The sequence below is a fragment of the Streptomyces sp. SKN60 genome, assembly GCF_026236535.1.
Classification (GTDB): domain Bacteria; phylum Actinomycetota; class Actinomycetes; order Streptomycetales; family Streptomycetaceae; genus Streptomyces.
In genome coordinates this window covers 452123-508913 of sequence record NZ_JAHTMW010000002.1, presented here as the reverse complement: position 1 = coordinate 508913, position 56791 = coordinate 452123, and the positions used below count along the sequence as shown (strand labels likewise).

Here is a 56791-nt window from a genome sequence, read left to right as displayed (position 1 = left end):
CCGGGCCGTCCAGGCCCGCCACGACTCGGTCTTCCCCTGGGGCACCTTCGTCGTCAACGTCGTCGGCTCCTTCGTCCTGGGCCTGCTGACCGGCGTCGCCTCGACCCGCCTCGGCCTGCTCCTCGGCACCGGCCTGTGCGGTGCGCTCACCACGTACTCGACCTTCTCCTACGAGACGCTGAAGCTGTACGAGTCGGGCGCGCGCGCCTACGCCGCGGCCAACCTCGCCGGCAGCACCGCCGCCGGTCTCGGCGCGGTCTGGCTGGGCGTCGAGGTCGCGCAGAGCTTCTGACCGTCAGGATCGCGTCAAGACCGGCGCCACCCGCGTCAAGAGCGCGGGAGGAGCACCCGGAACCGGCCGAAACCCGCCTCACGCTGGGGCAGTCCTCTGGAGCCCGCAGCGAAAGGCGTCGGAACGATGGCCGTACAGACCGGAGACACCGCCACGAGCGAGGCCGCACGCGGCCCCGAGGAGCCCCCGGATACCGGCTCCCGGCACCGGCTCACCGCCCTCCAGGGGCTCGCCGCCCTGTCGCTCGACGCGATGGCGTCCGTGGCGTACGGGCCCGAGGCCGTCGTCCTGGTCCTCGCCGCGGCCGGCGCCCACGGGCTCGGCTTCACGCTCCCGGTGACGCTCGCCATCGCCGGCCTCCTGGCGGTGCTCGTCGCCTCGTACCGCCAGGTCATCGCCGCGTTCCCGGACGGCGGCGGCTCGTACGCGGTCGCCCGGACCCATCTCGGCCGGCGCACCGGACTGGTGGCCGCCGCGTCCCTGGTCCTGGACTACGTGCTCAACGTCGCCGTCGCGGTCACCGCCGGCGTCGCCGCCCTCACCTCCGCCTTCCCCGCCCTCCACGCCGACCGGCTGTGGATCTGCCTGGGCGTGCTCGTCCTCGTCACGGCCGTGAACCTGCGGGGGATCGTCGACTCGGCCCGCGCCTTCCTCCTCCCGACCGCCGTCTTCGTCGGCGCGATCCTCGCCATGGTGGCCGTGGGCCTCTTCCGGGACGCCCCGGTGTCCACCGCCGCGTCCGCCGGCCACGCCTCCGCGCTCGCCGCCGACGCCACCACCGTCGGCGCGCTGCTCCTCCTGAAGGCCTTCGCCTCCGGCTGCTCGGCCCTCACCGGCGTCGAGGCCATCGCCAACGCGGTGCCGTCCTTCCGCGCCCCGGCCGTCCGCCGCGCGCAGCGCGCGGAGGTCGCGCTCGGCGCGCTGCTCGGCGTCATGCTGATCGGCCTGTCGGTCCTGATCTCCCGCTTCGGCCTCCAGCCGGTCGAGGGCGTCACCGTCCTCGCCCAGCTCGCCGACGCGTCCTTCGGCCACAACGCGGCCTTCTACGTCGTCCAGTTCGCCACCATGGTGCTGCTCGCCCTGTCCGCGAACACCTCGTTCGGCGGGCTGCCGGTGCTGCTCAAGCTGCTCGCCCGCGACCACTACGTGCCCCACGTCTTCGGCCTCAAGGCCGACCGCCAGGTGCACCGGCACGGCGTGGTCTGGCTCGCGCTCGTCTCCGCCGCGCTGCTCGTCCTCTCCGGCGGCGACACCAACACCCTCGTACCGCTCTTCGCGATCGGCGTCTTCGTCGGCTTCACCCTGGCCCAGACCGGCATGGTGCTGCACTGGCGGGCCGAAGGGCAGTGGGGCAAGGCCGTACTCAACGGCTTCGGCGCGCTGCTCACCGGCGTCAGCGCCGTGGTCGTCACCGCCACCAAGTTCCAGGACGGCGCCTGGCTGATCGTGATCGCGCTGCCGCTGCTCGTCGCCCTCTTCGAGGGGGTGCACCGGGCGTACGGGCGGATCGACGAGCGCCTCGGCGTCGGCCGGATCCCCGAACCCCCGCACCGCGTCCGCTCGTTGGTCCTGGTGCCGGTCTCGTCCCTGACCCGGGTCACCAGCGAGGCCCTGACCGCGGCCGTCTCCCTCGGCGACGAGGTCCGCGCGGTCACCGTCTGCCACCCCGACCCGGAGGACCAGGCGCTCACCGAGGCCCTGGAACGCGACTGGGCCCTGTGGAACCCGGGCGTCGATCTGGTCCGGCTGCCCTCCGAGCGGCGCTCGCTCGGCCGCCCGATCACCGCCTACGTACGGGAGCTGGGCGCGGCCCGCCCCGACACCAGGGTCACCGTGCTCATCCCCGAGGCCGAACCCGAACGCCTCTGGCAGCGACTGCTGCAGAACCAGCGCGGCGCGGTCGTCGCCCACGCGGTCCGCCGGGACACGGACGCGGCGGTGTGCCGCCTGCGCCTCCGGATCCGAGCCTCGGCCCGTCCGTGACGGATCACGACGAGGACCTGGGGATCGAGCCCTGGCCGGAAGGGGCGTAGGGGATGCGTCAAGACGGGCGTCGAGGGCGTCAGGGGTGCGTCAACGGCGGCGGTGGCCTGGCCGGAAAGAGGTTTCCTCGTCTGGTCAGACAATCCGCTCTCTTCTGTCAGGAGCTCACGATGGCCGACGTGGCCTTCGTCGTCACCACGGTCGCGATCTTCGCGCTGGTGGCTTTCGTCGCGAGGGGGGTGGCGAAGCTGTGACTGTCGAGAACATCGTCGGTCTCATCGTGGCCGCCGGCCTGCTCGGGTATCTGGTCCTCGCCCTCGTCAAGCCGGAGAGGTTCTGAGTACGGATATGAGTCCCGTCCTGGCTGGAGTCCTCCAGCTGCTTGCCCTGGTCGTCGCTCTCGGTCTGTCCTACCGGCCGTTGGGTGACTACATGGCCAAGGTCTACTCCTCGAAGCGGCACTACCGGCCCGAGAAGTGGATCTACAAGGCCGTCGGGGCCGATCCCGACACCGAGATGCGGTGGCCGGCGTATCTGCGCGGGGTGCTCGCCTTCTCCGCGGTGAGTGTTCTGTTCCTGTATCTGTTGCAGCGGTTGCAGGGTTTTCTGCCCGGCTCGCTCGGGTTCGTCTCGATCGATCCGGATCAGGCCTTCAACACGGCCGCGTCGTTCGTCGCGAACACCAACTGGCAGTCGTACTACGGCGAGCAGGCGATGGGTCATGTCGTGCAGACCGGTGGTCTGGCGGTGCAGAACTTCGTGTCGGCGGCCGTGGGCATCGCTGTGGCGGTCGCCCTGGTGCGCGGTTTCGCCCGGTCGCGTACGGGTGAGCTGGGCAACTTCTGGGCCGATCTGGTCCGGGGTGTCGTCCGGATCCTGCTGCCGCTCTCGGTGGTCGGTGCGCTGGTCCTGGTGGCGTGCGGCGCGATCCAGAACTTCTCCGGCATCCACGAGGTGGGTCAGTTCACGGGTGGCGGGCAGGAGTGGAACGGTGGCGCGGTGGCGTCGCAGGAGGTCATCAAGGAGCTGGGGACCAATGGCGGCGGGTACTTCAACGCCAACTCCGCCCATCCCTTCGAGAACCCCAACGGGCTTTCCAACCTGTTCGAGATCTATCTGATTCTCGTCATTCCGTTCGCGTTGACGCGGACCTTCGGGCGGATGGTCGGCTCGATCAGGCAGGGGTACGCGATTCTTGGCACGATGGCCGTGATCTGGCTCGGGTTCACCGCGCTGATGATGTGGACGGAGTTCGCGGGCAGGGGCCCGGCGTTCGACATCGCGGGCGGTGCGATGGAGGGCAAGGAGACCCGGTTCGGCATCGGCGCGTCGGCGATCTTCTCGGTCGCGACCACGCTGACGTCGACCGGCGCGGTGAACTCCTTCCACTCCTCGAACACCGGTTTCGGCGGCGGCATCAACCTGCTGGGGATGCAGCTGGGCGAGATCGCGCCCGGCGGCGTGGGCTCCGGCCTCTACGGCATGCTGATCATGGCGATCATCGCGGTGTTCATCGCGGGTCTGATGGTCGGCCGCACCCCGGAGTATCTGGGGAAGAAGATCGGCACCCGCGAGATCAAGTACGCGGCCTGCTACATCCTGATCACCCCGGCGCTGGTGCTGTGCTTCACGGCGGCCTCCTTCGTGCTGGACACCCCGGCGCACTCGATGACGAACTCCGGTGCGCACGGCTTCTCCGAGATCCTGTACGCCTACACCTCCGGTGCCAACAACAACGGTTCCGCCTTCGCCGGCCTGAACGCCGACACCCAGTGGTTCAACTCGACGATCGGCATCGCGATGCTGCTCGGCCGGTTCCTGCCCATGGTGTTCGTGCTCGCGCTCGCCGGCTCGCTCGCCAAGCAGACGCCCGTACCCGAGACCGCGGGCACCCTGCGTACCGAGAAGCCGCTGTTCACCGGCCTGCTCGTCGGCACCATCATGATCATCACCGGTCTGACCTACTTCCCGGCCCTCGCGCTGGGACCGCTCGCCGAAGGGCTGGCAGCATGAGCACCCTCACACCTACCCGCGCCCCTCACGAGGACGCGCCCCGGCCTCCGCACCAGGAGGACGCCGACGGGGGCGGCCGGGTCGGCGGGGGTCTGTTCGACCCGAAGCAGCTGGTCAAGTCCCTTCCCGACGCCCTGCGCAAGCTCGACCCGCGCGTGATGGTCAAGTCGCCGGTGATGTTCGTGGTTCTGGTCGGCTCGGTGGTCACCACCGTGCTGGCGGTGAAGAACCCCACCGACTGGTTCGGGTGGGCGATCACCGCCTGGCTGTGGCTGACCACGATCTTCGCCAACCTGGCGGAGGCCGTGGCGGAGGGCCGGGGCAAGGCCCAGGCCGACACGCTGCGCAAGGCCAAGACCGACACCGTCGCCCGGCGGATCACCAAGACGGGCGAGGAGCGGGTGCCCGGCACCGAGCTGACGATCGGTGACCTTGTGGTCTGCGAGGCCGGTGACGTCATCCCCGGCGACGGCGATGTCGTCGAAGGTGTCGCGAGCGTCGACGAGTCCGCCATCACGGGTGAGTCCGCGCCCGTCATCCGTGAGTCGGGTGGTGACCGCTGTGCTGTCACGGGCGGGACCAAGGTGCTGTCCGACCGGGTCGTCATCAAGATCACGACGAAGCCCGGTGAGACGTTCATCGACCGGATGATCAACCTGGTCGAGGGCGCCGCCCGGCAGAAGACCCCCAACGAGATCGCCCTCAACATCCTGCTCGCCTCGCTGACGATCGTCTTCCTGCTCGCCGTGGTCACCCTCAAACCGTTCGCGATCTACGCGGGTGCCGACAAGCAGACCTCGATGATCGTCCTGACGGCTCTCCTCGTCTGCCTGATCCCGACGACGATCGGCGCGCTGCTCTCCGCGATCGGCATCGCCGGCATGGACCGCCTGGTGCAGCGCAACGTGCTCGCCATGTCCGGCCGGGCCGTCGAGGCCGCCGGCGACGTGTCCACCCTTCTCCTCGACAAGACGGGCACGATCACCCTCGGCAACCGCCAGGCCGCCGAGTTCGTGCCCGTGCGCGGGACGACGGAGGCGGAGGTCGCCGATGCCGCCCAGCTCTCCTCGCTCGCGGACGAGACGCCCGAGGGCCGTTCGATCGTGGTCCTGGCCAAGGAGAAGTACGGGCTGCGCGAGCGCCACCAGAGCGAGCTCGCGCACGCCACGTGGGTCGAGTTCACCGCCCAGACCCGCATGTCGGGCGTGGACGTGGACGGCCGCAAGGTCAGGAAGGGCGCGGCCGGTTCGGTCGTGGCCTGGGTGGAGGAGCAGGGCGGTCATGTCGCCGAAGACGCACAGCAGCTCACCGACCGCATTGCGCAGGCTGGTGGCACGCCGCTGCTCGTGGCTGTGGCGGACGGCGAGGGCGCGCGTGTCCTCGGTGTCATCCATCTGAAGGACGTCGTCAAGGACGGCATGCGGGAGCGGTTCGAGGAGCTGCGGCGCATGGGCATCAAGACGGTCATGATCACGGGTGACAACCCGCTGACCGCGAAGGCCATCGCCGAAGAGGCGGGCGTCGACGACTTCCTCGCCGAGGCCACCCCCGAGGACAAGATGGCCCTCATCAAGCGCGAGCAGGCCGGCGGCAAGCTCGTCGCGATGACCGGCGACGGCACCAACGACGCACCCGCCCTCGCCCAGGCCGACGTCGGCGTCGCGATGAACACCGGCACGTCGGCCGCGAAGGAGGCCGGCAACATGGTCGACCTCGACTCCAACCCCACCAAGCTCATCGAGATCGTCGAGATCGGCAAGCAACTCCTCATCACCCGAGGCGCGCTCACCACCTTCTCCGTCGCCAATGACGTGGCGAAGTACTTCGCGATCATCCCCGCGATGTTCGCCGTCGCCTACCCCGGCCTGGAAAAGCTCAACATCATGGGCCTGGCCTCGCCCGAGTCCGCGATCCTGTCCGCCGTCATCTTCAACGCACTGATCATCATCGCCCTCGTGCCGCTCGCCCTGAAGGGCGTCCACTACCGGCCGAGCAGCGCCGACTCGATGCTCCGCCGCAACCTCGGCCTCTACGGACTCGGCGGCCTCATCGCCCCGTTCATCGGCATCAAACTCATCGACCTGCTCATCTCTCTCATCCCCGGAATCGGCTGAGGACTTCAGGACCAACCATGAACAACTCTGTTGGAAACGCAGGACGGTTGCTCTGGGCCGGACTCCGCGCCCTCCTCGTCCTCACCGTCGTGCTCGGCGTGCTCTACCCGCTCGCCGTCACCGGCATCGCCCAACTCGCCTTCCCCGGCAAGGCCAACGGCTCCGAGATCAAGGACACCAGCGGAAAGGTCGTCGGCTCCGAACTCATCGGCCAGAGCTACCAGGACCTCAAGTGGTTCCAGTCGCGCCCGTCGAACGGTCTCGGCGCCAACTCCGTCAACACCCAGTACAAGATCATCCTGTCGGGCGCGACCAACCGCTCCGGCGACAACCAGGACCTGATCAAGTGGGTCACGGACGCCAAGGCCGCCGTCGTCAAGGACAACTCCACCGCCGACTACAAGGTGCAGCCGTCCGACGTCCCCGCCGACGCCGTCACCTCCTCCGGCTCCGGCCTCGACCCGCACATCTCCCCGGAGTACGCCAAGCTCCAGATCCACCGGGTCGCCCAGCGGAACCACTTCACCGTCGCCCAGGTCGACAAGCTCGTCGCCGACCACACCGACGACCGGATCCTCGGCTTCATCGGCGAACCCCGGGTCAACGTCCTCCGGCTCAACATCGCGCTGAAGAACCTCGTGGCGACGTCAGCCAAGGGCTGACGCCGCCACGGCGCCGGAAGCAGGCCTCAGGCCCGGCGGCCCGGCAGGAGCAGCGCGGGCAGGACGGCCAGGGCGATGAGGGCCGCCGCGACCGCGTAGGTGAGCCGGAAGCCGGCCGGGTCGGTGCCGGCCGAGGCGAGGACCACCGAGCAGAGGGCGGTGCCGATGGACGCGCCGAGCTGCGAGTTGATGCTCAGCGCGGTGCTCGCGGCGGCCAGCCGGTCCTTCGGCAGGTCGCGGCTCGCGGTGGTCATCGTCGGCATCAGGACGATGCCCGAGCCGACGCCCATCAGCATCGCCGCCGCGACCGGCCGCCAGACCGCCACGCCCGGGATCCCGGCCTGTACGGCGATCAGCCCCATCCCGAGCGCGCCGAGGGCGACACCGAGCGGGATCAGCCGCCGGGGCGCGGTCCGGTCGATGCGCCGGGCGGCGAGCTGCATCGTCAGGCCGACGGTGAGCCCGACGGGTACGGAGAGCAGCCCGGCGGTGCTCGCGGTGAACCCGCGCACCGACTGCCAGTACACCGGAGCGAGCAGCATCGAGCCGAAGTAGCCGCAGGTGAACAGGGCGAGGGTGCCGATGCCCGCGGCGAAGGTGCGGTCGCGGAGCAGCCGCAGGTCGAGCAGCGGCTCACGGGCCGTCAGGGCCCGCCGTACGAAACCCGCCACGAGGACGAGTCCGGCGAGCGCGGGCAGCAGCGCCCCGGGCGCGGTCGGGTCGCCGTCCTCGCCGCCCCGCGCGAGCCCGTACAGGAGCAGCGCGAGCCCGGGGGAGAGCATCAGCAGGCCCGGTACGTCGAGCCGGGGCACCGGGGCGCCGGCGCGCGGCGCGTCGGGACGCAGCAGCCGGGTGGCGAGGACGAGGGCGAGCGCGCCGAGCGGCAGGTTGACCAGGAAGATCCAGTGCCAGGTCGCGGCGTCGACCAGCCAGCCGCCGAGGGTGGGCCCGATGACCGGGCCGACCAGGATCGGCAGTCCGCCGATCGCCATCGCCCGGCCCATCCGTTCCGGATCGGCGGCGCGCATGACCATCGTCATGCCGACCGGCATGAGCAGCCCGCCGCCGAGCCCCTGCACGGCCCGGAACGCGATCAGACTGCCCGCGTCCCAGGCGAGCGCGGCGAGCAGCGAGCCGAGGGTGAAGAGGACGAGCGCGGTGAGATAGGTGCGGCGGGCGCCGATCCGGCCCATCGCCCAGGCGGCGGTCGGGATGACGGCGGCGAGCGCCAGGGTGTAGGCGGTGGCGGTCCACTGAATGGTGGTCAGCGGAGCCTGGAAGGCGTCCGAGAGGCTGCGCAGCGCCACATTGACGATGGTCATGTCCAGGACCGCCATGACGGAGCCGAGGACGGTGACGGCGAGGACCCGGTTGAGCGCGGTGCCGGTCGGTCCGCCCGGGACCGCCTGCCCCGAAGGGGCGACGGGTCCGGTACGGGGCGGTGCGGAGGTCATGGCCGGTGCCCCCTCAGCCCTGGTACGGGAGGTCGGCCCGGGCGGTGCGCAGTGCGCGGCCCCACCAGGTGAGCTGGCCCAGCATGCCCTTGGCGGCGCCCTCGGCGACGGTGCGGTCGAGCGGCTGCCCGTCCGCGCCCAGGCCGGACCAGGGGCCGTGCAGGCTGACCGAGTCGCGCACGGTGGTGGCGTGCAGCTCGGCGAAGACCAGCCGGAGCTGCTCGACCGCGCGCAGGCCGCCGCCGAGGCCGCCGTACGAGACGAAGCCGACCGGCTTGGCGTACCACTCGGTGCGGTGCCAGTCGATGAGGTTCTTCAGGACGGCCGGGAAGCTGTGGTTGTACTCGGGGGTCACGACCACGAAGGCGTCGGCGGCGGCGAGCCGCGGCGAGACCCCGGCGAGCGCGGCGACGGCGCGCGGGTCGAGCTCCCCGCCCCAGCCGGGCATGACCAGCGGCAGATCGACCTCGGCGAGGTCGATCACATCGAGCTCCAGGCCCCCGTGCGCGGCGGCGACGCCGGTGAACCAGTCGGTGACGGCGGGGCCCTGGCGCCCCTCGCGGACGCTGCCGACGAGGACGGCGACCCGCAGCGGAGCCGTCGCGCCGGTGTTCTCGGTGGTGTGCGCGCCGGTGTTCTCGGTGGTGGTCGTGGACATGGCTGTTCCCCCTCCATGAGCGGCCGGGACGCCCGCTGCGTTCCGGCACACCAGGAAGGTACAACGAGCGTTGTAAAAAGTGCAACGCTCGTTGTACTCGTCCGGGGTTCCGCGGGTAAGGTGCCGTCATGAGCAGCAGCAACGACGCCTGGATGGAGCGCGCCAAGCGCGAGGTCCCGCCCCGCAAGCTGGAGAAACAGCTCGCCATCGTCCGCGCGGCCTGCGGGGTCTTCGGCCGCGAGGGCTACGCGCGGGCCTCGGTCGACGCCATCGCCGCCGCCGCGGACGTGTCGACGCGCACGCTCTACAACCACTTCCCGGGCGGCAAGGCCCTGCTGTTCCGCACCGTCGTCACCTGGACGGCCAACGAGGTGCGGGACGCCCAGCTCGCCCGCCTCCACGCGCTCCTCGATCCCGCGCGCCCGCCCCACCCCGACGACCTCGAACGGGACCTGGTCGCCCTCGCCCGCGCGTTCACCGACCTCATCGGCGAGTACCAGGACCACTTCGCCCTCGTCCGGCACATCCACGCCGATGCCGGACACATGCCCGAGGAGGTCATGACCGCCTGGCGGGAGGCCGGCCCGGTCCCCGTCGCCCACGCCTTCACCGCCGCCCTCGCCGCCCTGGAGGACGCCGGGCTGCTCGACCTGCACGGCGACGCCGCGCTCGCCGCCGTCCACTTCCCGGCGCTCACCTCGGCCGCCGTCCTCCAGCGCTCCATCTACGGCCTGCTGCCGCTCCCGGAGGACGAGACCGACCGCCTTCTGCGCGGCGGCGTCGGCGCCTTCCTGCGTGCCTACCGCCGTACGGAGGGTGCGTAGACCCGCGCCTCCGCCCGAGGGACGGCCGGGGCGAGCGCGAAGCCGTGGTTCGCGGCCACCGACCGCAGGTGCTCGGCGGACAGCGAACCCGGCCGCTCCAGGATCAGCGCGGGCAGCCCCGCCCGGCCGTACCCCGCCGCGCGGTGGAAGGCCACGACGGTCACCGGCACCGGCGCGTGATGCGGGAAGCGCTCCCGCGCCGATGTGTCACCGGCATGCGTCAGGATCCGTACGTGGGGCGGGAGTTCCCGCGAGCGGTCGGCGGAGGCGGTGCACAGCAGGCCCGTACCGGCGCGGTCGAGCGCGGCGGCGAGGAAGGCGTTCGACGGGCAGTGCCGGCCCGGCGCGACGACCCGGGCGGTGCGCACCCCGTCCCGTACGGCGGTCAGCCGCTCCGGCACCGCGTCCGCGGCCGGGCCCCGGAAGCCGAACGGCCCCAGCTCGTACAGCTCGTCCATCAGCGACCGCACCTGCCGGCGCGGCAGTTCGGCGGGCAGCCGGGTCCAGTCGAAGAGCCCGGGCAGCGCGTCGGGCACGGTGGTGACGCTGCCGGCCCGCCCGTCCGGGCGGCCCGTCAGCCGGTTCACCAGGGCGATGCCCTCCCGGTCGGGGCGGGCGGTCAGCGCGTGGACGGTGCCGAAGCCGTGCAACACCACACGGCCCCGGGCCAGTTCGTCGGCCGCCGCCCGTACGTCCCCGGGTCCTGCGATCGTCCCTCGGGGCGCGTGCTCCGTCGCCGGTTCCGTCATCAGTGCCGTCCGTTCGTCTCCCACCGTCGTACCTCCGCTGCTCCTCGGCGCCCCCGCCTCGCCTGCCTGATCGTTTACGGCGTGCAACGATCCCGGCCCGATCCGGTCACCCGCGGTCACGTTGCGTCACGGGCGGAGGGGTGTGCGCGGCGGGAACGCGGTCGCGCGGAAGACGTCCCGGACCCGGGTGATCGGGCCCGTCGCGCGCGTGAAGTACAGCTTGTTGGTGAGCAGGACGGCCCACCGGCCGCGCGCCGGGCTCACCCACATCCCGGTGCCGGTGAAGCCGTAGTGCGCCCAGATGTCGTCGCGGGCCGTCGTGCCCGGCGCGAGATGCCAGAACAGGCCGCGGGGCGGGGCGAGTTCGCCGGTCCGCACGCGCAGCGACGCCGCCGTCCACTCCGCCCCGAACGGCGGCCGTACGGGATCGAGCACCTGCCGCAGGAAGCGCCCCAGGTCCCCGGCGGTGGCGAAGGTCCCCGCGATCCCGCACGCCCCGCCGAGCAGCCGGGTCGAGAAGTCGTGGACGGTGCCCCGCAGATGGGCGCCGGTCTCCTCGTCGTACTCGGTCGGCGCGGCCCGCGCGACGAGCTCCGGCGGCAGCGGCCCGTACCGGGTCTGCGCCATCCCGAGCGGCTGCCACACCCGGGTCGCGGCCAGTTCGCGCAGCGGCCGGCCGCCGGTCAGGAACTCGGCGAGATAGCCGAGCAGGAGCGCCGCCCGGTCGGTGTACTCCACCGCCTCGCCGGGCCGCCGCCGCAACCGCTCCCGGACGACCCCGTCCCGTACGTCCTGCGGGTCCGAGCCGTACAGCGCGCGGAGGTTGGCGCGCAGCGGCAGCCCGGCGGTGTGGGTGAGCAGCTGCAACGGCGTGACGTCGCCCAGCGGATGGCCCGCCGCCTCCGGCCAGAAGTCGCCCAGGGGTACGTCGAGGGGCAGCTTCCCGCTCTCCACCAGGGTGCCGACGACCGGCCACACGGCGATGATCTTGGTGAGGCTCGCGAGGTCGAACAGCGCGTCGGCGCCCGCCGGTTCGCCGCCGGGTGCGAGCGCCCCGACGCCCCCGCCCGCCACCGCACCGCCGGCGTCCCCGACCGCCCACACGGCCCCCGGGAACACCTGGGCGCGGACCCCGTCCTGAAGGAGCCGTTCGATGCGGGGAACGGCGAGGGTCGTGTTCATGTCCACCAGGGAGGTCTAACCGTGGCGCGGGCGGCGCGACCGCGGAAGCCGCCGGTCCGGGACGACGGAAGTCGCCGGTCCGGGACGGGCGGAACGTGCCGGTCCAGGACGGGCGGAACCTGTCGGTCCGGGAGGAGTGGAACCTTTCGGTCCGGGACGGCGGAAGTCGTCGCTCCGGGACCGGCGGATGGGGTCGAGTGTCGGCGAGCGTGCCTACGATGCCCCCATGGCCTCACGTGACGGCGACCCCGAACCGGCAGACCCGAAGGGCGCCCACCCGCGCGCCCATGAGCACACCCCCGGCGTCCGCGAGCTCGACGCCGCCGCCCGTGTCTTCGGGCTGCTCTCCGATCCCACCCGGCTGCATCTGGTGTGGCTGCTCTCGCGCGCCGAGTCCGACGTCAGCGCGCTCGCCGAGAGCGTCGCCGCCGCCCGCCCCGCCGTCAGCCAGCACCTGGCCAAGCTGCGCCTCGGCGGTCTGGTGGAGTCCCGCAAGGAGGGCCGGCGGGTGGTCTACTCGCTGCCCGACGGGCATATGAAGCGCCTGGTCGTCGAGGCCATCAGCCATGCCGACCACCAGGTGACGGGCGAGCCCTGGCACGACTGAGCGCCACTCGATCTCTCCCGTCGGACGATTCAACGCGTGCGCACATGCGCACGCGTCCGCTACGGTGGAGTCACCCGCGCCCCCGAGGTGGCCCATGCCGTCCGTCCTGCGCAACCGCACCTACCGCCATCTGTTCACCGCCCAGGTCGTCGCCCTCGTCGGCACCGGCCTCGCGACCGTCGCCCTCGGCCTCCTCGCCTACGACCTCGCCGGGGCCGACGCCTCCGCCGTCCTCGGCACCGCCCTGGCGATCAAGATGCTCGCGTACGTGCTGATCGCACCGCTCGCCACCGCCCTCGCCGACCGCGTCTCCCGGCGCGCCCTGCTCGTCTCCATGGACCTGATCCGGGCCTGCGTCGCGCTCGCGCTGCCCTTCGTCACCCAGGTGTGGCAGGTGTACGCGCTGATCCTGCTGCTCCAGGCCGCCTCCGCCGCCTTCACGCCCACCTTCCAGGCGACCGTGCCCGAGGTGCTCCCCGACGAACGCGACTACACCCGCGCCCTGTCCCTCTCGCGGCTCGCCTACGACCTGGAGAGCCTGTTCAGTCCGGTGCTCGCCGCCGCGCTGCTCTCCCTCGTCCGGTACGCGTGGCTGTTCACCGGCACCGCCGTCGGCTTCGCCGCCTCCGCCGCCCTGGTCGTGTCTGTCCTGCTGCCCACGCCCCGGCCCACGCCCCGGCCCACGTCCCGGAAGCCGACCGCGGGAGCGCCCCGCCGGCAGGTGCTGCGCGGCACCCGGCTCCTGCTCGGCATTCCGGCCCTGCGCGCCCTGCTCGCGCTCGACCTGGCGGTGGCCGCCGCCGGCGCGCTGGTCCTGGTGGACACCGTGGTCCTCGTCCGCGGCCCCCTCGGCCGCCCCGCCGGCGACGTCCCGCTCGCCCTCGGCGCGTACGGCGCGGGCTCCATGGCGGTCGCCCTCGTGCTGCCCCGGGTCCTGGACCGGGCGGTCACCGAGCGGGCCCTGATGCCGGCCGCCGGCGGCGTCCTGACCGGCGCCCTCGCGGCCTGCGCGGCCGGCCTCGCCCTGGGGCCGGGGGCCTGGGCGTGGCCCGCGCTGCTCGTGGCCTGGTCGGTCATCGGGGCGGCCGGCTCGGCGGTGCTCACCCCGGGCGGTCGGGTGCTGCGCCGCTCGGTCGCCCCCGGCGACCTGCCCGCCGCCTTCGCCGCCCGCTTCTCCCTCACCCATGCCTGCTGGCTCCTCACCTATCCGCTGACCGGCTGGCTCACCGCCCGCACCGGCCCGGCCGCCGCGACCGGCGCGCTCACCGCCCTCGCCCTCGCCGGGAGCCTGCTGGCCCGCCGCCTGTGGCCGCGCACCGATCCGGTGCCGGCCCCGCAGGCGGGTAATCGGGCAGGTCAGACCGGTCGGGCGGGAGCGGTCGTGTGACGCGTCCGCAGGGTGCCGGCCAGGCAGAGCAGCGCGCCGAGGGCGAGCCAGACACCGAGCACAGTGAGCGCGGAGGCGGCGCCGTGGCCGTCGAAGAAGGCGGTGGCGCGCAGCAGCCGGCCACCCGCGCCGGGCGGAAGGAGTCCGCCGAACTCCCCGCTCCACCCCGGCAGCATCTCCGGCGCGGTCGCCGTGCCCGAGAGCGGATTGCCGATCAGCATCATCGTGACGCCGCCGATCGCGAGCCCGGCCGTCCCGAGCAGCGCTTCGAGCCCGATCACGCTCACCGAGGTGGCCGCCACGGCCAGGGCGACGGCACCCGCGTTCGCCGCGTACGAGCCGCCGAGCGAGCCCAGCCAGAACTGCAGCAGCGCCGCCACGGCCGCGCCGCCGGTCACCGCGAAGGCGAGCGCGCCCACCACCCGGCGCGAGGTGCCCCGTACGAACCGGGTGAGCACCACGGCGGCGAGCAGCCCGCCCATCACCAGCGGCAGCGCCCCGGCCGACAGACCGGCGCCGCGCGGGTCCTCGGCGGGCAGCGGTGCGAGATCGGTGACCGGGCCGGCCGCCGGGGCGCCGCCGGAGGGCCGGGGCGTCGGGGCGAGCGCGGCCCCGAGGCCCTGGAGGCTCTGCGCGACCACCGGGCTCGCGGCCGAGGCCACGAACACCCGCGGGCCGCCCGGTCCCGCGTCCACCGCCCCGTACACCGCCCGGTCCCGGACGAGCCGCTCGGCGGCGGCCGCGTCGGCGACCTCGGTGACGGCGAAGGCGCCGGGCCGGGCGCGGTCCAGGGCGGTGCGGACCTGTGCGACGGCGGCCGGCGGGCCCGCGACGGCGATAGGCACGTCGTGCGGATGCGAGCGCACCGAGGGCCAGGCGAAGGCGGTGAGCAGCACGGCGACCACCGCCGTGAGCAGCCCGACGGTCGCGGCCACCCGCGACCAGGGGGAGGGGGAGGGGAAGGGGGAAGACGCGTTCTGGGCAGCATTCATGACGCCTCCTCGGACGGGTCGTCAGAGTCGTTGGGAAAAAGGCGAGTTCAGCGCAGGTTCAGGAGGGGCCAGGAGGTCAGCGGGTCAGCGGGGTCTCGGAGGCGATGCGGGTCAGCTTCTCCGGGTTGCGGACGAAGTAGATGCCGGCGATGCGGTCGTCCTCGACGCGGAAGGCCATCACGCCGTCGAGTTCGCCGTCGACCAGCACGGCGAGCGCCGGGCTGCCGTTGACCACCGTCGGGACACAGCTGACGTGCACCCCGTGCTTGGCGGTGCCGCCCAGGTAGAAGCGGACGAACGTCTCGGCGCCGACCACCGGGTGCAGCGCGGCCCGCTTCACGCCGCCGCCGTCGCTCACCAGCACGACGTTCGGGGCGAGCACGTCCAGGAAGCTCTGCGGGTCGCGGGATTCGAGCGCGCGGCGGAAGGACTCCAGGACGCCGCGCACCTTCTCCGGCGGGAGCGGGGTGCGCGGGCGGCGGGCGTCGACGTGCCGGCGGGCCCGGTGCGCGATCTGGCGGACCGCCTCCGGCGTCTTGCCGAGGGCCTCGGCGATCTCGGCGTAACCGATGTCGAAGACCTCGCGCAGCACGAACACCGCCCGTTCGGTGGGCGCCAGGGTCTCCAGGACCAGCATCATCGCCATCGACGTGCTCTCGGCGAGCTCGACGTCCTCGGCCACGTCCGGCGTGGTCAGCAGCGGCTCGGGCAGCCACTGCCCGACGTAGGCCTCGCGCCGCCGCTTCACCGCGCGCAGCCGGTTGAGCGCCTGCCGGGTGGTGATCCGGACCAGATACGCCCGGCGGTCCTCCACCCGCGCCAGGTCGACCTCGGCCCAGCGCAGCCAGGTCTCCTGCAGCACGTCCTCGGCGTCGGCGGCCGAGCCGAGCATCTCGTACGCCACGGTGAAGAGCAGGTTGCGGTGGGCGACGAAGGTGTCCGTCGCCGCGTCCGTCTCGCCACCGGCGTCGGTGTTCTGCTCCATGCCGCTCGAATCCCCCGTCGTGTCCGTGTCGTTCCGGTCGTCGCTCATGCCCCGACCCGCTCGCTCTCCCGCAGCGCCCGGAGCGCGTCCCGCCGTACGTTCCCGGCCTTCGGCCAGGAGTGCTTGCCCGGCGTGCGGGCCTCCTCCTTCAGGTGCTTGACGCTGAACTCGCAGGAGAGTTCCTTGAGTTTCGCACCCGCGCGCCCGGGGACGTACAGCCGCCGGGCGGTGTCGTCCTTGCGCCCGAGCTGGAAGACGGCGGCGCGCCGCCCCAGGCTGATGCACATCGCCGGGAACGACAGGTCGATCGGCTCCGGCCGTCGCCCCGCGACCCGGGCGAGCACCGTGTCGGCGGCGTGCGCGCCCAGGCAGCCCGCCGCGTAGGCGCTCATCCGGAACGGCAGGTCCGACGGCGCCGCCGCGTCCCCGGCGGCCACCACCCGCTCGTCGCCCACGCAGGTCAGCGTCTCGTCGGTGCGCAGCCGCCCGGCCGCGTCGGTGCTCAGCCCGCTGCGCGCGGCCAGGTCCGGCACGCCGAAGCCGGCCGTCCACACGGTCACCGCGCTCGGCAGCTCCCGCCCGTCGGCGAGCCGTACCGCCTCGCGTGTCACCTCCGTCACCCGCGACCCGGGGCCGTCGAGGACGGTCACGCCGAGGCCGGTCAGCCGCCTGAGCACCGTACGGCGGGCGGCGGGGTGCAGATACGGGCCGAGGACACCGCCGCAGGCCAGGGTCACCCGCCGTCCCCGCTCGGCGAGTTCGGCGGCGGTCTCGATGCCGCTCGGGCCGCCGCCGATCACCGTCAGGGCGGCGTCCGCGGGCGCGCCCTCGACGACCTCCCTGAGCCGGCGGGCCGCCTCCAGGGACGCCACCGGGTACGCGAACGCGGCCGCCCCCGGCACCGCGGGCTCGCCGGCGCCGCTGCCCACCGCGTACACGAGGTAGTCGTAGCCGAGCGAGCCGCCCGAGCCGAGCAGCACCCGGCGCCGCTCCGCGTCGATCCGCGTCACGTCGTCCACGACGAGCGCGACCCGCTCGGCCAGCACCTCCCGGTACGCGACGACCGCCTCGTGCGTCCCGGCGACCAGCTGGTGCAGGCGCAGCCGGGGCACGAACTCGGTGCGCGGGTTGATCACGGTCACGTTGAGGTCGGGGTTCTGGGTGAGCCGGTTGGCCGCCATCACGCCCGCGTAGCCGCCGCCGACCACGACGACGTCCGTCCGTCCGCTGCCGGTGCCGCTTCCGGTGTCCGTGCCGCTCAGGTGCTCGTTCATCGCGTCTCTCCTCCGTCTTCCCTGGGTGCGGGGTTCGCTCTCAGGGGTTCGGCCTCAAGACACCGCGCCCCCGACGGGCGTGACGAAAGGTGATGCAGGTCACATTCGAGGGCTGATCCGGGACGGCCGCGCTCAGTCGGCGGTGCCGGGCTTCGTCCCCCACACGTACACCCGGTCGTCGACCTTCAGCAGCTTCCACAGCGCCTCCGCGTCCTTCATCGACAGATTGACGCAGCCGGCCGAGCCGCCGCCGTCGAAGAGGTCGCCCGGGTGTCCGTGCAGCGCCTGGCCGCCGTCGAAGAACTGGGCGTACGGCATGGGGGCGTCGTCGTACAGGCTCGACACATGGTCCTTGTCCCGCCAGTAGATGGTGTGCCAGCCCGACCGGGTCTCCATCGTGTCGCGGCCGGTGCGGATCGGGACCGGGCCGAAGCCGACCTTCTTGCCGGTCTGCACCCACAGCAGCTGCCGGTCCATGTCGACGCAGGTGACGCGGTACGCGCGGACCGGGCAGCGGCCCTGCGCGTTGGGGTTCGGCCGGGCCTGGGCGGCGACCATCGTGCGGTACGTGGCGAGGTCGGCGTACCCGTCGGTGCGCGGGGTCTTCTCGCGCTGCTGGAAGGCCCGGATGGCTGCGCAGTCCTCCGCCGACTGCACGCCGTCGACGGGCCGCCCCAGGTACTGCTCAAGGGGCCGCTGGTACGGGCCGGTCGGCGCCGTGCACGCGGCGGCGGCCAGGGGCGTGCCGGCGGCAGCGGCGGGAGCGGTGGGGGCGGCGGCCAGGGCGGCGGGGGCCGCACACAGCAGTGCCGCGCACGCCGTGGCGGCGGTCGCGGCACCGGTTGCCCGAAGGGTGAGCACCTCGGAACCTCCTGAAGGGGTGGGGACGTTCCCAGTCGATCAGTGCCGACCGGCCCCGGCCCGGCCTGCGCGGCCGAACCGGTGAACGTGCCCCGCCCCTTCGGGGTTTGCCCGGATCAGATCGTCACCGCTTCGGGCGGCTCTTGCAGTCCTTCCCATGGCACGGCTCGCCGCGCTCGTTGGGAATGCTCACCTCCACCGGCCTGCCCTGGTCGCCCTTGGTGATCTCGAAGGGCCCGAAGGCGTTGCCGGGCCGCAGCACGTACCCCTCGGGCACGGCCGTCTCCCGCAGGTAGTACGCGCCGAGCGGCAGGTCGCCGAAGGCGCAGACGCCCTTGGCGTCCGTCGCGCAGCCCGCGCCGACCCGGGTGTCGGGCTTGGCGCCGCCGGTCTGCAGCCCGGCCGTGCCGTTCGTCTCGCGCCACAGCTCGAACACGGCACCCGCCAGCGGGCGTCCGGTCTTGGCGTCGGTCTTGAGCAGCTTCAGGGAGCCCTTCGGCTCGGGTGTGCGGGTGTTGCGGGCGGTGATCCGCACGCCGGAGGCCGCGTTGTCCTCGGTGAGCACGAGCGGGCCGAAGACGGCGGGGGCGGGCAGGTCGTAGCCCGTGGGGGCCTTGGTCTCCTGCCAGTAGTACGTTCCGGTCTCCACCGTGCGGGAGCAGAGGCCGTCGGCGCCGGTGACGCACGCGCCCCGGGCGCTGTCGGGGTTCGCGCCGGTGGTCTGGAGCCCGGCGGTGCCGTTGGTCTCCTCCCACAGCTGGAACTCCGCGCCGGCGAGCACGGCGCCGGTCGTGGCGTCCTTCTTCAGGATCTCGACGGAGCCGCTGGTCGGGACGACCGGCGTACGGGAGTTGTCGGCGGTGACGGAGACGCCCTGCTCGGCGTTCTCCTTGTCGAGGACGAGCGGACCGAACACGGCCGGGTCGGGCAGGTCGAAGCCCGCCGGAGCCTTGGTCTCCTGCCAGTAGTACGTGCCGGTCTCCACCGTGCGGGAGCACAGGCCGTCGGCGTTCGTGGTGCAGGGCTCGCCGACCATGGTGTCGGGGTTGATGCCGATGGTCTGGAGGCCCTCCGTCCCGTTGGTCTCCTTCCACAGCCGGAACTCGGCGCCCGGCAGCACCGCGCCGCTCTCCGCGTCCAGCTTGAGCACGTCGACGGCGCCGGTCACGGGCAGCCGGGTGTCGCGGGCCTGGACCGTCACGCCCCGCTCGGCGTTCTGCTCGGTGAGGACGAGCGGCCCGAAGACGGCGGGGTCGGGCAGCGCGTAGCCGTCCGGGGCCTTGGTCTCCTGCCAGTAGTACGTGCCGGTCTCCACCGTGCGGGAGCAGACGCCGTCGGCGTCGGTCGTGCACGGGTCGCCGACGGCGGTGTCGGCGTTCGCGCCGTTGGTCTGGAGCCCGTCCTTGCCGTTGGTCTCCTTCCACAGCCGGAACTCCGCGCCCCGCAGTTCCTCGCGGCTCTCGGCGTCCGTCTTGACCACCTTCACCACGCCCGTCGCGTTCGTCGAGTCGCCGCAGTCCGGCAGCTCGCCGTTGAACGGGTACGCGTGGAACTCCTGCCCGCCGCCGCCCGAGGCGCTGCTGGTGTGGGTCAGCGAACCGGTCGTGAAGAAGCGCCCGTTGACGCCGGGCAGGGTCACCGTCGTGGTCGACTTCTGCTCGCCGACGAGGACGCTGCCCTGGAACTGGCCGGTGCCCGCGAGGTTCACGGTGGCGGCGTCCGGGATGTTCCAGAGCAGCCGCTCGCGGTAGGCGTTGAGCGGGTCCGTCCTGTCGTCGATGCCGCCGCTGTAGGTGCTGATGGTGCGGTTCGCGCCGAGGACGTTGACGAGGATCGTGGCGTTCGCCGGGATGTTCCGGAAGACGATCCCCTGCTGCCCGCCGGTGGCGGTGGTCATGTCGAAGTCGACGTTGAAGATCTGGAGCGCCGAGCTGTTGTCGCCGGTGAACAGCGTCTGGCCGCCCTGGTTCACCGCCGTGCCGGTGGGCGTCCGCGGCTTGCCGTCGACCCGTGCGTAACAGCGGCTCGCGGTGGTCAGCTGGTCGCGCAGCGCCGTGTACGGGTCGGTCGCGTCCGGGTCCCGGTCGAGCGTGGCGACCACGGTGCCGGTCAGCGCGCCCGCGTGCCGTACGACCCCCTTCTCGGCGAGCAGCCGCTGGCCGGCGGCCACGCTCACCTTGCCGCCGGCGGTCAGCCAGTCCGAGCCGTCGGGCGGCGGCACGCGCGAGCCGACGCCCACCTCGCCGATGTTGTACGTGGAGCCGGCCGAGGCGCTCTTCGCCATGTCGAAGTCGTCGAGCACGACCACCCGGCCCTCGGCCTCGGCGGCGGAGCCGCGCACGAGGAAGTCCTCGCCGACGAAGATGTTGATCGCCTTGTCGCGCCCGGCGAAGCCGAGGTTGTTGATGCCCGGGAAGGGGTCGGGGCAGCTGCCGGGAACGCACGGGCCGAGGCCGCCGGGCAGCTTCGCGGCCGCCGCCGGCGCGGCCGCCGGGCCGAGCAGGAGGAGGGCCGGGACCGCCGTGGTGGTGACCACGGCGGTGGTGACGGCGGAGGCGAGCGCGGCGGACCTCGCCCGGCGTCTGCGGCGAGTCCCTTGTGTGGTGCTATGGGTCATTTCGCGAGTTTCGCAGCAGGTCAGGGCCGGGCTCGGGATTGGCGGCGGCGAACCGATCCGCTCCCGGACAGACCACCGCGCCGCATGAACGGACTCCGCCAGTCGGCGCAGGCCGGGGTGCGCGGGGCCGGTGGTCGTGCGGTACGTCCTGCGGTGTGCCCTAGGGGGTGGTGCGCGGGGCGGGTACGGGCACGGGGCGGGGCCCGGTTCCGGCCCCGGTCCCGGCTGGGCCGGCGCCCGCGTCTCCGTCTCCGTCACCGTCACCGTCGCGGAGGGTGTCGAGCAGCCGGCGCAGGGCGGCGCGCGGCTGCGGGGCGTCGAGCCGGGCGTCGAGGTGGGCGAGGGCCCGTTCGGCGCGGCGGCGGGCCCGGCCGGGACGCCCGGCCCGTACGTCGGCGAGCGCCCGGGCGTACTGCGCGAGGGCCGTCGCCCAGGTGTCGTGGTGCCCGGTGGGCTGCGCGAGGGCCCGGCGGGCGGTGCGTACGGCACGGGCGGGCGCGGTCGCGGAGTCCACGATCGCGAGCGCGGCGAGGCTGACCGCCGGGGTCGGGCCGCCGGGCGCGAGCGGGGGCACGGTGTCGGCGGCGTGGCGGTAGTGCGCGGCGGCGGCCGCGAGGTCGCCGCGCTGCCAGGCGAGCGTGCCGTGCACATGGGCGATCCGGCCGACCAGGGCGTCGTCGCCGCACAGGACCGCGATCGGCCAGGCCCGGTCGAGCAGCCGCTGCGCGGTGGCCGGATCGGCCCCGGTGGTGAGCCAGCCCGCGAGCCACTGGCCGCGGGCGGTCAGCCACTCGGCGGCGGGCAGTCGCGGCAGCAGCGCGAGGACGTGCCCGGCGCCCTCCCGGGCCCGCTCGTGGGCCACCCACCAGAACCACAGGTGGAGCACCGTCTCCAGGGCCGTCTCGGCGTGCCCGGGGTCGAGGGTGCCGCGCCGCACCAGCGCGGTGAGGTCGGCGAGTTCGTCCTGCACGAGCCGTACCGCCTGCTGCTGGAGCCCGGTGTTCCACAGGGTCTCGGCGACCGCCGCGGTGCTGCGGCAGTGCCGGGCGTGCCGGCTCGCGGCGGCGGCCGACTCGCCCGCCGCCGCGAGCCGTTCGGCGCCGAAGTCGCGGGCGGCCCGGGCCATCCGGTAGCGCGGTTCGAGCACCGAGCCCAGCTCCGAGGCCCGCTCCAGGGCCCCGATCGCGGTCAGATGGGCGAGGGCGCCCGGCACCCGGTCGGGGGAGAGGTCGGCGCCCTCGCACACGAAGACCGCGGCCCGCTCGGTGAAGTCGCCCGCGAACACGCTGAGCCGCCGCCACGCCTTGCGCACGCCCGGCTCGCACAGCGCGTGGACGGCGCCGAGCGAGGCGCGCCACGAACGGTGCCGCTTCAGCAGCGGACCGGTCGCCGACAACCAGCACTGCCCGTCCTGGAGGCGGTCGGCGAGATCGTCGGCGGGGAGATCGGTCAGCTGCGCGGCGGCCAGTTCGATGGCCAGCGGATTGCCCTCCAGGAGCCGGCAGACCCGGGCGACGGCGGCCGGATCCGGCTCGCTGGTCACCCCGTGCGCCTCCGCCGAGGCCCGGAGGAGTTCGGCCGCCGGCTCGGTGGCCAGCGGCGCGAGCCGTACGACGTGCTCGTCGCCGAGCCCCAGCGGCCGCCGCGCGGTGACCAGGACGCGCAGCGCGGGCAGCGCCATGAGCAGCGACTGCACGACCCCGGCGCACTGCCCGTGCACGGGGTCGACGTCGTCCAGGATCAGCAGCAGCTCGTCGTCCGGCAACGCCCGTACGGCGTCGGCCAGTTCGCGCGCCGCGCCCACCCGTACGGTGTCGGCCGGATCGCCCGCCGTGCCCACCCGCCCGTACCCGCCGGCCGCCGCGTCGAGCGCCTGCGCGATCCGCCCGGCGAGCGCCCGCGGCCCCACCGGCACCCCGTCGTGCCACCGCACCCGCACCATCGCCCGCCACGGCGCCTCCTCCGGCGCCACCGCCGCAAGGGCGAGCCGGCTCTTGCCGACCCCGGCGGCCCCGGTCACGCTCACCAGCCGATGCGCCCCGAGCGCCGCCCGCACCGCCGCGAGCTCCGCCTCCCGCCCGACGAGCCCCTGCGGTCCGGCCGCCCGCTCAAGCAGCCGCACCCCGCCGCCGCCCTGCCCTGCCCACACGCCCACTACCCCCGTCACGTCGTCCCACATCTCGTCATCCCGCCCCCGAACCCGCAGGTCCCCCGTGCAGAACCGTCACTGCAGAAGGCGTCACGGGACGTCAACGCGGAAGGGTGGGGTGAGGTAGCGCGGATGACGCCGGTGTCACCCTCCCCGGTGACGGGGGCTCACCGCAGGACGACGCAGCCGCGCCGTTCGAGCCGGGTCAGCAGCGCCGGGGAGGGGGCGCAGGAGTTCCAGCGGAGGTCCAGCTTCTCCAGGGCGGGCAGCTCGGCGATCCACTCCGGCAGTCGGGTGAGCCGGTTGCTGCGGACGTCGATGTGCCGCAGCAGGGGCAGGCCGGCGAGCGGCTCCGGGAGCTCGGTGAGGGCGTTCTCCCGCAGATCCAGATGGCGCAGTGCGCGCAGGGCGGCCATGGACGGCGGCAGATGGGTGATCGCGTTGCCCCGGAGCCAGAGTTCCCGCAGGTCGCCGAGGGAGCCGATCGACTCCGGAAGAGTCGTCAGGCGGTTGTGCTGCGCCCGGAGTTCGACCAGGCCGGTCATCCGGCCGAGGGTCTCGGGCAGGGTGGTGAGCCGGTTCTCGCCGACGTTGAGGTAGCGCAGCCGGCGGAGCTCGCCGAGGGTGTCGGGGAGGTCGGCGAGGTCGTTGTCGTGGAGGTAGAGAAAGGCGTCGAGGCCGGTCAGGCGGCCGAGTTCGGCGGGCAGCGAGGTGAGCCGGTTGTGGCCGAGATCGAGGGTGGACAGCCGCCGTAGCCCGCCGATCTCGGGCGGGAGGTGGGTGAGCCCGTTGTCCGCGAGGATCAGTGTGTCGAGATCGGTGCGTTCCCAGACCGAGGCGGGTACTTCGCCCAGCTGTCGGCGCCACAGGTTCAGCGTGTGCGTCACGGTGCGATTCCTTCGGGGGAGAGGGCCTGAGGGCCTGTAACTACGTGCCGGGTGTGACAGTGGCAGGTCAGCGGCGACTGCTGCCCGAGCCTGACCCGGGAAGCCGCCGGTGAAGGGGACGGATCCCGCTCGACGGAAGACCGCTCGACGGCGGACCGTTCACCTGGAACGGTGACGAGCGGACCGGCCGCCGGATCCTGAAGCCCCCTTGACCCCCTGATCTCGACGTTGTGAGGGACACATGCCCTTGAAGCCCACCGCACCGGATTCGATCGAATACGTGCGGCACGACACCTTCACCGTGGAGGCCCACCTGGCGGCATCCCCGGACACGGTCTTCGGCGCGTTCGCCGACACCCCGGCCCGGCGCCGGTGGTTCAGGCTCCCGGGCCGCCGGATCTCGTACACCCACGACTTCACGGTGAACGGCGGTGAGACCGCGTCGAGCCTCTTCACGACCACGGGCGCCGCACCGGAACGGCTCGCCTACGCCTCCCGTTACCTCGACATCGTGCCGGCCGCGCGCGTCGTCTACACGTACACCTCCCACGTGGACGACATCCCCCGCTGGGCCTCCCTCGTGACCGTCGAACTCCACCCCCACCCCGACGGCACCCACCTGCGCTGGACCGAGCAAGCCGCCTTCCTGACCCCCTCCGCCCGCCCGGAAGACGACCTCCCCCACCTCCGCGGCGCCACCCGCCTCCGCCTGAACGGCCTCCCGGCGGCGCTGGGGTAGCGCCTGCGGTCGCGCTGACGCCGTGTGTGTCCGCCGCCGGGACAGCCTGTCGCCGCGGCGGCGCGGGAGGTCACTCGGCCAAGGCGTCGTACAGCTCGGCGTCGTCGGGAATCCAAGGGAAGGCGATCGCCGGGTACGCGGCCGAGCGGTCCTGCAGGTCGAAGGCGAGGACGGCGTCGACGAACTCCCGGGGCGGCAGGTAGCCGTGATCGGCGACGTAGTGCCCGATCAGCTGGGGCGCGGCGTAGGCGGTTCCCGGAGCCCCGGGTACCCGGATCTCGCCCGTACCGGCGCCTGCGCGTCGGTGCCCCGGCCGGGGTTCGTACCAGGGGCGGGAAGCGTCGAGCGGTACGGGACACAGGTCGCACTCGTGCAGGCCGAGCGCCTGGTTCACGCCCTGCCCGTCCAGCACCGCCAGCAGTTTGGAGACGAAGTCCGCGGATGCCGACCCCGTGGTCCAAGGCTGTCCGGACTCCAGCCAGCCGACGTTGAGCCGCCGGTAGGCGTTCCGCACGGTGACGAACCGCAGGCCGGCACCGGCCTCGGTGAACACATCGCCGTCCTCGGCCGGAAGGTAGGCGTAGGGACTGAGATCGGCGTAGAACACGACGCCATTCCATCAGAGGGCGTGCTCGAGGCTGATGCCAGCGGGGCGAGGCTCCGCGCCGGCGACAGGGAAGACCCGGGCTGACACGGCCAGCTCGCCGGAGTCGTCGTAGAGATGACATGGGGCACCTTCCTCGCACCGATGAGTTCAGCGCTCCTCGCCGGTCATATGTGCGACCAGACCGGAACGAGGAAGGCCCGCCATGACCCACACGCTCAACGCCCCCCGCACCAACCCCGCTTCCGCCCCCGCCGCCGCGCTGCCCGCGGCCCGGTCCGGGGCGCGGGGGCTGATGGGCGGCGCGGTCGTCGCGGGTCCGGTGTTCCTTCTCGCCGGGGTCGTCCAGGGGCTCAGCCGTGACGGATTCGACTTCACACGCAATGCGATCAGCCAACTCGCCCTCGGCGACGGCGGCTGGATCCAGACGGTGAATTTCCTGCTCACCGGCGCCCTGTTGACCGTCGGCGCGGTCGGTCTGCGGCGCGAGCTGCGCGGCGGGCCGGGCGGTACGTGGGGTCCGGCGCTGGTGGGCGTGTTCGGGGTCTCGTTCTGGGCGGCCGCGGCCCTCCCGGCCGACGCCGGGGCGGGCTTTCCCGTCGGCGCGCCCGACACGACCGTGATGAGCGGGCACGGCGCCGGCCACATGCTCGCCGGGATGGTCGGTTACGTCGCCCTGTGCGCCGTGTTCGTCGTCCTGGCGCGCCCGCTCGCCGCGCGGGGCCACCGGGCCTGGGCCGTGGCCTCGCGGATCGCTCCGGCGGTCGTCCTCGCCGGATTCATGGCCTCCGCCGCCTCGGTCCTGGCGTTCACCGCCGGTGCGGGCCTCGGGCTGGTGTGGCTGGCCGCGGTGACGGCCCGCCTCACCGGCGACCGGCCTGACCGGTCCCACCGGTCCGACCGCCCGGGGCTTGCCGCCTGAGCCGGCGGACAGCCGTCCGGCCCGCCCGTCCGGCCCGCCCGGCCGTCCCGGCCGGACGGCCGGACGGCCGGTCAGTGCGGCGGCGGCGCCGGGTGCAGCGCGTTGCTCACGCTGCAGCCGCCCTCCCCGGGCATCCGCTGGATCCGGGGCGGCGTCCACACGTCGGTGGCGCCGGGGCTCACCCGGGCGAGGACACAGTCCTGCGCGTCGAAGCCGTTGCCCTGCACCGACAGGAGAACGCCGACCCGCCCGCCCTCCGCCCGCACCTCGCTGCGGATCGCCGGATCCAGGTCCAGGGCGGCGACCGCGCGGCGCACCTCGGCCTCGTCCACCCGGCCACCCCGCGGCACCCGCGGAAGCTTGGCGCGCAGCGGCTCCCCGTACGGCAGCCTGGGCGGCGCGGGCGGCGGGGCGAAGGTCAGCGGAGGCCCCTCCGGGCAGTCCACGTCCCGCGGCTCCTCGCGCCACTCCGACGTCGGCGACACCCGCACCGCGAAACAGCGCAGCACGGTGACCTCCTCGAGGTCGAACCAGCTGTTGTACGCCGAGCCGGACGTCCGGACGACCACCTCCACGCCGTCCCCGTCGTGCGTCGAGGTGCCGTTCACGCGCAGCACGTCCACCCCGTCGATGCCGGCGGCGGACCGCCCGACCTCCTCGGCCGTGCGCGGCCGCTGCCCGTACAGCCGCTCGCCCGCCCTCCTGGCCGCCTCCCGCGCGGCGTCCGCCGCCTCACCGTCGGAGTTCTGCACCACCCCACACCCGGTGATGAGCACCAACAGCGAGGCGAGCGGCAGCAGTCGACGCATGCCCCCACCCTTCCTCGTACCGCTGCGGGCGATCGTACTCAGCGGCCGGCTCAGCCGCCGATCCGGGCGAGGGCGCTCGGGTCGAGGTGCTGAGCGAGCACGTTCAGGGCGCTCGGGGAGGGGGTGATGAGGGTGCGGCGGCGGTCGGCCGGGTCGGTGCGGCTCTCGACCGCGCCGGCTTCGCGCCACCGTCCGCATCCTGCCGGCCGCCGGTCGGACCACCCCGACAACGGTCTTCGACCACCAGGCCGCCCACCACCTCGCCGCCCTGCTCGGCCGGCCGGGCGGGCCGACTCACGTCCCGGGTTGGTCTGATCGGTCGGATCTGCCGGTGGGTCGTGCCGGAACGTCCCGGGCGGCGGCGGAGCCGAGGTTATGCATGAAATCGCATGAGCTTTTCATCCCCTGACTGTCCATGAGCATCAACCTCAGGAGCCGCACGATGCGCACCATCAGATCGGCCTGCCTCGGCACGGCCACTGCGCTGGTCACCCTCCTCGCCTGCGCCCCTCTCGCGACCGCCGCAGAGACGGGCGCCGATTCCGCCCACGGCAAGGGCAAGCACCAGGTCATCACACTCATCGGCCAGCTCGCGGAGCAGAATCGCTTCCCCGTCAACCCCGACGGTCCGGCCGCCCAGGGCGACCGGACCGTCGTCCGCTCGAGCCTCTCCGACGAGGCCGGCAACCAGGTCGGCGAGACCGGCGGCTTCTGCACCACCACCCGGGCGGCGCTGCCGGGGGACAGCGGCGGAGCGGAGGAGTGCGTCGTGACCTACACCCTCCCGGACGGCCAGCTCACCGCGCAGGGGATGGTCTTCGGCATCCTCAACGCCCAGGGCCTCCCGACGACCCCTCCCCCCTCGTTCGACAACGCGATCACCGGCGGCACCGGGAAATACGACCGGGCTCGTGGCTCGGTCCACGCCGACACCATCGGTGTGGGCAAGCGGCGCTTCACGATCGACCTCTACCTCTGACCCGACCTGCCCCCGACCCCGCCCGGTGAGAAGGCCGGCCCGTCCATCGCGACTCGGCCTGCAAAAGCAGAAGAGACCACCGCGGCGGGCGGTGGTCTCTTCTCGGCTGCGCCGGCAGCCCCCGTCGTCTCCGGCCCGCGTCTCCCACCCCGGACGCCCGCTCAGTCGGGCAACTCGATGACCTGAAGCGGCGCATCGAGGAGGCGGGTGAGCTAGGGGATCCGGACAGGCCCGGGGCCGCCTGAAAACTCCACCGCGTATTCTCCGCAGCCACCCGCAGAAACCCGGTGACAGCCGGACACCGCCGGACACCGCCGGACACCGCCGAACGCCCCTCGGGCCCACCGGGGCGTGTCGGCGGCGTCCTCGGACGATCACAGAAACCCCACCTGACCAGCAAAAAGACCCTCCCGAAGGAGGGTCTTCGTCGTGCGCCCCCGGCAGGACTCGAACCTGCGGCCAAGTGCTTAGAAGGGACTTGGCCGCAGCAGCGCGCCCAGGCCGCTGACCAGCCACTTTGATGCTTCCTGATGCGCGCTCTCGGAGCCTTCCCCGCGCATCCACCGGAGGGCCTGATTCCGGGTGCTGGTTTGAGCATGTTCTCTCTAGTTTCTGAATTATCGCGACTCAAGCGACTCATCGCGTCTCAGTGCAGGTCAGAGGGGGTGCCCACGAGACGAGCATCGCGACTCATCGCGTCTCAGATCGCGACTCAGCCCAGAACGCAGAAGAGACCACCGTGCGGGGCGGTGGTCTCTTCTCGGCTGCACTAGCAGCAGCCATCGTGGTTGGCCTGCCCTGGATGCCCGCTCAGTCGGGTAGCGGACCGCCCCAAGCGCGATCGGTCAGCTCGCCCCAGACTCCCGGCGCGACCGTCCGCGGATCGACGGCCTCGCTGGGGGCGGACGTCTTGTACGTACCGTCGGGCTGCTCGGAACGGTCGTAGTCCTTCACCCAGAACACCCGGCGGACGAACCTCCCCGTATCACCGCTTGGGGCATCCGACTTGAGCACGGAGTATCCGACCCGCCGGCCTGCTCCGTTCCACCCCACCGGCTTCCGCCGGGTCGTGGACAAGCGGGCTACTGTCTGGCGCACGTAGTCGAAGCCGCCCACGTCCTCGGTCCAGACAATCTGTTCCTCGTGCTCCAAATCCGCACGATCCTTCGACAAGGCCCCTCCTGAGCTAGACACGGTCGCCCCGCCGGGCACCCTCCCCAGGTGTCGCGCCCCGTATGCCTACTCCGTCAGTCCGGCGGCAGCACCATGCCCGAGAAGGCCGATGGCTTCTCTGTCGTGAGGAAGTCACGAGCCTCGCCGCCCACCTTGGACGACTGCTGGTTCCCCAGGGCGTACTGATCTGTGGGTGAACGGGGTGTCTGGGAGGCATCAAGCCCGTGAGATCGCCCAGCAGTCGCTACCTGGGCGAACCTTCCATGCCAGCGGCAACGGTTGCACTAGCGTGTCGCTTCAGCGGCTAGTCAGCGAGGAGGCACGGGGTGAGCGACATCGGCGCAACGGTGGGAGAAGAAGATCGGGGCAGTTCGCCTCGTCGGAAGCACGTAGCGGCACTGGGGCGATTGCAGCGCTACACGATCACCGATCTTTTCGGTGCTTACAGTCATTCAATCAACCTCGATAGTCGTGAGCCGACGATCCTGACTGGCTCTAATGGAACGGGTAAGTCGACAATCCTCCGAACAATCAACATGATCAGCAGGGGGAATTTGGAGGCGCTTTCGAAGGTTAAATTCGACCAGATTAGACTTGATTTCGAGTCTGGCCTAATGACCGTGCGGCGTCGCGAGGACGGGGGCATCAAAGTTCGCCTGGATCGCCAATCGCAAAGGTCAAGAACCTGGGAATATTCGCCGAATTCTGACGAGATCACAAGAGAGAGGGACCACCTCTTCGCTCAATTGTTGGGGGAAGAACCTCCTGTTGATCCGGCATCGATTGAGGATTACGCGTTCTCGAATCCAGAAGACTATCGGCGAATCCGAAACTATCTTGCGCACAGGGGGCTTGAAGGTTCAAGACGATTCGGGGAAATGCAAAGTCTCTTCCCGGCCCTCCTGGTTTCCGATCAACGGCTAATTCCCGAGAGGCGGATGCGGCCCAAGAAGCGGGGGTCGGGTGAGACTATGCAAGTTGTGGCTGCCATTGAAACGGCCGTCGAGAACATCAATGCGGAAGTTCGACGCCATAAGCTTCTCTACGGGGCCGAGTCGCAGAACCTCGACCGAGATTTTCCCAGGCGGGTATTTAGTGCCATCAGCTCCCCGACGGGTGTTTCAAGCCGCGAAAGCATCATGCGAGACTTTCAGGAGGTGCAAGCGCTGCGGGCTTCCCTCGCAGCGGCCGGGCTAATCGATTCTTCCGAGGCCGAGGAGTCAATTTCTGACCTACCCCTAGATAGTGCAGACTCGCTAGCGCTTATTTCTACCTACATTTCCGACACGGAAAGCAAGCTAGCTACTTTCGAGCCTCTCCGGCGCCTCCTTGAGCCGTTCATGGATTTCCTGCGTCGCCACTACAGGGACAAGCGAGTAGAGATCGACGCAGAACGAGGATTCGTCATCCTCTCCGAGAGGACAGGCGAAGAGATCAGGCCCGTTCATCTGTCGAGTGGCGAGCAGCAGATGTTCGTCCTTTCTCATAAACTTCTGTTCGAGTCCCGCCCTGGTACTTTGGTGATGATCGATGAGCCGGAACTCTCGCTGCATGTCCTGTGGCAGTCCACGTTCATTGACGATCTAACCGAGATCTCTGCTGTGTCAGGCACCTATTTCATGTTGGCCACTCATTCACCTACGCTGATCGCAGGCCGCACCGATCTTCGCCGATCGCTGGACGCGTGAAGAATGTCGGAGTACGCAAGCGCGTTTGACCTACTCCTGGATGCAGAAATGCGCGCCGATGGACTAGGGCCCTCGACAGGAATTCTGATTGTCGAAGGGCCAGACGATAAGCGGGTATTTGCTCGGCACGTCGCTAATCTCGCGCAGATCTTGCCAGCCGGAGGAAGAAGGCTTTTGTTGAGCGCTCACGAAAAGGCGAATGAAGCGCAGCGCAGTAAGCTCATATTTGTCACCGATTGTGACTATGAAGTTCGTCGCAGCTCTCTTCGTGGTGCCCCAGACCTAATTATTACCACAGGCACCGATATGGAGAGTGACCTAATCTCGCTCGGTCTCATTGAAGCTGTAGCCATGGAGTACGTCCCTTTGGCGCTCCAGTCCCAAGAATCGTGTCATCGAGTCGCTGTCAGCCTTAGCGACAGGGCCCGAACCGTCGCCTTCCCCCTGGGGAGGATTCGAATGGCGGGTCAGCCCCTCGGTATTCCCCTAAAGCTGGAGGAGGTGAAGCTCGCTAAGTATTGGGACACGAAATCGGGAAGGATGGATTCCAGCCGGCTCGTAGACGCCATGCATTCTAAGGTGTCTGCCGTGATTGGATTCCAGGAATGGCGTGACTTGGTCAGCCAGACGCCTGCTGATTTCGGCATGTGTCACGGTAAGGATCTAGTGAGGGCTTTGGCATTCCTTTTGAAGGTGGAATATAAAGTTGACAGGGCGAATCCCGAGGCGGTGGCGAGCACGATTCGAACCAGCTTGTCTAATTCGCATTTGAACTCTTGGGAAGTGATTCGCAGAATCAAAGCATGGCAGGGTGTGAACCGAAGGTACGTGCTTAGCTCGTGACTCTCTGTCGCGTGCAGTTCGCATGGGTATTCGCCGTATTCATTCATGCTGGTACCAGGCTCGTGCGGGCTGAACTCCCGGGGCTGGACGCCGCTACGCTAGCTGGCACTACCGCAGATAGAGGGGTGTGGACCAGTAATGGGACCCAAGACGCAGAGGGTCTACGAGACGATCCGAGCCTGGATCGAGTCGGGGCGCTATGGGCCCGGCGACAAGCTGCCGTCTGAGCGGACGCTGAGCGCAGATCTTGAGATCGGCCGCACGGCGCTGCGTCAGGTGCTCGCCCGTCTGGTGAATGAGCACTTCATCAAGGCTCATGACCGCAGCTCCTACCGCGTCCTCGGCGCCGAGAGCGTCCCGACGCCGGCGGAGATGGAGCCGTGGAAGATCCACGGCTCCCGCCACGTCTACGAGAACCGCTGGGTGAACCTCGACCTGGTCGACGTTGAGCCCCCCGGTGTCGACCGCTTCGAGCACCACGTCGTCCGGCTCTTCCGCGTGGCCGTGACCGCCGTGATCGACGACCAAGACCGCGTGCTCATGCTGTGGCGGTACCGCTTCGTGCCAGAGCAGTGGGGGTGGGAGCTGCCCGGCGGAATCGTGGACGCGGGCGAGGACGCCGCCACCACGGCGGCCCGCGAGGTCGAGGAAGAGACAGGTTGGCGGCCCGGCCCGGTCGAGCACATCGTCAGCTACCAGCCGATGATCGGCATGGTCGACTCTCCGCACGAGATCTTCGTGGCTCGTGGCGCTGAGAAGGTCGGAGAGCCGACCGACGCCGAGGAGGCCGGCGAGATCGCCTGGATCCCCCTCGGTGACATCCCGCGCCTCATGTCCGAGGGCAAGCTCATGGGTTCCGGCACGCTCGTCGCCCTGCTCCACATCCTCGCTTCCCGCGCTAGAGACGACCGGTAAGCAGCTCCACACGCCGGCGGTACCGCACGGAACCCGTGCGGTTCGCCAGCAACCTGGCCTTCTGCAGATGGGACCGCGCTTCGTCCAGCTCCCCGCGGGCGAGGTGCGCCTGGGTGAGATCGCAGTGCAGACCGGAGTTCGCGCGCACGAAGGACTCGTCGGCACTGCGGAGCGACGCGTACAACTCCTCCATTGCTGAGGCGTCGCCGAGCTTGGCAAGGACGTTCCCCCGCCACCTCGACAGGTGGCCGGTGTTGAGGAAGATGCTCAGCATGTCGGCGTCGCGCACCTCGCCGTCGTCAGGCAAGAGCCCGGTCGCCCGCTCAAGTGCCGACCGCGCCGCCGACTCCATCTCGGGTCCCGCAGCCGCGCACAGCTCGGCTTCGGCAGCCGCGAGCCACGCCCGCAGCCGAGGCGACTGATGCTCGGGCTGGGTGCGCTGCGCGTCTCGCACCAGTTCGACGGCGAGCTGAGGTCGGCCGGCGTCCGCGAGAACGTATGCCTGCTCGCCCATGGCGTGCGCCAGGTAGAGCGGAGACTCGGCGTCCTGGGCGGCCTTCTTGGCGAGCTCGTACCTTCGCCATGCCCTGTCCACTGCGCCGGCGTCCAGCGCCTGCCATGCGGCAAGGGTGGATGCTCCCGCGAGGGCGGTCGCGATGGGCCTGCGTGCCCCTGGCAGCACGGCGAAGGTCAGCGCTTCCTCCATCGCCGCCGGATGACCGTTCATCTGGTCCACCAGACCGGCCGCGCCCATCTGCCGGTCCATGGTCCGGAGTAGCTCGGTCTGGGCCAGGAACGACGGGACCATGGACTCGCTCAGGCTGCCTGCCGCGTCGATGCGGCTCAGTAGGTCCGCGTAGCCGTCCGCCTGCGGCTCGGGCGCTTCGGTCTCACCTCGCAGCTCGGCGTCCGTGACGCCGAGGAGCGGCCGGAGGATCGTGGCGTATCGATCCGTGATGGCGCGGCGGCCGTTCTCCCACTCCGACACGTAGGTCTTGAGACTGGCCGCCGAGGCGATGTCGAGCAGCCGTTGCTCTGCGAACCGCCGCATCTCGTGGATCAGTCGGTCCTGCGACCACCCTCGCGCGGTCCTGACCGCCTTTAACCCCTCAGTCACGTCGCCTCCCGCAAAGCCCCAGGTGAGAGCTAGTTAACGCCCTTGAGGTTAACCCCAGTTGGCTGCCGCGACGCCCAACTTAAGTCGTTCTCTGGAGGAGCACACCGACACGCAGCCCACATGAGGGGTTGCATCTGGTGCGCACCAGATGCAACCCTATTGGTGCGCACCAGATGGGCCTGAAGGCCCGGGTCTGGTGTGCCCCAACTCAACAGCGTGATCCACCGCAGCACCACGACCGTGACAGAGCCGGCCGAGGCGAGTGGAGACCAGCCGACCGAGACCGGGCCCGCGTCACAACCGGGCCCCACACCCCGTAGGGGGACACGCCATCGGCTCTAAGACCCGCGTGGCACCTGCCCCGATCACCCCCGAGAACCAGACCTCCTCGGGGCGAGGGACACCACGCGTATCGGAGGTCTGAGTAACACGTCCCACCCCGCCGCCCGGGAGGTCGATGTGTACCAACGAAGGCTCTGGGCGCCGATCGTGCTGGACCGGCACGACGGCCACGCCCACTGAGTCCCCCTGATCCGCCGCCTCGGCGCACCGGACTATCCGGTGATTCGCGGACGTCAGGCCACCTGCGCAGCAGTGCTGCGGCCGGTTGCCTCCTCCGCCCGTCCGGGCCCCTCGCGGGGTGCGTACGGGCGGGGTTGAGGGGAGCCGGAAGTACCCACGTGCTCCAACGGCGAGAGGCCCCGGGTGGCTAGACCCGGGGCCTCGGCTCGGGCCGTCCCAACCCCGTGAAAGGAAGTACGACCCATGAACGTGATCGTTGCTGGTCAGAGGATCGTTACTCGGGCCGAGCTGATCGAGGCCGCACTCGGCTTCACCGCCGACCCGGCCGAGGCGCCGGAGTTCGACTCGGCGGCCGGCCAGGACGCGCTCCGCGACATCGTCGACGTCCTGGAGGCCGAGGCCGCGACCGACGTCGACGCCGAGGACCTCATGTACTACCGCAGCCTGCTCGGCGCCCGCGTGCTCGCCTTCCCCCGCCGCTCCGCCCTCGGTTTCGAGCGGGGTGCCGCGTGAACTCCATCGCCTACCGGCTCCTGCTGGTCCTGTGCGTCGCGACCGAGATCTGGGGCATCGCGATCGACGCCAAGGACGTCACCCTCGTCGGTGCGATCGCCGGGTGCGGCGTGATCGGCGTCGACCGGCTCCTGCTGCGCGCCGACCGCTACGAGGAGTTCGCCGAGGCGGGTGAGGAGCGGTGAGGACCATCGCCCAGATCCTGCTGTTCGTGCTGACCGTTCTGGAGCTCGCGCTCGGCCTGGTGGCCGGCGCGGTCGCGCTGCTGAGTCTGGTCACCGAGACGATCGCCCGGGCCGCGACCGCCGTTGACGAGCGGTTCGCCCGCCGGTTCCGGCTGGCCCGGGTCTCCCCGAAGCTCCGCCAGGAGCTCGCCGACGTCCTGTACGGGATCACGACGACGCCCGCCGGAGGTACCCGATGAGCACCTACCGCGAAGACCGCCGAGCCGACCGGGCCGCCGAGCGCGCCCAGGACCGCGAGGACAGGCGCCTGGAACTCCAGGCCCAGCAGGAGCGCGAGGCCGCGAAGGCCGAGGAGAAGCGCAAGGACGCCGACGCGAGGCGGCGCCAGGGGCAGGCCGACCGCAAGGCCAAGCAGGCGGAGAAGCAGGCGAAGAGGGCTGCCGCGGCCGCCAAGCGCGCCAAGCTCGTGCGGTGGCTGAAGGCGAACCCGGCGACGCTGTTCGTGGCGTTCGTGATGGTCGCCTCCATCGTCCCGGCGATCCTGTCCCAGATCGGCGCCCTGACCGGGGCGAGCGTGGCGGCCCCGATGGCCGGCCTGCTCGCCGCGATGCTGGAGGGCGGCGCCTGGGCGATCACGTTCATGGGCAAGCAGGCCGAGGACGCCGGCCGCGAGCCGCGCAAGTACCGGATCGGCACCTGGGCCGTCGCCACTGTGGCGGCCGCGGTGAACTTCTGGCACGGCCTGGAGGCATACCGCGCTCACCCGTGGGTCGCGTTCGTCCTCGGCGCCTCCTCGCTGTTCGCGATCTACATCTGGGACCTGAAGACCCACGGCTCCCACGGCAAGACCAAGGCCGAGAAGAAGGCCGAGAAGGACCGGGCCCGGCACGTGGCCGCCCGGCGCAAGCACCACCCGCAGATCGTCGAGCAGGCGGTGAAGCTTCAGGCCGCGCTGCCGTTCGGCGTCCTGGACGACGAGTCGGCGTTCGCGGCCGCGTGGCGGATCCACACCGGCGCCGAGCCCGGCCTGTCTGCTCAGCTCTACGCCACCGCGACGGAAGCGGTGCTGTCTCTCGGGGCGGCGTTCGAGCTCGGCGACAACGTCCGCGAGGAACTGCTGGAGACCGGCTTCAAGGCCGCCCGGCTCAACCCCTTCGCCGAACTGACCCAGACGCCCGCAGCCCAAGCGGGAATTGGGTCGAACACCCCCGAACCCCCCATCGAAAAGCCCCGCGAGACGCCCGCCCGGGGACGGTCTGAGAACGAGCTGAACGAGCTTCTTCCGGACGCCCTGAGCGCGGCCGCCGAGCTTGTCGCCGAGGGCAAGCAGATCTCCGCCTCGGGCCTGGCGAAGAAGCTCCAGATCCGCCGCGAGGACGCGCTCAAGCTCCGCGACCTCGTCATCGAACAGCGCCGCCTGCACGTCGCCTGAACCACCCCACCGAATGCGAGGGAGAGCCCGTCATGGGTCTGTTCAGCCGCAAGCCGCTCGACCCGCAGTTCGTCACCGAGAACGTCGCCGCCGCCGACACCGCCGACCCGAACGTCACCCGCGCGGTCCCCGCGCACACCGTCACCTGGCCGGTCGCCCCGTCCGGCATCCGCACCGTCCTGGTCGAGGGCGCCCGCTCGCCCCAGGACGCCGTCACCCGCGCGCTGCGCGACCGGCGGAGCATCGAGCGGACCACGACCCGCGGCTACCGCGTCCGCTTCGAGGACACCCCCGAGGTCTGGCTCATCGACTCCACCGGCGCCCGCCACGTGACGGGCCCCTTCCTCTGCGCCTGACCCACACCGCAGTACGCGGGGCCCGGCCCTCGCCTGGCAGCACCGGCCGGGCCCCGCTACCTCACCAGGAGGCACAGCAAGCATGACCGAGCACTCCGCCGAAACGCGCACCCCCTCCACCCCGGCCACCCCCACCGAGCCGACGATCGCGACCGTCACCTTCCTCCGGCCCGCCGCCCCCGCCCCGGCGGACAGCGAATGGTCGGACTGGGACGACAGTGCCACCGCCTTCCCGCCGATGCCGACCGTGGCGCCGGCCGTCACCGGACCGGACGACCGCACCGTCGTCCTCGACACCGCCCGCGTCGTCCTGGAAGAGACCACCGCCCCCGCCCCGGTCGCGACCGGGAAGGTGGAGAAGGTCGACCTGGACGACTTCGACGCCGACGCCCCGTTGATCCCTGTGTGGATGCACTCGGCCGAGGGCTGGGCCGCGTGGGCTGGGGTCTTCGCCCGGGCCCGCCGGCGGGACTTCCGCCGCTGGGTCCGCCGCCAGCCCACCCAGCGCGGCCACGTCCGCCAGTTCGGCCGCGGCACCCGCCGCACGCATGAGTGGGTCGTCGGCTTCGAGGGCGTCCGCGTGCAGTCCGCCGCCCACACCGCCCACGTCCTCACGCGTGAGGCCAAGCTCGCGGCCCGTTCGGCCCGCTTCACCCCGCGCATCCTCGGCACCAAGAAGGAACTCGCGATGAAGGCGGCCGAGCGTGCGACGAAGGCCGCCGAGGAGGCCGTCGCGCTGCACAAGAAGGCGAAGAAGGACCGCAACCGCGCCCGCAACCTCCGTGCCGGTGTCGCCTACGGCCCGCCCATGGCGGCGATCGGCGGCGGCTACGTCATGGGCGGCGGCCTCGGCCTCGCGGCCGGCCTGCTCTCCACGTTCGCCGGGGGCGCGTTCCTCGGCCGCAAGCCGTACGACGAGGACGCCGACTGGACGACCGACTGGCGCTCGCTCGGCGACGGCGACCGCATGAGCGCCCCGATGCTCGACCAGGCGTTCCGTGCGGCGAAGGTCATCGGCTCCGAGGAGTCGCTGCGGGTCGTGCAGATGCCGATGCTCGACGCCCGCGGCGCGTGGACCGCCGTGCTCGACCTGCCGCCCGGCATCCCTGCCAAGCGCGCGATCCGCGCCACCGACGAACTGGCCGCCGCGTTCGGCGTGGAGGAGGCCCAGGTCTCCATCGCCAAGCGCGGCCGGTCCGGCCGGATCGAGCTCTACGTCTCGCGCGATCTTCCGTTCACCGAGAAGGCCGCCCCCGGCCCGCTCCTCGCGCTGGACGCGGCCGCGAACTTCTGGGGCCCGATCTCCATCGGCCCCGACGTGCGCGGACTGCCCATCTCCATCAGCGTGGTGGAGCGTTCCGGTCTGATCGGCGGCGAGCCCGGCGCCGGCAAGTCGGCGTCCGGCAACACGATCCTGCTCGCGGCTGCGCTCGACCCGCGCGTCATCCTCGTCCTCGCGGACGGGAAGGGCGGTGGCGACCTTGAGCCGTTCGAGCACCTCTGCGAGTGCTTCGAGGGCGACGCCGACCCGGAGGCGTTCTACGAGCTGCTCAAGGAGCAGGTCGAGGACATGAAGCGCCGCTATGCGCTGCTGAAGAAGCTGGGCAAGCGGAAGGTCACCGAGGAGCTCGCGGCCAAGTACCCGGAGCTGCGGCAGAAGCTCATCTGGGTCGACGAGCTCATGTTCTACACGACCGACGAGGAGTACGGGAAGAAGATCACCAAGCTCCTCCGCAACCTCGTCTCCCGTGGGCGGGCGGCCGGGATCATCACCTTCTGCGCGACCCAGAAGCCCGGCTCCGACGTCATCGACACCAGCCTGCGGGACCTGCTCTCCATCAGGTGGGCACTGCGCTGCACCACCCCTGAGGCCTCGGACACGATCCTCGGCAAGGGTGCCGCCGCGTCCGGCTACTCGGCCAAGGCGATCCAGTCCGAGATGCGGGGCGCCGGCCTGCTGTGGGCCGAGGGCACCAACCCGACCATGGTCCGCGCCGACTACTACACCGACGAGCAGGTCGAGGAGCTCCTCGCCCGCGCGACCGAGTGGCGCCGTGCGGCCGGAACCCTGCCGAGCGCGCCGATGGCGCTCGTCGACCAGCTCCGCGCCCAGGGCGACGAGGACGCACTGCTTCTGGCCGCCGTCCTCGACACCTTCGCCGCCCACGCCAACCAGGACGGCCCGACCGAGTGGCTGCCCGGACAGCTCCTCGTCGACGAGCTCAAGGCCGCTGGCCACACGGTCACCGCCGAGAAGCTCGGCGCCCTGATCGTCCGCACCGACGAGGAGAAGGCCAAGCGCCCCTGGGGCGAGAAGGGCTCGCGTCTCACCGGCTACCCGCTCGCCCGCGTCGAGGCCGCCGCCACCGGCCGATTCGGGCTCACCGCCTGATTCCGACCCGGACACAACCCGGACAGACGCCCGGATTGACCCGGTATACCCCCTGGCGGACTGGGCTCCGACCCGGCCGCCAGGCCCCCGACCCGGACACCCGCGTCCGGGTCGGGCCCGGATCCGTCCGAGTCGTCCGCTGCTCTGACCTGCATGAATGCGGAGCCGTCCGGGCTCTGTCCGGGTCTCTGCCCTAGCTCAAACCGGTACATAAGGAGTCAGGCACGTGACCGCCCAGACCCTCACTATCACCGCCGTCCCGGCCCCGGACTTCGACGCCGAGGCCGCGCCCCTGGTCCGCGAGATCGAGCAGTACCTCACCGCCCGCGTCCGCACGACCGCCCACCCGCTCGTCACCAAGACCACCGCCGAACTCGTCGCCGAGGCCCTCGGCACCGCCCCGGCCGCGCCGGTCCTGACGGCCCCGGCCCGCGCGCTGCGGATCCTGCCCGACTGGGTCCTGAACTTCCCGCTGCTCCGTCAGCTCCACGGCGGCGGACGGCAGATCAGCGTCGCCGAGCACCTGGAACTCACCGCGCTCGTCATCGAGCGCTACGGCTGGCACCGCGGCGCCCTGCGCTCCGCCTCGGGCCGCCGCTGCATCCTCGGCGCCCAGGCCGTCCTGTTCCGCCTCGGCTACGGCGACGAGACCACCGCCCTCGCCGCCGGCCACCGCATCCAGACCGTCCTCGCCGCCCGGGGAATCACCGAGCCCTACCACCGCTGGAACGACGCCACCGGCCGCACCCGGACCGAGGTCATCGCCCTCGTCCGCACCGCCGCCCACAACGCCCGCCAGGAGGCCCACACGTGATCTCGCGCACCCGCATCCGGCAGATCCGCGCCGAGTCCGAGTCCGAGCACCGCACCCACGAGTGGGCGGACCGGGTCATCGACGAGCTCCTGACCGAGGCCGAGACCCGCAACGCCGTCGACGCCGCCGTGCGCGGCAGGACCGACTCCAGGGGCCGGAACCTCGCCCAGCGCATCGCCGCCGTGCGCCGGGGCGGCACGCCGCCCACGGCCGCCGAGCTCGACGAGGCGTACGACCTGCTCGTCCTGGTCCTCGCGGCCGGCGCCAGGTACGGGCTCACGCTCGACGACTGGGACTGGGTCGACGACCTTCCCGGCACCTGCCGGGACCTGATCCGCCGCAAGCATCGCTGACCATCCCCCGCCCTCGACAGGAGCTCCGCCGTGGTCATAACCGTCTCGCTCGTTGCCCTCTTCGCGCTCGTCCTGTTCTTCCTCCTGCGCTCCGGAAGCCTCACCTACGGGGCCGCGTTCATCGCCGTCGGCTTCGGCTTCTTCCTCGCCTCCACCGGCGCCGCCACCCCCATCAACCAGCTCACCGACAGCGTCATCGACGCCCTCTCCAACCTCTGACCCGTCGGGCTGGCCGTCATCTCGCCAAAGAACCGCGGCCGCCCCGGCTCTCCGTCCCATCGACACAGGCAGGAGCCTTGTCTTGCTGACCCTGACCGATCTGTTCTGCGGCGCTGGCGGTTCGTCCACTGGCGCGATCGCCGTGTCTGGGGTGAAGGTGCGCATGGCCGCCAACCACGCCCGCCATGCCGTCGACACCCATCAGGCCAACCACCCCGACGCGGACCACGACTGCGCCGACCTCTCCCAGGTCGAGCCCCGCCGATACCCGCGCACGGACATCCTGTGGGCCTCCCCGGAGTGCACCAACCACTCCATCGCCAAGGGCCGCCGGCGCGGGCACGGCGCCCACTCCGACGGTCTGTTCGCCGAGGACGGCACCGATGAGACCGCCGTCCGCTCCCGCGCCACCATGCACGACGTCCCCCGCTTCGCAGAGGTCCATCAGTACCGGGCGATCATCGTGGAGAACGTTGTGGACGCCTACTGGTGGGGCCCCGAGCAGGCCCCCGGCGCCGCCTTCGACGCGTGGCTGCGAACCCTGCACGCGTGGGGCTACGAGCACCACATCGTCTGGCTCAACTCCATGCACGCCGCCGCCTACGGCCCACCCGCCCCGCAGTCGAGGGACCGGATGTACGTGGTGCTGTGGCGCAAGGGGGAGCGCGCCCCCGACTTCGCCAAGTGGACCCGCCCCTACGCCGACTGCCCCACCCACGGCCGTGTCCAGGCCATCCAGGCGTTCAAGCGCCCGGACCGCCGCTGGGGCCGCTACGGACAGCGCGCTCAGTACCTCTGGCGCTGCCCACGCACCGAGTGCCGCAACCAGGCCGTGGAGCCCGCCGTCCGCGGCGCCGCCGAGGCGATCGACTGGACCCTGCCCGCCACACGGATCGGCGAGCGCAAGCGGCCCCTCGCCGCCGACACGATGCGCCGCGTCCGGGCCGGATTCGCCGCCTTCGCCGAGCCGCTCACCGTGCCCGTGGAGGGCCGCGAAGGGAAGAAGGCAGCCCCCGCCTCGGCGCCCCTGCGGACGGTCACCACGCGGAACGAGACCGGGCTCGCGCTGCCGCCGTACATGGTCGAGCTGCGCGGTGGCGGCTCCTCGCACCGCGCGATCTCGGCTCCGCTCGCCACCGTGTGCGCCTCCGGCAACCACCACGGCATCGTCACCGCCCCGGACCTCGTCGTGCCCTACTACAGCAACGGCACCGCCCGCCCCGCCGTCCAGCCGCTGCCGACCGTCACCACCGTCGACCGACACGGCGCCCTGTACGGCGGCTCGGTCTCCTCCGTGGAGGAGTGCCGCTTCCGGATGCTGGAGCCCCACGAGTACGCCGCCGCCATGGCCTTCCCCGCCGACTACCGGCTCCTCGCCAACGACAAGCGCACCCGTGTCCTGATGCTCGGCAACGCCGTCACCCCGCCCGCCGCCCGCGACCTGGTCGCCATGGTCACCGAGGCCATCACCGGCGAGGTCCTCGCCCCCGTCGCCGCCTGAGAGAACCCCGGGGCGGCCGCCATCTCGCCAAAGAACCGCGGCCGCCCCGGCTCTCCGTCCCATCGACAGAAACAGGAGAACCCCCAGCATGACCCATCCGATCCCGATCCGGCGAGACCAGCACCTCGCCACCGCCCTGTACCTCGCAGCGGGCTGCATGCCGGTGCTGCCGCTGCGGGCGGGGAAGGGCCCGTTCGGCAACTGCCCCGACTGCGCCGACAACGCGTGCGGTGGCCGGCCGAACATGAAGACCCCCGGGCCCTGCCTGTGCCCGCGGCCCTGCCACGCCTGGGCCGCCGCCACCACCGACCCCCACGTCCTCACCTCGCCCGCATGGGCGACCGCCTGGCGCGCCGCGGGAGTCGTCGGGTACCACCCCGGCGGGGCCGGGGTGACCGTGGTCGACCTCGACGACGCCGACGCCGTCACCTGGGCCCGCACCGTACTGCCGCCGACCCGCACCGTGACCACCACCCGTGGCGAGCACTGGGTCTACCGGGGTGTGATGCGCTCCGCCAACCACGTCCGGTCCGGCGTCGACGTCAAGTCCCTGATGTCTTACGCCCGTTGGCTCGGCCCGGGCGCCGGCACCATGACCGTCCTGCCGCCGGCCGTCCTCGCCCTCGTGGAGAGGGAAGAAACCACCCGGCCCCCGGCGGCGGTGGACTCTTCCTCGATGACCCGCGCCCGGTGGGACCGGAGCGTGGCCACCGGCTGCCGCCACACCGAGACCTACGTCCGCACCGGCGTCACTCGCGGAGTCGAGCACGTCAAGGCCCGCTCCGAGAAGGGCGCCGGCACCGCCGCCTACGGCGCCGCGCGCTTCCTCGCCAAGCAACACACCGCATGCCCCGGCCCCTGCGGCCTCGACACCCTCGGCGAAGACATCATCGACGCCGCCGTGTCCGTCGGCGTCCCCGAGCCCTACGCCCGCCGGGCCGTCACCCACGGCCTCAAGGCCGCTCTGGGAGCGACCGCGTGACCACCACGACCGACGGACGCCGGATCGTCGCCCTGCTGCGGATCTCCGCGCCGGGACGAGACACGACGCCCTCGGTGCGCTCGTGGTGCTCCTGCGGGCGAGACCTCGTGGCGTTCGGGCAGCGCAAGGCGGCCGCGCTCGTCGCCGACCACACCCGGCACCGCACCCTCTGCCCGCTGCTGACCGAGGGGAAGGAAGCCGCGTGACCGGCACCGAGGAGCTGCCCTCGCCGTCCAACCCGATGGCCGTCGCCCGAAAGCTCGTGCCCGCCTGGCACACCGAGGACGGGCACCTGCGACTGAGGCGCTGGCGCGGTTCGTGGATGCGGTGGACCGGGACCTGCTGGCGCGAGTACGACGAGCAGCAGATGCGCGCCGGGCTCTACAAGCGCTTGGAGCACGCCACGTTCTGCGCCGGCCTCGACAAGAACGGGGAGCCGGAGGTGCGGCAGTGGGCGCCGACGAAGACGAAGATCAGCAACCTGCTTGACGCCCTGAGCGCCATCACCTTCCTCCCCACCGACACCGACGCACCTGCCTGGATCGACGGCGAGAGCGGCAAGCACGACGCCAGCCCGATCGTCGCCTGCCGCAACGGGCTCTTGCGTATCCGGGACCGGAAGCTGCTTCCGCACGGTCCCACCTTCTTCAACCTCGTCTCCGTCCCGTACGACTTCGACCCTGCCGCGACTGCCCCCGCCTGGGAGGCGTTCCTCAACGGGATCTGGCCCGACGATCCCGAGTCCATCGCCGCTGTTCAGGAGTGGTTCGGGTACGTGCTCTCCGGGCGGACCGACCAGCAGAAGATCCTGCTCATGAAGGGGCCGACCCGCTCAGGGAAGGGCACCATCGCCCGCATCCTGAAGGAGCTGGTCGGCAAGGAGAACCTCGCCGGGCCCACCCTCGCCGGGCTCGGCACGAACTTCGGGCTCTCCACCCTCGTCGGCAAGCCGCTCGCGGTCATCTCCGACGCCCGGCTGTCCGGGAAGGACAACGGTCAGGTGGTCGAGCGGCTGCTCACGATCTCCGGCGAGGACACCATCGACATCGACCGGAAATTCCGCGACCCGTGGACCGGCAAGCTGCCGACCCGGCTCATGGTGCTGACCAACGAGCTGCCGAACTTCGGCGACTCCTCCGGCGTCATCGCCCGCCGGTTCATCGTCCTCAACATGACCGTCTCCTGGCTCGGCAAGGAGGACACCGAGCTGACGGAGAAGCTCGCTGCCGAGATGCCCGGCATCATCAACTGGGCCCTTGACGGCCTCGCCCGCCTGGAACGTACCGGCCGGATCACCGAGCCCGCGTCTTCTCAAGACGCGGTCATGACCATGCAGGACACTGCCTCGCCGACGTCCGCGTTCGTCCGCGAGCGCTGCACCACCGGCCCGACCCGCGAAGTCCCCGTGGACATCCTGTGGACCGCCTGGCGGGAGTGGGCCGAGGACAACGGCGTGAAGTCCATCGGCACGAAGCAGCTCTTCGGCCGCAACCTGCTCTCCGTCGTTCCGCAGCTGCACCGCACCCGGCCCCGCGATGCCTACGGCCGGCAAGTGGCCACGTACGCCGGAATCACGCTCAACCCGTCCCCTGACCCGCTCTGAGTCGCGATGAGTCACGACTCAGAGCAATGTCACTCCAACTTTTTCGCCCCCGAGGAGGGGACCTCGATGGCCAGCACGCCCAAGACCCGCGCGATGCTCACCGTCCCCGAGCTGTGCGACGAACTCGGCATTACCCGCTCCACCTTCTACGACTGGCGCCAGAAGCAGCGGGCTCCTCGCTGCATCAAGCTCCCCAACGGCGGACTCCGCGTGCGTCGGGTCGACCTTGAGATCTGGCTGGACGAGCACGAGGACGCTGCTTGATGGACACGACGTACGACGTGAAGTTCTGGAAGACCTCCGTATACGAGGGGAAGACGAAGACCACGTACACGGTCCGCTGGCTGGTGGCGAGGGAGGAGTGGCGAAAGCCGTTCACCAAGGCCGGCCTAGCTGAATCCTTCCGCGCGGGGTTGATGTCCGCCGCCAGCAAGGGGGAGGCGTTCAGCCTCTCCACCGGTCTGCCCGTCTCGCACACGTCCCGGGCGGCCGGCGTGAAGTGGTACGACTTCGCGATCCAGTTCGTGGACCAGCTCTGGGAGCGGACGTCGGCGAACAACCGGCGGAACGTGGCGAAGGCGCTCACGCCCGTCACGATCGCTCTGCTCCGCTCGCAGCCGACGACGTTCAAGGGCGTGGACATGCGCCGAGCGCTCCGCGAGTATGCGTTCAACACTCGCCGACGAGACCAGGCCCCGCCCGAGGTCGCCGTGATCCTGCGCTGGGTGCAACGCAACTCGCTCACGATGGCGGCGTGGGAGGACGAGAGCACCGTGGAGACGGCGCTTCGTGCGGCCGCGACGAAGCTGGACGGTACGGCCGTGGCCGCCAGCTCGGCCCGCCGGACGAAGCGAGTGCTCAACGTCCTCTTCGAGTACGCCCTGAAGAAGAAGGTGCTCAAGGTGAACCCCCTCCCGAAAGGGAAAGGGCGCCAGCACCACGGCGGCCAAGACCTCTTCCGCCGTCGACAAGCGCTCGCTGCTCAACAGCGAGCAGGCCGCCAAGCTGCTCGGCTGGATCTATGGACGGCCGCGGGGCGGCCAGCGGCTGCACACCTTCTTCGCCGCGATGTACTACGCCGGCGCCCGGCCCGAGGAGGTCGTGGCCATCGACGTCGGGGACGTACGCCTGCCCGACGCGGACGCCGACGACCAGTGGGGCGAGCTGCTGCTCCACACTGCCCACCCCGAGGTCGGGAAGCAGTGGACGGACACCGGGGAGGTGCGCGAGGAGCGCGGGCTCAAGGGGCGGGCCGCCGACGACACGCGCACGGTGCCCTGCCGCCCCGCCCTCACACGGATTCTCCGGGCCCATATCGAGAAGGAAGAGCTGAAGCCCGGCGATCTACTGATGCAAGGGGAGAACGGGGGAAACCTCGCCGGGTCCGTGATCCGGCGAGCGTGGAGGCGGGCTCGAAAGGAAGTGCTCACCTCGTACGAGTTCGGAACCCCGCTCGGCCGCCGCGTGTACGACCTCCGGCACACCTGCCTGACGAACTGGCTCAACGCCGGCGTCCCGGCCGCGACCGTCGCCGAGTGGGCGGGCAACAGCGTCCCCGTCCTCCTCGCCACCTACGCCCGGTGCATCGACGGGCAGCTCGATGACCTGAAACACCGCATCGAGCGGGCGGGGGAGCTGCCGGACCCGGCCGCGGCGAGGCGCTGAAAATTTCTCCGCGTATTCTCCGTGGCCACCCGCAGAAACCCGGTTCCAGCCGGACATCGCCGGACGTGCCTCACCCCCGCCGTGGGGTGCGTCCGGCCCCTGCGCCGCTCACCGGAAACCACCTCTGACCAGCAGAAAGGACCCTCCCGAAGGAGGGTCCCGGTGTTGCGCCCCCGGCAGGACTCGAACCTGCGGCCAAGTGCTTAGAAGGCACCTGCTCTATCCGCTGAGCTACGGGGGCCGGTGGTGGCCGGTGGGGTGGCCGGGTCAAGGATAGGGGTCCTGTCGGCCTGGCCCGGGTGCTTCACCTGCGTGGCACGATGTGGAGGTTCGGTGAAGCGGTCCGATAATCGCAGGCAGGTGCGATTCGTGCAGCGCTTTTCGCGCCACTCGGGCCGGGTGTTGTGCAGTCGTTATGCCCAGGGCGGCACCGAGGGTGCCCGGCTACATCCGTTCGGTCGGCGCGCGCAGCCGCAATACGCTTCAAAAAGGCTCCAAAATTGGGCATTCTTCGCATGTGGTGACCTTGGACGAACGGCCTCAGCTGATCGACGCACTCTCCGCCCTGCGCGACCGTGTCGCCGCCGTGCGTCTCCCCCTCCCCCTTCCCGGCGCCCCGCGCGCCCGGCAGACCCGGGCCGAGTTGCTCGCCCAGCTCGACGACTATCTGGTGCCCCGGCTGAAGGATCCCGACGCGCCGCTGCTCGCGGTCGTCGGCGGATCCACCGGGGCCGGGAAGTCCACGCTGGTCAACTCGCTCGTGGGGCGGCGGGTGAGCGAGGCGGGGGTGCTCAGACCCACCACCCGGACGCCCGTCCTGGTCTGCCACCCCGAGGACCACCACTGGTTCGCCGGGATGCGCGTACTGCCGCAGCTCACCCGCGTCTGGCTGCCCCAGCAGGACGACGAGCACCCCGCCGAGGAACCCCCGGAGGACAACGCCCTGCGGGTCGAGACCGCCGCCACCCTGCCCCGCGGCCTCGCCCTCCTCGACGCGCCCGACATCGACTCCCTCGTCGTCGAGAACCGGCTGCTCGCCGCCGAGTTGATGTGCGCCGCCGACATCTGGGTCATGGTCACCACCGCCTCCCGCTACGCCGACGCCGTCCCCTGGCATCTGCTCCGTACCGCCAAGGAGTACGACGCCACCCTCGTCACCGTCCTGGACCGGGTGCCCCACCAGGTGATCACCGAGGTCTCCCGGCAGTACGAGGCGCTGCTCGACAAGGCCGGATTCGGCGACCTGCCCCGCTTCACCATCCCCGAACTGCCCGAGTCCACCGGCGGCGGCACCGGACTCCTGCCCGACAACGCCGTCGCCCCCCTCCGCGGCTGGCTCTCCCACTGCGCCCAGGACCCCGCCGCCCGCCAGCAGGCCGTCGGCCGGACCGCCGCCGGAGTGATCGACTCGCTCGACACCCGCATGCCGGAACTCGCCGGGGCGGTCGCGGCCCAGTACGCGGCGGCCGTACGGCTCGGCGGCGCCGTCGAGTCCGCGTACGAGGAGCAGGGCGGCCGGGTCCGCGAGCAGGTGCGCCGCGGCGCCGTCCTCGCCGGCGACGCCCGCACCCGCTGGCGCGGCTACCCCCGGGACAGCTCGGCCGGCGAACTCCTCGACGCCCTCGTCGAATCCCTCGGCGCGCTCGTGCAGTGCGCCGTCGCCGCCGCCGACGAGCGGGTACGGGACGCCTGGCGCCGCGAACCCGCCGCCGGCGCGCTCTCGCCCAGGGCCACCCCGGGCACCGGCCGCAAGGACGACTCCCAGGACGCCGGGGAGCGGATCGCCATGACCGTACGGCGCTGGCGACGCGTCCTGGAGGAGACGGTCGAGGAGGAGGTACGGGACATCGAGCGCCCCGCCACCGCGCGGGCCCGGGGCGGCAAGCGCGCGGCCGCCGCCGCGGCCCCCGACACCGAGACCCTCACCGCGCTCCTCGCCGCCGTCCTCCTCGGCGGCCGTCGCACCCGCGCCGCCGGCGACCGGCTCGCCGAACTCCTCGGCGCCCAGGGCGCCCTGCGGCTGCGCGACAAGGGCGGCGAGCTCCTCGCCACGTACCTCGACCGCGCCCTGCACACCGAACGCGACCGGCGTCTCGCCCCCCTCGACGCCCTCGACGTGACCCCCGAGCCGCAGGCCGAACTGATCGCCGCGCTCTCCGTACTGCAGAAGGAGAAGTGACGCCGTGGACGACACAGCGGATGGAGCGAAGCGCTGGGACGACGGGCTGATCGCCCGCCGCGTCGCCGACCGCCCCCTCCCCAGGGGCGAGGCCCACGGGAGCGACGCGGGCGACGACCCGGGCGACGACGACGAGAGCGCGCTCCCGCCCCTCGGCGGCGCCTACGGCGGGGCCCTGCGCACCCGCCTCGACGCGCTCCACGAGCTCGTCGGCCTCTCCCGTACCCGCGTCGAGGGCCGGGCGCTGGCCGAGGCCGGACGGGTGCTCGACGAGGCCGCCGCGCGTCAGCGGCTGTCCGCGCGGCACACCGTCGTCGCCATCGCCGGGGCCACCGGCAGCGGCAAGTCGTCCCTCTTCAACGCCCTCGCCGGCGTCCCCGTCTCCGAGACCGGCCTGCGCCGCCCGACCACCGCCGCGCCGATCGCGCTCAGCTGGTCCGAGGGCGCGGCGGGGCTGCTCGACCGGCTCGGCATCCCCGGGCGGCTGCGCCGCAGGCCGCTCGCGGGCGGCGCGGCCGACGCCGAACTGCAGGGGCTCGTCCTGATCGACCTGCCGGACCACGACTCGGCCGTCACCGCCCACCGCGACCAGGTGGACCGGCTGCTCGGGCTCGTCGACGCGGTGATCTGGGTGGTCGACCCGGAGAAGTACGCCGACGCCGCGCTGCACGAGCGCTATCTGCGGCCGCTCGCCGGGCACGCCGAGGTCACCTTCGTCGTCCTCAACCAGATCGACCGGCTCGGCGCCGAGGCCGCCGACCTCGTCATCGACGACCTGCGCCGGCTGCTCGACGAGGACGGCATGGCGCTCGGCGAGCACGGCGAACCCGGCGCGACCGTCCTGCCGCTGTCCGCGCTGACCGGCGAGGGCGTGCCGGAGCTGCGCGAGCTCCTCGGGCGTTTCGTCCAGGAGCGCACCGCGCCCGAGCGGCGCCTCGCCGCCGACGTGGACGCCGCCACGGCCCGGCTGCGGCCGGAGTTCGTCGCCGACGGGCGGCCCGGGCTCGGCGAACGCTCCCGGGAGGAGTTCGCCCACCGGCTCGCCGTCGCGGTCGGCGCGCAGGCGGCGGGCGAGGCCGCCGAACGGGTCTGGCGTCGCAACGCCATCCGCGCCTGCGGCACGCCGTGGCTGCGGCTCTACCGCTGGTACGAGCGGGTGCGCGAGCACGGCAGCGGCGATACCGGTCCGGTGGCGCCGGTCGAGGAGGAGCTGACCGCGCGTCAGCGGGTCGAGCAGGCCGTGCGGATCGTCTCCGACGAGGCCGCGCGCGGGCTGCCCGGCCCCTGGGCGCAGTCGGTCCGCGAGGCGGCGCTGCGCGGCGCCGACGGGCTGCCGGAGGCGCTCGACGAGCTGACCGTGAGCATGGGCGACCCGGCGGCCCGGCCGCCCCGCCCGGCCTGGTGGCCGGCCGCGGTGCTCGCCCAGGTGGTGATGACCTTCCTGCAGATCTTCGGCGCGCTGTGGCTGATCGCCCAGATCGTGGGGGTGGTCGAGCCGCTGCTCTGGCCGCCGGTGCTCATCATGGTCGCGGGGATCGTCGGCGGTCCGCTGGTCGAGTGGGCCTGTGCGGCGGCGGTACGGGGACCTGCGCGGCGTTACGGGCAGGAGGCCGAGCGCGCGCTGCGCGAGGCCGCGGCGGCCTGCGGCCGGGCCCGGGTGCTCGACCCGATCGCGGCGGAGCTGATGCGCTACCGGGAGGTGCGCGAGCAGTTCGTGACGGCCGCCGGCGCCACGCGGATGGCGAGCCGGACCGTGGGCGGCGGGGGAGCGGGGATCGGCGGTGGCGGCGGGCGGTTCGGCGGGACGCGGTTCGGGCCGGCGCGGGCGGGGGGCGCGCGGGTGCGCTGAGGCGGAAGCTCTCGTTCGGGTGGCCAAGTTGTCCCCAACCGCTCACTTGTCCACAGGCTTCAGCGGGTTTCTCCGGTTCGGTCCAGGATGGATTGCGGAAGGGCGGACGACCGCCGTTCCGGGGAACCGAAGGGGGAGCGTGGGCGGATGAACGAGACGACGGTGACGCTGGTCGGCAACGTGGCGACGAACGTGGAGTACCGGGAGACGGTGTCGGGCGGGGTCGCCCGGTTCCGCTTCGCGGTGACCGCGCGCCGCTGGGACCGGGAACGCGCGGCCTGGACCGACGGGGCCACCAGCTTCTACACGGTGTCGGCGTGGCGCTCGCTGGGGGCGAACCTGGCAGCCTCGGTCTCGGTGGGCGAACCACTGGTGGTGCACGGCCGGTTGAAGGTCCGTGAGGAGGAGCTCGACGGGCGCCGGAAGACCTTCGTGGACGTCGACGCGGTCGCGGTCGGCCACGATCTGACGCGGGGCACGGCGGCCTTCCGGCGGGCGACGCGGCAGGCGGCCGAAGCTTCCGCAGCTCTCGCGACTCCAGCGACTCCCGCAACTCCTGTACTGGAACAAGGAGTTCCGGATTCATCGCCGCCGACCGGTCCCGAGCGCGTCGACTACCCTCTGGTAGCCGCGCCCTGACCTTCCGTTGTGGGGATTTGTCGATACCGTGACCAGCGGTTTCGTGCTCAACTTCCCCCGCTGATAACGATTTCGAGTCGGAATGGTTATCAGACCGTACGACGGGACACCGGGGGCTTCCCCGTCCCTAGGATTCCCGGATACTCATGAGGCACTTGCTTCCAGTGGGGCAGTGAGTCTGCTGGCGGGTGCTCCCCCCACGCGTCTCGATCGAAGACGCGGAGCAGCCCGCACGGAGGGGAAATCCATGTATTCAGTTCGGAGGCGCGGCGTTGCCCGCCTTGCCGCCGCGACGATGGTTTCGGGTCTCGTCGTTGCGGGTTCGATAGCCATCGCGGGACCGGCGATGGCCGACGGGGCCGACCAGGGCACGGGCGGTGCCACGGCGACGCTCGGCGACCTGAAGATCTACGACACCGTCGAGATCAAGGACTCGAACCGTAAGGTCTCGGCCGGCCTGTTCGAGATGGCCGTCAAGCCCGGTGGGTTCATCCAGACCTACTGCATCGACCTCTACACCGGTGCGAAGACGGGCCAGGAGTACAAGGAGGTCGGCTGGGACCAGTCGTCGCTCCACAACAACAAGGACGCCGGCAAGATCCGCTGGATCCTGCAGAACTCCTACCCGCAGGTGAACGACCTCACGAGCCTGGCCGCCAAGGCCGGTGCCACGAAGCTCACCGAGAAGACCGCCGCCGCTGCCACCCAGGCCGCCATCTGGCACTTCTCCGACAAGGTCGACGCCGTTCCGGTCAACGCCGACGCCGCGAAGCTGACGAAGTTCCTGGAGGAGAAGGCCGTCGAGCTCGACGAGCCCACCGCCTCCCTGAGCCTCTCCCCGTCGTCCGTCGCGGGCAAGGCGGGCAGCCGTCTCGGCCCGATCACGGTCGACACCAACTCCGGCACGGCGAAGGTCTCCCTCGCCCCCGGCGCCCCGGCCGGCGTGACCGTCGTCGACAAGGACGGCAAGGCCGTCACCACCGTCGCCGACGGCTCCAAGGTCTACTTCGACGTTCCGGCCGGCACCGCCGACGGCACCGCCGAGCTGAACGTCCAGGCCGACACCACCGTCCCGATCGGCCGCGCCTTCGTCGCCACCAAGGTGAAGAGCCAGACCCTGATCCTGGCCGGCACCAGCACCTCCACCGTCTCCGCCAAGGCCTCCGCGAGCTGGGCGAAGCAGGGTGTGGTCCCCTCGGTCACCGCCGAGAAGAACTGCGCCAAGGGCGGCGTCGACATCACCCTCGGCAACAAGGGCGACGAGGCCTGGGAGCTCGACCTCAAGGGCGTGAAGTACTCGATCGCCGCCGGCGAGTCGAAGACCGTCACCGTCCCGGTCGCCGAGGACGAGGCGTACAAGTTCACCATCACCGGCCCGAACGGCTTCGAGAAGGTCATCGAGGGCGTCCTCGACTGCAAGACGGCCACCCCCGGCCCGACGCCGTCCGAGACCCCGACCGACACCCCGTCGCCGTCCCAGACCCCGGCGACCGGCGGCACCACCTCCGGCACCACCGGCGGCGGCGACCTCGCCGAGACCGGTAGCTCCAGCGCCACCCCGATGATCGCCGGCATCGCCGCCGCGCTCGTCGTGGTCGGCGGCGGCGCGATCTTCTTCCTCCGCAAGAAGAAGACCGCCGGTCAGTAACCCCCAGCGGCCGAGGACGGCCCCGCCGCGCACCGCGCGGCGGGGCCGTCCCGTTTCCGCCGTCCGCTCCGCCGTCCGCTCCGCCATCCCTCTGCCGTCCCCTCCGTCGTCCACCCACGGTGACGGCCGGGTCACTCGGAGAAGGGGCAGGTCAGGGTCGCGAGGTGCCGTCCCTGCGGTACTGGTTTCCGCCGACGGGGCTCGGTCAGGCAAGATGGGACCTATCTGCCCACTCACTCCTTGCCGGACGGTTTCTCTTGGCTGAGTACATCTACACCATGCGCAAGACGCGCAAGGCGCACGGCGACAAGGTCATCCTCGATGACGTGACGCTGAGCTTCCTGCCCGGTGCGAAGATCGGTGTGGTCGGCCCGAACGGTGCCGGTAAGTCCACCGTGCTGAAGATCATGGCCGGTCTGGAGCAGCCCTCCAACGGTGACGCGTTCCTCTCGCCCGGCTACTCCGTCGGCATCCTCATGCAGGAGCCGAAGCTGGACGAGTCCAAGACCGTGCTGCAGAACGTCGAGGACGGCGTCGCCGAGGTCAAGGGCAAGCTCGACCGGTTCAACGCCATCGCCGAGGAGATGGCCACGAACTACACGGACGAGCTCATGGAGGAGATGGGCAAGCTCCAGGACGACCTGGACCACGCCAACGCGTGGGACCTGGACGCCCAGCTGGAGCAGGCCATGGACGCCCTGGGCTGCCCGCCCGGCGACTGGCAGGTCAACAACCTCTCCGGTGGCGAGAAGCGCCGCGTGGCGCTCTGCAAGCTGCTCCTTGAGGCTCCCGACCTGCTGCTCCTCGACGAGCCCACCAACCACCTCGACGCCGAGTCGGTGAACTGGCTGGAGCAGCACCTCGCCCAGTACAAGGGCACCGTCGTGGCCATCACCCACGACCGGTACTTCCTCGACAACGTCGCCGAGTGGATCCTCGAGCTCGACCGCGGCCGCGCCATCCCGTACGAGGGCAACTACTCCACGTACCTGGAGAACAAGGCCTCCCGCCTCAAGGTCGAGGGCCAGAAGGACGCCAAGCGGCAGAAGCGCCTCAAGGAAGAGCTGGAGTGGGTCCGCTCCAACGCCAAGGGCCGTCAGGCCAAGTCCAAGGCGCGCCTCGCCCGCTACGAGGAGATGGCCGCCGAGGCCGACAAGATGCGGAAGCTGGACTTCGAGGAGATCCAGATCCCGCCGGGCCCGCGGCTCGGCAGCATCGTCGTCGAGGTCGAGAAGCTCAACAAGGCCTTCGGCGAGAAGGTCCTGGTCGACGACCTGTCCTTCACCCTGCCCCGCAACGGCATCGTCGGCGTGATCGGCCCGAACGGCGCCGGCAAGACCACGCTCTTCAAGATGCTGCAGGGCCTGGAGACCCCGGACTCCGGCGACATCAAGGTCGGCGAGACCGTCAAGATCTCGTACGTCGACCAGGGCCGCGCCAACATCGACCCGAAGAAGACGCTGTGGGAGGTCGTCTCCGACGGCCTGGACTACATCAACGTCGGCCAGGTCGAGATGCCGTCCCGCGCCTACGTCTCCGCGTTCGGCTTCAAGGGCCCGGACCAGCAGAAGCCGGCCGGCGTGCTCTCCGGCGGTGAGCGCAACCGTCTCAACCTCGCGCTCACCCTCAAGCAGGGCGGCAACCTGCTGCTCCTCGACGAGCCGACCAACGACCTCGACGTCGAGACCCTCTCCTCGCTCGAGAACGCGCTGCTCGACTTCCCGGGCTGCGCCGTGGTCGTCTCCCACGACCGCTGGTTCCTCGACCGGGTCGCCACGCACATCCTGGCGTACGAGGGCGACTCGAAGTGGTTCTGGTTCGAGGGCAACTTCGAGTCCTACGAGAAGAACAAGATCGAGCGCCTCGGCCCGGACGCGGCCCGTCCGCACCGCGCCACCTACAAGAAGCTCACCCGAGGCTGATCAGCACATGGCCCGGCACATCTACTCCTGCCCCCTCCGCTGGTCGGACATGGACGCCTTCGGCCACGTCAACAACGTGGTCTTCCTCCGCTACCTGGAGGAGGCGCGGATCGACTTCATGTTCCGGCTGGCACCGGGCGACGGGAGCCCGTCGTTCTCCGGCGGGTCCGTCGTGGCCCGCCACGAGATCGACTACCTGCGACCCCTTGTGCACCGGCACGAGCCGGTCACCATCGAGTCCTGGGTGACGAAGATGGGCGCGGCCTCGCTGACGATCGCGTACGAGATCAAGGACCCCGACGTCACGTACGTGCGGGCGTCCACGGTCGTCGTGCCGTTCAACCTGGAGACGCAGCGTCCGCGCCGCATCTCCGACGAGGAGAAGTCCTTCCTCAAGGAGTACATGGACGACGGGATGACCTCGTCCCCGTGACTCCTCTCGCTCCGCTGCACTTCGACGACGCCAGGGAGGCGGCGGGCCTCGCCGCCTTCCTGCGCCGGCTGCTGCACTACGACCGGGCCGCCGCCGTCCGCCTCCAGGCGGGGGGCGGCGCGCTCGCCGTGTTCGGACGCCCGCCGTCGTTCGAGGTCATCGCGATCCGCACGGCCCGCCTGGTCGACGCCGTCGACCTGGACGTGACCGTGTCCGCCGGCGAGCTCCTGGAGGGCATCGAGGAGTCCGCCGGCAAGGCGGTCGTCCCCGACGCCGTCACCGGCCCCCCGTGGGCCGGGGTCCTGCCGCCCCGCGGCGGCTGGGAGCCGGTCGCCGGACTGCCGGACGCCGCCGCGATGCGCGGCGCGGTCGGCGCGGCCGTGGCCGAGTTCCGCACCCGCGACGAGGAACTGCCCGAGGAGCGGCGCACCCGCGCCGAGCGCGACCGCATCGGCCGCGAGATCTGGTCCCGCACCCTCGCCGACACGGGCCTCCCGCTGCGCGCCGTGCACGCCGCCCAGTCCCTCGGCTTCCTGCCGGACCTCCCCGGTGCCCAGCTCCCGGTCGCCCTGTTCGCCGCCGGGCCCTGGCTGCGGCTGCGCACCCCGTACGGGTCGGTCGCGCTCCGTACCGTACAGGCGTCCCTCACGGTCACTCCGGCCCGGTGACGAACCGGTGACCGATGTGCTGCTCGCCGTCGACGCCGAGCTGACCTCCGACGCGCTCGACGCTCTCTTCCACGCCTCCTGGCCCGGCCACCGGGACACCGACTTCACCGCCGTGTTCGCCCGCCGGCTGCTGCATGTCACCGCGTGGCGGGACAGCCGGCTCGTCGGCTATGTGAACGTCGTCGGCGACGGCGGCGCGCACGCCTTCCTGCTCGACACCACCGTCCACCCCGACGAGCGCCGCCGGGGTCTCGGCGTCGCGCTGGTACGCGAGGCGGCCGTGGCCGCGCGCGGGCGCGGCGCGCACTGGCTGCACGTGGACTACGAGCCGCACCTCACCGCCTTCTACGAGCAGTGCGGCTTCACGCCCACGGCCGCCGGGCTCCTGGCCCTTCGGTAGCCAGGCGCTCAGCTCGCGGCGTCGTCCGGCCACACCCCGATGTGGTCCTGCTCCAGTTCGAGCGCCACGCGGTGCCGCATGTCCAGGGCCTCCGTGTACTCGGCGGGCAGCTGGAGCCGGCCCGCGCGGTCGAGCATCGCGTACTCCCGGGCCACCAGGGACTCCTGGCCCGTCTCGTCGACCTCCGTGCGGCGCAGCACCTCGGAGGAGGTGCGGCCGTCGCGGATGGCGACGGTGCGGCGCACCTCGGAGGCGACGGCCTGGTCGTGGGTGACGATCACGATGGTGGTGCCCAGCTCCTCGTTGGCGCGCCGGAACGCGGCGAAGACCTGCTCGCCGGTGGCCGAGTCCAGCTCGCCGGTGGGCTCGTCGGCGAGCAGCACCGAGGGGTTGTTGGCGAGGGCGACGGCGATGGCCACCCGCTGCTGCTGGCCGCCGGACATCTGGTGCGGGCGCCGGTCGGCGTGCTCGGACATGCCGAGCATCGCGAGCAGCTCCTCGGCCCGCCGGGCCTTCTGCCGGGCGCCTCCCTTGCGCCCGTCCTTCAACTGCATGGGCAGGGCCACATTCTGAGCTGCCGTCAGATAGGGCAGCAGATTGCGGGCGGTCTGCTGCCAGACGAAGCCGACGACCTCGCGGCGGTAGCGCAGCCGGGCCTTGCCGTCCATGGCGAGCAGGTCGCAGCCCGCGACCTTGGCCGCGCCGGCGGTCGGCACGTCGAGCCCGGCGAGGATGTTCATCAGGGTGGACTTGCCGGAGCCGGAGGCGCCGACGAGCGCCATCAGCTCGCCCTCCGTGACCAGCAGGTCCAGGCCCTGGAGGGCCTGCACCTCCACCCCGTCGGTGGTGAAGATGCGTACCAGCCGGTCGCAGGCGATCAGCGCGTCGTGCCCGTACGAGGGCCGGTCCCGGCGCGCCGTCGCCCGCCGCTCCAGCTCCTCCAGCGTGGTACCCGTGGTCCCCGGGGTTGTCGTCGTCATCGTGCGTCTCCTGCCCTGAGTTCCTTGATCGAGCCCCTGCGGGCCACCCACCACGCC

At 71.7% G+C, this 56791-nt stretch carries 55 protein-coding genes, 1 tRNA gene and 2 pseudogenes (2 of these 58 cut by a window edge); 39 read left to right on the top strand and 19 right to left on the bottom strand.

Going from position 1 to position 56791, the window contains the following annotated elements:
* The 7 genes from crcB to KV205_RS05390 form a co-directional block, all read left to right on the top strand.
* Positions 1 to 292, top strand: partial view of a fluoride efflux transporter CrcB gene (gene crcB, locus KV205_RS05420; protein WP_265862572.1) — the 3' portion only. 62 nt of this gene lie to the left of the window's left edge; only the last 292 of its 354 coding nucleotides appear in the window; the start codon falls outside the window, past its left edge; it ends in the stop codon at positions 290 to 292.
* A gap of 126 nt (positions 293 to 418) precedes the next feature.
* Positions 419 to 2275 (top strand): APC family permease, encoded by a 1857-nt coding sequence (locus KV205_RS05415; RefSeq protein ID WP_265862571.1) that lies wholly within the window; start codon positions 419 to 421, stop codon positions 2273 to 2275.
* A gap of 53 nt (positions 2276 to 2328) precedes the next feature.
* Positions 2329 to 2529: a hypothetical protein gene (locus KV205_RS05410; RefSeq protein WP_265862570.1), complete on the top strand. Its 201-nt coding sequence runs from the start codon at positions 2329 to 2331 to the stop codon at positions 2527 to 2529.
* Positions 2526 to 2615: a K(+)-transporting ATPase subunit F gene (kdpF, locus tag KV205_RS05405; protein ID WP_265862568.1), complete on the top strand. Its 90-nt coding sequence runs from the start codon at positions 2526 to 2528 to the stop codon at positions 2613 to 2615. Before KV205_RS05410 ends, kdpF begins: the two co-directional genes overlap by 4 nt.
* A gap of 8 nt (positions 2616 to 2623) precedes the next feature.
* A complete protein-coding gene (gene kdpA, locus KV205_RS05400) occupies positions 2624 to 4288 on the top strand; it encodes a potassium-transporting ATPase subunit KdpA (RefSeq protein ID WP_265862566.1) in 1665 nt (554 codons plus the stop codon).
* Positions 4285 to 6402: a potassium-transporting ATPase subunit KdpB gene (gene kdpB / locus KV205_RS05395; RefSeq protein WP_265862565.1), complete on the top strand. Its 2118-nt coding sequence runs from the start codon at positions 4285 to 4287 to the stop codon at positions 6400 to 6402. Before kdpA ends, kdpB begins: the two co-directional genes overlap by 4 nt.
* A 17-nt stretch (positions 6403 to 6419) precedes the next feature.
* Positions 6420 to 7064 carry a potassium-transporting ATPase subunit C gene (locus KV205_RS05390; protein ID WP_265862563.1) on the top strand — a complete coding sequence of 215 codons (645 nt, stop codon included), beginning with the start codon at positions 6420 to 6422 and terminating at the stop codon, positions 7062 to 7064.
* A 26-nt stretch (positions 7065 to 7090) separates the two neighbouring features.
* On the opposite strand, the gene KV205_RS05385 is transcribed toward KV205_RS05390, so the two are convergent.
* Together KV205_RS05385 and KV205_RS05380 are read right to left on the bottom strand one after the other, a co-directional pair.
* Entirely contained in the window at positions 7091 to 8518 is a 1428-nt protein-coding gene (locus tag KV205_RS05385; protein WP_265862562.1) for a DHA2 family efflux MFS transporter permease subunit, read from the bottom strand.
* A gap of 13 nt (positions 8519 to 8531) precedes the next feature.
* On the bottom strand, positions 8532 to 9176 hold the full coding sequence (locus KV205_RS05380; RefSeq protein ID WP_265862561.1) for an NADPH-dependent FMN reductase: 645 nt from the start codon (positions 9174 to 9176) through the stop codon (positions 8532 to 8534).
* Positions 9177 to 9304: 128 nt separating this feature from the next.
* Between KV205_RS05380 and KV205_RS36505 the strand changes: the two are divergent.
* Positions 9305 to 9505 (top strand): annotated as a pseudogene (locus KV205_RS36505) (TetR family transcriptional regulator); the annotation flags it as partial.
* A 42-nt stretch (positions 9506 to 9547) separates the two neighbouring features.
* Positions 9548 to 9925 (top strand): annotated as a pseudogene (locus KV205_RS36500) (TetR/AcrR family transcriptional regulator C-terminal domain-containing protein); the annotation flags it as partial.
* A gap of 50 nt (positions 9926 to 9975) precedes the next feature.
* Here the strand turns inward: KV205_RS36500 and KV205_RS05370 are convergent.
* Both KV205_RS05370 and KV205_RS05365 read right to left on the bottom strand, forming a co-directional pair.
* Positions 9976 to 10749 carry a hypothetical protein gene (locus KV205_RS05370; RefSeq protein WP_265862559.1) on the bottom strand — a complete coding sequence of 258 codons (774 nt, stop codon included), beginning with the start codon at positions 10747 to 10749 and terminating at the stop codon, positions 9976 to 9978.
* Positions 10750 to 10875: 126 nt separating this feature from the next.
* Positions 10876 to 11931, bottom strand: a complete 1056-nt coding sequence (locus tag KV205_RS05365; protein WP_265862558.1) for a serine hydrolase — start codon at positions 11929 to 11931, stop codon at positions 10876 to 10878.
* A gap of 226 nt (positions 11932 to 12157) precedes the next feature.
* Here KV205_RS05365 and KV205_RS05360 point away from each other — a divergent pair, with 226 nt between their 5' ends.
* Both KV205_RS05360 and KV205_RS05355 read left to right on the top strand, forming a co-directional pair.
* Positions 12158 to 12538: a metalloregulator ArsR/SmtB family transcription factor gene (locus KV205_RS05360; protein WP_265862556.1), complete on the top strand. Its 381-nt coding sequence runs from the start codon at positions 12158 to 12160 to the stop codon at positions 12536 to 12538.
* Positions 12539 to 12632: 94 nt separating this feature from the next.
* On the top strand, positions 12633 to 13925 hold the full coding sequence (locus tag KV205_RS05355) for an MFS transporter (protein ID WP_265862555.1): 1293 nt from the start codon (positions 12633 to 12635) through the stop codon (positions 13923 to 13925).
* On the opposite strand, the gene KV205_RS05350 is transcribed toward KV205_RS05355, so the two are convergent.
* The 7 genes from KV205_RS05350 to KV205_RS05320 form a co-directional block, all read right to left on the bottom strand.
* On the bottom strand, positions 13895 to 14917 hold the full coding sequence (locus tag KV205_RS05350) for an ABC transporter permease (RefSeq protein WP_265862554.1): 1023 nt from the start codon (positions 14915 to 14917) through the stop codon (positions 13895 to 13897). The genes KV205_RS05355 and KV205_RS05350 overlap by 31 nt on opposite strands.
* A gap of 76 nt (positions 14918 to 14993) precedes the next feature.
* Complete coding sequence (locus tag KV205_RS05345; RefSeq protein ID WP_265862751.1) at positions 14994 to 15902, bottom strand: RNA polymerase sigma-70 factor; 909 nt, start codon at positions 15900 to 15902, stop codon at positions 14994 to 14996.
* Between the two features lie 44 nt (positions 15903 to 15946).
* Complete coding sequence (locus KV205_RS05340; RefSeq protein ID WP_265862552.1) at positions 15947 to 17176, bottom strand: NAD(P)/FAD-dependent oxidoreductase; 1230 nt, start codon at positions 17174 to 17176, stop codon at positions 15947 to 15949.
* A 132-nt stretch (positions 17177 to 17308) separates the two neighbouring features.
* The gene (locus KV205_RS05335; protein ID WP_374214626.1) at positions 17309 to 18037 is read right to left on the bottom strand and encodes a L,D-transpeptidase; all 729 of its coding nucleotides are present in this window, start codon (positions 18035 to 18037) and stop codon (positions 17309 to 17311) included.
* A 124-nt stretch (positions 18038 to 18161) separates the two neighbouring features.
* Positions 18162 to 20654: a SpaA isopeptide-forming pilin-related protein gene (locus KV205_RS05330; RefSeq protein ID WP_265862550.1), complete on the bottom strand. Its 2493-nt coding sequence runs from the start codon at positions 20652 to 20654 to the stop codon at positions 18162 to 18164.
* Between the two features lie 160 nt (positions 20655 to 20814).
* A complete protein-coding gene (locus KV205_RS05325) occupies positions 20815 to 22821 on the bottom strand; it encodes an AAA family ATPase (protein WP_265862549.1) in 2007 nt (668 codons plus the stop codon).
* 149 nt (positions 22822 to 22970) lie between these two features.
* The gene (locus tag KV205_RS05320; RefSeq protein WP_265862548.1) at positions 22971 to 23690 is read right to left on the bottom strand and encodes a leucine-rich repeat domain-containing protein; all 720 of its coding nucleotides are present in this window, start codon (positions 23688 to 23690) and stop codon (positions 22971 to 22973) included.
* A 247-nt stretch (positions 23691 to 23937) separates the two neighbouring features.
* Between KV205_RS05320 and KV205_RS05315 the strand changes: the two genes are divergently transcribed.
* A complete protein-coding gene (locus KV205_RS05315; RefSeq protein WP_265862547.1) occupies positions 23938 to 24429 on the top strand; it encodes an SRPBCC domain-containing protein in 492 nt (163 codons plus the stop codon).
* 70 nt (positions 24430 to 24499) lie between these two features.
* Here KV205_RS05315 and KV205_RS05310 read toward each other — a convergent pair whose 3' ends face one another.
* Complete coding sequence (locus KV205_RS05310; RefSeq protein WP_265862546.1) at positions 24500 to 25036, bottom strand: hypothetical protein; 537 nt, start codon at positions 25034 to 25036, stop codon at positions 24500 to 24502.
* A 202-nt stretch (positions 25037 to 25238) separates the two neighbouring features.
* Here KV205_RS05310 and KV205_RS05305 point away from each other — a divergent pair, with 202 nt between their 5' ends.
* Positions 25239 to 25955, top strand: a complete 717-nt coding sequence (locus tag KV205_RS05305; protein ID WP_306806251.1) for a DUF998 domain-containing protein — start codon at positions 25239 to 25241, stop codon at positions 25953 to 25955.
* 71 nt (positions 25956 to 26026) lie between these two features.
* Here KV205_RS05305 and KV205_RS05300 read toward each other — a convergent pair whose 3' ends face one another.
* Positions 26027 to 26764, bottom strand: coding sequence for a translation initiation factor IF-2 (locus tag KV205_RS05300; RefSeq protein ID WP_265862545.1), 738 nt, complete (start codon positions 26762 to 26764; stop codon positions 26027 to 26029).
* Between the two features lie 50 nt (positions 26765 to 26814).
* Positions 26815 to 26994: a hypothetical protein gene (locus KV205_RS05295; RefSeq protein ID WP_265862544.1), complete on the bottom strand. Its 180-nt coding sequence runs from the start codon at positions 26992 to 26994 to the stop codon at positions 26815 to 26817.
* Between the two features lie 212 nt (positions 26995 to 27206).
* On the opposite strand from KV205_RS05295, the gene KV205_RS05290 reads away from it, so the two are divergent.
* Entirely contained in the window at positions 27207 to 27743 is a 537-nt protein-coding gene (locus KV205_RS05290) for a hypothetical protein (RefSeq protein WP_265862543.1), read from the top strand.
* A gap of 810 nt (positions 27744 to 28553) precedes the next feature.
* Here KV205_RS05290 and KV205_RS05285 read toward each other — a convergent pair.
* Positions 28554 to 28916 carry a DUF6009 family protein gene (locus KV205_RS05285; RefSeq protein ID WP_265862541.1) on the bottom strand — a complete coding sequence of 121 codons (363 nt, stop codon included), beginning with the start codon at positions 28914 to 28916 and terminating at the stop codon, positions 28554 to 28556.
* 326 nt (positions 28917 to 29242) lie between these two features.
* Between KV205_RS05285 and KV205_RS36275 the strand changes: the two genes are divergently transcribed.
* Together KV205_RS36275 and KV205_RS05275 are read left to right on the top strand one after the other, a co-directional pair.
* The gene (locus KV205_RS36275; RefSeq protein ID WP_265862540.1) at positions 29243 to 30604 is read left to right on the top strand and encodes an AAA family ATPase; all 1362 of its coding nucleotides are present in this window, start codon (positions 29243 to 29245) and stop codon (positions 30602 to 30604) included.
* Between the two features lie 981 nt (positions 30605 to 31585).
* Positions 31586 to 32362, top strand: a complete 777-nt coding sequence (locus KV205_RS05275) for an NUDIX domain-containing protein (protein ID WP_265862539.1) — start codon at positions 31586 to 31588, stop codon at positions 32360 to 32362.
* Here KV205_RS05275 and KV205_RS05270 read toward each other — a convergent pair.
* On the bottom strand, positions 32346 to 33479 hold the full coding sequence (locus KV205_RS05270) for an XRE family transcriptional regulator (protein ID WP_265862537.1): 1134 nt from the start codon (positions 33477 to 33479) through the stop codon (positions 32346 to 32348). The genes KV205_RS05275 and KV205_RS05270 overlap by 17 nt on opposite strands.
* Positions 33480 to 34244: 765 nt before the next feature.
* Between KV205_RS05270 and KV205_RS05265 the strand changes: the two genes are divergently transcribed.
* The 15 genes from KV205_RS05265 to KV205_RS05195 all read left to right on the top strand — a co-directional run bounded on the left by KV205_RS05265 (position 34245) and on the right by KV205_RS05195 (position 46016).
* Complete coding sequence (locus KV205_RS05265) at positions 34245 to 34514, top strand: hypothetical protein (protein WP_265862535.1); 270 nt, start codon at positions 34245 to 34247, stop codon at positions 34512 to 34514.
* Entirely contained in the window at positions 34511 to 34699 is a 189-nt protein-coding gene (locus tag KV205_RS05260) for a hypothetical protein (RefSeq protein WP_265862533.1), read from the top strand. Before KV205_RS05265 ends, KV205_RS05260 begins: the two co-directional genes overlap by 4 nt.
* Positions 34696 to 34938: a hypothetical protein gene (locus tag KV205_RS05255; protein WP_265862531.1), complete on the top strand. Its 243-nt coding sequence runs from the start codon at positions 34696 to 34698 to the stop codon at positions 34936 to 34938. The genes KV205_RS05260 and KV205_RS05255 overlap by 4 nt, the downstream gene beginning before the upstream one ends.
* A complete protein-coding gene (locus tag KV205_RS05250; RefSeq protein ID WP_265862529.1) occupies positions 34935 to 36131 on the top strand; it encodes a hypothetical protein in 1197 nt (398 codons plus the stop codon). Before KV205_RS05255 ends, KV205_RS05250 begins: the two co-directional genes overlap by 4 nt.
* Before the next feature lie 32 nt (positions 36132 to 36163).
* Positions 36164 to 36487, top strand: coding sequence for a hypothetical protein (locus KV205_RS05245; protein WP_265862527.1), 324 nt, complete (start codon positions 36164 to 36166; stop codon positions 36485 to 36487).
* Between the two features lie 82 nt (positions 36488 to 36569).
* A complete protein-coding gene (locus KV205_RS05240; RefSeq protein ID WP_265862526.1) occupies positions 36570 to 38879 on the top strand; it encodes an FtsK/SpoIIIE domain-containing protein in 2310 nt (769 codons plus the stop codon).
* Positions 38880 to 39105: 226 nt separating this feature from the next.
* Positions 39106 to 39693, top strand: coding sequence for a hypothetical protein (locus KV205_RS05235; RefSeq protein ID WP_265862525.1), 588 nt, complete (start codon positions 39106 to 39108; stop codon positions 39691 to 39693).
* Positions 39690 to 40046, top strand: a complete 357-nt coding sequence (locus tag KV205_RS05230) for a hypothetical protein (RefSeq protein WP_265862523.1) — start codon at positions 39690 to 39692, stop codon at positions 40044 to 40046. Before KV205_RS05235 ends, KV205_RS05230 begins: the two co-directional genes overlap by 4 nt.
* Positions 40047 to 40076: 30 nt before the next feature.
* Positions 40077 to 40265 carry a hypothetical protein gene (locus KV205_RS05225; RefSeq protein ID WP_265862521.1) on the top strand — a complete coding sequence of 63 codons (189 nt, stop codon included), beginning with the start codon at positions 40077 to 40079 and terminating at the stop codon, positions 40263 to 40265.
* Positions 40266 to 40347: 82 nt separating this feature from the next.
* Positions 40348 to 41766, top strand: a complete 1419-nt coding sequence (locus KV205_RS05220) for a DNA cytosine methyltransferase (RefSeq protein WP_265862519.1) — start codon at positions 40348 to 40350, stop codon at positions 41764 to 41766.
* An 88-nt stretch (positions 41767 to 41854) separates the two neighbouring features.
* A complete protein-coding gene (locus KV205_RS05215) occupies positions 41855 to 42748 on the top strand; it encodes a DNA primase (protein WP_265862517.1) in 894 nt (297 codons plus the stop codon).
* Entirely contained in the window at positions 42745 to 42954 is a 210-nt protein-coding gene (locus tag KV205_RS05210; protein ID WP_265862515.1) for a hypothetical protein, read from the top strand. Before KV205_RS05215 ends, KV205_RS05210 begins: the two co-directional genes overlap by 4 nt.
* Positions 42951 to 44351: a phage/plasmid primase, P4 family gene (locus tag KV205_RS05205; protein ID WP_265862513.1), complete on the top strand. Its 1401-nt coding sequence runs from the start codon at positions 42951 to 42953 to the stop codon at positions 44349 to 44351. Before KV205_RS05210 ends, KV205_RS05205 begins: the two co-directional genes overlap by 4 nt.
* 66 nt (positions 44352 to 44417) lie before the next feature.
* Positions 44418 to 44615 carry an AlpA family transcriptional regulator gene (locus KV205_RS05200; RefSeq protein WP_265862511.1) on the top strand — a complete coding sequence of 66 codons (198 nt, stop codon included), beginning with the start codon at positions 44418 to 44420 and terminating at the stop codon, positions 44613 to 44615.
* Positions 44616 to 45419: 804 nt separating this feature from the next.
* On the top strand, positions 45420 to 46016 hold the full coding sequence (locus KV205_RS05195; protein ID WP_374214625.1) for a hypothetical protein: 597 nt from the start codon (positions 45420 to 45422) through the stop codon (positions 46014 to 46016).
* A gap of 168 nt (positions 46017 to 46184) precedes the next feature.
* On the opposite strand, the gene KV205_RS05190 is transcribed toward KV205_RS05195, so the two are convergent.
* Positions 46185 to 46257: transfer RNA gene (locus KV205_RS05190), tRNA-Arg, on the bottom strand.
* 285 nt (positions 46258 to 46542) lie between these two features.
* Here KV205_RS05190 and KV205_RS05185 point away from each other — a divergent pair.
* From KV205_RS05185 to KV205_RS05150, 8 genes are all read left to right on the top strand, one after another.
* Positions 46543 to 48195, top strand: a complete 1653-nt coding sequence (locus KV205_RS05185) for a dynamin family protein (protein WP_265862510.1) — start codon at positions 46543 to 46545, stop codon at positions 48193 to 48195.
* A gap of 4 nt (positions 48196 to 48199) precedes the next feature.
* Positions 48200 to 50044 (top strand): YfjP family GTPase, encoded by a 1845-nt coding sequence (locus KV205_RS05180; RefSeq protein WP_265862508.1) that lies wholly within the window; start codon positions 48200 to 48202, stop codon positions 50042 to 50044.
* Positions 50045 to 50191: 147 nt separating this feature from the next.
* Positions 50192 to 50683, top strand: coding sequence for a single-stranded DNA-binding protein (locus KV205_RS05175; RefSeq protein WP_265862506.1), 492 nt, complete (start codon positions 50192 to 50194; stop codon positions 50681 to 50683).
* 247 nt (positions 50684 to 50930) lie between these two features.
* Positions 50931 to 52331 carry a Cys-Gln thioester bond-forming surface protein gene (locus tag KV205_RS05170; protein ID WP_265862504.1) on the top strand — a complete coding sequence of 467 codons (1401 nt, stop codon included), beginning with the start codon at positions 50931 to 50933 and terminating at the stop codon, positions 52329 to 52331.
* A gap of 257 nt (positions 52332 to 52588) precedes the next feature.
* Positions 52589 to 54253, top strand: coding sequence for an energy-dependent translational throttle protein EttA (gene ettA, locus KV205_RS05165; protein ID WP_265862502.1), 1665 nt, complete (start codon positions 52589 to 52591; stop codon positions 54251 to 54253).
* 7 nt (positions 54254 to 54260) lie between these two features.
* A complete protein-coding gene (locus KV205_RS05160; protein WP_265862501.1) occupies positions 54261 to 54686 on the top strand; it encodes a thioesterase family protein in 426 nt (141 codons plus the stop codon).
* On the top strand, positions 54683 to 55354 hold the full coding sequence (locus KV205_RS05155; RefSeq protein WP_265862499.1) for a hypothetical protein: 672 nt from the start codon (positions 54683 to 54685) through the stop codon (positions 55352 to 55354). The genes KV205_RS05160 and KV205_RS05155 overlap by 4 nt, the downstream gene beginning before the upstream one ends.
* Positions 55355 to 55361: 7 nt before the next feature.
* The gene (locus tag KV205_RS05150) at positions 55362 to 55754 is read left to right on the top strand and encodes a GNAT family N-acetyltransferase (RefSeq protein ID WP_265862497.1); all 393 of its coding nucleotides are present in this window, start codon (positions 55362 to 55364) and stop codon (positions 55752 to 55754) included.
* An 8-nt stretch (positions 55755 to 55762) separates the two neighbouring features.
* Here the strand turns inward: KV205_RS05150 and KV205_RS05145 are convergent, their stop codons facing one another.
* Together KV205_RS05145 and KV205_RS05140 are read right to left on the bottom strand one after the other, a co-directional pair.
* Positions 55763 to 56734, bottom strand: a complete 972-nt coding sequence (locus KV205_RS05145; RefSeq protein ID WP_265862495.1) for an ABC transporter ATP-binding protein — start codon at positions 56732 to 56734, stop codon at positions 55763 to 55765.
* On the bottom strand, positions 56731 to 56791 hold the final stretch of the coding sequence (locus KV205_RS05140; RefSeq protein ID WP_265862494.1) for an FtsX-like permease family protein. The gene runs 2720 nt beyond the window's last position; only the last 61 of its 2781 coding nucleotides appear in the window; its start codon lies beyond the right edge, outside the window — the gene reads right to left on this strand; the stop codon is at positions 56731 to 56733. The genes KV205_RS05145 and KV205_RS05140 overlap by 4 nt, the downstream gene beginning before the upstream one ends.

Coding starts and splice junctions, on each gene's coding strand:
- KV205_RS05415 (WP_265862571.1), top strand. CDS start 419: ATGGCCGTACAGACCGGAGACACCGCCACGAGCGAGGCCGCACGCGGC.
- KV205_RS05410 (WP_265862570.1), top strand. CDS start 2,329: ATGCGTCAAGACGGGCGTCGAGGGCGTCAGGGGTGCGTCAACGGCGGC.
- kdpA (WP_265862566.1), top strand. CDS start 2,624: ATGAGTCCCGTCCTGGCTGGAGTCCTCCAGCTGCTTGCCCTGGTCGTC.
- kdpB (WP_265862565.1), top strand. CDS start 4,285: ATGAGCACCCTCACACCTACCCGCGCCCCTCACGAGGACGCGCCCCGG.
- KV205_RS05390 (WP_265862563.1), top strand. CDS start 6,420: ATGAACAACTCTGTTGGAAACGCAGGACGGTTGCTCTGGGCCGGACTC.
- KV205_RS05385 (WP_265862562.1), bottom strand. CDS start 8,518: ATGACCTCCGCACCGCCCCGTACCGGACCCGTCGCCCCTTCGGGGCAG.
- KV205_RS05380 (WP_265862561.1), bottom strand. CDS start 9,176: ATGTCCACGACCACCACCGAGAACACCGGCGCGCACACCACCGAGAAC.
- KV205_RS05370 (WP_265862559.1), bottom strand. CDS start 10,749: ATGACGGAACCGGCGACGGAGCACGCGCCCCGAGGGACGATCGCAGGA.
- KV205_RS05365 (WP_265862558.1), bottom strand. CDS start 11,931: ATGAACACGACCCTCGCCGTTCCCCGCATCGAACGGCTCCTTCAGGAC.
- KV205_RS05360 (WP_265862556.1), top strand. CDS start 12,158: ATGGCCTCACGTGACGGCGACCCCGAACCGGCAGACCCGAAGGGCGCC.
- KV205_RS05355 (WP_265862555.1), top strand. CDS start 12,633: ATGCCGTCCGTCCTGCGCAACCGCACCTACCGCCATCTGTTCACCGCC.
- KV205_RS05350 (WP_265862554.1), bottom strand. CDS start 14,917: ATGAATGCTGCCCAGAACGCGTCTTCCCCCTTCCCCTCCCCCTCCCCC.
- KV205_RS05345 (WP_265862751.1), bottom strand. CDS start 15,902: ATGGAGCAGAACACCGACGCCGGTGGCGAGACGGACGCGGCGACGGAC.
- KV205_RS05340 (WP_265862552.1), bottom strand. CDS start 17,176: ATGAACGAGCACCTGAGCGGCACGGACACCGGAAGCGGCACCGGCAGC.
- KV205_RS05330 (WP_265862550.1), bottom strand. CDS start 20,654: ATGACCCATAGCACCACACAAGGGACTCGCCGCAGACGCCGGGCGAGG.
- KV205_RS05305 (WP_306806251.1), top strand. CDS start 25,239: ATGACCCACACGCTCAACGCCCCCCGCACCAACCCCGCTTCCGCCCCC.
- KV205_RS05300 (WP_265862545.1), bottom strand. CDS start 26,764: ATGCGTCGACTGCTGCCGCTCGCCTCGCTGTTGGTGCTCATCACCGGG.
- KV205_RS05290 (WP_265862543.1), top strand. CDS start 27,207: ATGCGCACCATCAGATCGGCCTGCCTCGGCACGGCCACTGCGCTGGTC.
- KV205_RS05275 (WP_265862539.1), top strand. CDS start 31,586: ATGGGACCCAAGACGCAGAGGGTCTACGAGACGATCCGAGCCTGGATC.
- KV205_RS05265 (WP_265862535.1), top strand. CDS start 34,245: ATGAACGTGATCGTTGCTGGTCAGAGGATCGTTACTCGGGCCGAGCTG.
- KV205_RS05250 (WP_265862529.1), top strand. CDS start 34,935: ATGAGCACCTACCGCGAAGACCGCCGAGCCGACCGGGCCGCCGAGCGC.
- KV205_RS05245 (WP_265862527.1), top strand. CDS start 36,164: ATGGGTCTGTTCAGCCGCAAGCCGCTCGACCCGCAGTTCGTCACCGAG.
- KV205_RS05240 (WP_265862526.1), top strand. CDS start 36,570: ATGACCGAGCACTCCGCCGAAACGCGCACCCCCTCCACCCCGGCCACC.
- KV205_RS05215 (WP_265862517.1), top strand. CDS start 41,855: ATGACCCATCCGATCCCGATCCGGCGAGACCAGCACCTCGCCACCGCC.
- KV205_RS05200 (WP_265862511.1), top strand. CDS start 44,418: ATGGCCAGCACGCCCAAGACCCGCGCGATGCTCACCGTCCCCGAGCTG.
- KV205_RS05195 (WP_374214625.1), top strand. CDS start 45,420: ATGTACTACGCCGGCGCCCGGCCCGAGGAGGTCGTGGCCATCGACGTC.
- KV205_RS05175 (WP_265862506.1), top strand. CDS start 50,192: ATGAACGAGACGACGGTGACGCTGGTCGGCAACGTGGCGACGAACGTG.
- KV205_RS05170 (WP_265862504.1), top strand. CDS start 50,931: ATGTATTCAGTTCGGAGGCGCGGCGTTGCCCGCCTTGCCGCCGCGACG.
- KV205_RS05160 (WP_265862501.1), top strand. CDS start 54,261: ATGGCCCGGCACATCTACTCCTGCCCCCTCCGCTGGTCGGACATGGAC.
- KV205_RS05145 (WP_265862495.1), bottom strand. CDS start 56,734: ATGACGACGACAACCCCGGGGACCACGGGTACCACGCTGGAGGAGCTG.